Origin of the sequence: Aeribacillus sp. FSL M8-0235 (assembly GCF_038000355.1) — a bacterium.
Classification (GTDB): Bacteria; Bacillota; Bacilli; order Bacillales; family Aeribacillaceae; genus Aeribacillus; species Aeribacillus composti.
Genome location: NZ_JBBOBW010000001.1, coordinates 615,686 through 673,356, shown reverse-complemented (window position 1 = coordinate 673,356; position 57,671 = coordinate 615,686). Strand labels below are relative to the sequence as shown.

Here is a 57,671-nt window from a genome sequence, read left to right as displayed (position 1 = left end):
GTCACTTCTATGGAACGAGCGCCACCTTCAACAAGTGCTTTAATGATGCAAGAACTCTTAGCATACGGTACATTACGTAATACCGGTACAAGAGGAACTGTCGATAGTTGTTTAATAATCATTTAAATCCCACCTACCTTTCGATCGTTTCTTCTACTCCTAAGAACCGGTTCACTTCTTCAAGATAAGGAAGTCCTTCATTATCACCTCTTACTTGCACCACCATTGCACCTATTGCATTGGCAAATTCAAGTGATTTCTCAATCGGCCATCCCTGAAGCGTGCTGTATAAAAATCCGGCATTAAATCCGTCACCTGCTCCAACGGTATCTACAACTTTTTCTACCCGAAAACCTGGTGCATGTTTCCAAGCCCCGTTGACCAATGCATATGAACCGTTGCCTCCATCTTTCATAACAACGCTTTCAAAATTAAATTGATGAAGAGAATGAATCAATTCATGGTCTTCACTAGAATCAAATATAATTTCCAATTCTTCGCGACCAGCCAATAAGAAATCAACATAAGGCAAATACGTTAAAATCGTTTCCCTTGCTTCTTCTTTGGACCATAAACGAAGACGAATATTCGGATCAAATGAAATTTTCACACCATTTTCCTTCGCAATTTGAAGTGCCCGTAAAATAACAGCCCGGTTCTGAGGGTGAATTGCAGGAAACACACCCGTCACATGCAAGATTTTGGATCGTTTTATATAATTTTCTGGCAGCAATTCCGGAGTCAAAGTTTCCGTAGGTGACGGATTACGGTAGTAAAACGTTCTTCCCTTTCCTGTTTCAAATACTTCTTTAAAATTGAGGGATGTTGCGTACCCTTCCACTAATTTCACTTCTGATGTATCTACCCCTTCACCTCGTATTGTGTTAATAATATAACGTCCGAACTCATCTTGGCCAAGACGACCGATCCACCCAGTCGAAAGGCCGAGGCGAGTACATCCTAATATCGTGTTTAACTCGGCCCCACCAATTTTTCTTTCAAACTGGTTGACAAATCGAAGAGGGCCTTTTGAGATTGGTTCAAATGTAATCATCCCGTCGCCAATTGTTATTACATCCATCCTTATGTACTCCTTTGACCTACCCATGATTATGGTCGTACAGCTGTTCCATCTGGAGTGCGAGCTAAAGTCCAGGAAGGGATGCCGCCTGTAACAGGGAATTTCTTCGCTTTCTCTTCATCAATGTCTATACCCAATCCAGGTCTATCACTTACGTAGGCAAACCCATTTTCAACCACTGGGCAGCCTGGAAATACTTCTTGCAGTGCATCATTAAATGGAGTCCATTCTTGAATCCCAAAGTTCGGTGTACTCAAATCTAAATGAAGGTTAGCTGCAACTCCTACTGGAGAAATATCTCCGGGTCCATGCCAAGCTGTTCGCACCCCGTATAATTCACTAAATGCAGCTAGTTTCTTCGCTGGTGTAATACCGCCAATAAAACTTACGTGGCATCTGATAAAGTCAATTTGCTGATTAGCTATTAAACTCTTGTATTCATTCACATTAGTGAACAGTTCTCCCATCCCGATAGGTGTAGAAGTTTGCTGTCGGATCAATTTAAGCCATTCTATATTCTCCGGTGCAACAGGATCTTCTAGATAAAACAAATGATAAGGTTCTAGTTTTTTAGCTAATCTAACCGCTTCAATAGGTGGAAGTCGTTCATGGATATCATGGATAAATTCCATATTATACCCTATTTTAGAACGCAAATGGTCAAACAACTTGTCGATGCTTTTTGCATAGGCTTCAGGGTCAAAATAACATCCAGGTAATGAATTTTTAGGCGAACGCTTAGGAACTATTTTGTTAGACTTTTCATAGATTGTTGCAATCAATTTTGTATCAGTGGTTCCGCTTCCACCATACATCCCCATTTGGCAGCGGACATACTGGTAGCCTTCTTCCATAAGCGCCAATATGTTTTCTTCAACTGCCACTTCATCCTGACCATCCGCATGGCGGTAAAGAGGAATTCCATCCCTGCATTTGCCGCCTAATAATTCATAGACCGGTAGATTTGCAATTTTCCCCTTAATATCCCAAAGTGCCATATCAATTCCAGATAGTGCATTGTTCATAATTGGTCCGTTTCTCCAGTATCCACTTACATTTGCAGACTGCCAAATATCTTCTATTCTTCTTGGATCTTTTCCAATGAGAAATGGTTTTAAATAATCTTCGATTGCTGTCTTTACTGCGAAAATACGTTGAGTAAAGGTAGCACATCCTAACCCGTATAATCCCGGTTCATTGGTTTCGACTTTTACTACAACTAAATCGATTCCACCGGGTGCAGTTAAAATTACTTTTACATCCTGAATCTTTAATTGGTTCATTTTTACAGCTCCTTCTCAGTTTAGAAAGTATTTAACTTTATAAAGTGGGATTTTCAGAGGATACTTGTTAGTTGTCCTACAAGTTTATGTTTAAAAAATATATTACCTCACTAAAAGAAGAGGTAATCTATTTTCTTGAAGCCTTTAATTTTTTGATAATTTCACTATTAGTTTCCATTGCCTTACTGATACTTTGTTTTGCAGTATCAGCATCTCTATTTTGAATAGCTCTGAATATTTGTAAATGGGCTTCTATACTTTCCAATGTTACTCCTAATACCCGATTTAATTCTTCTAAATAATAATAATAATAAAGATCCCGAATGGAAAGCATCACTCTATAGAAAACTTTATTTTTTGAAGCTTTCGCAATAGCTAAATGGAAATTAAAATCTGCTTCTGAATATTTTTTATAATCATCTTTACAACGGAGCATTTCATTCAGAATTTCTTCCATATTTTCAAAGTCTTCGCTTGTTGCGTTAGCCACAGCTAAATCTAAACATTTATATTCCATTGTCTGTCGAAATACCATCATGTCTAAAAATTCTTCCTCGCTAAGATGCATAATAGGAATAAAGTCATTGATGTGTACCTCACCAATATCTTCAGAAACAAATGTTCCTTTTCCTTGATAAGTTACAACAATCCCTAAACCCCTAAGCCGCTGTATTGCGCTTCGAATACTAACACGGCTCACATTAAACATTTTCTGCAATTGTGTTTCAGAAGGGATCTTACTTCCAGGCGGCCAGGTACCATTAATGATATTTTCTTTTAACTGCTCGTAAACTGAATTTACTATACTTTGCTTATCAATCGATTTAAGTCCCAATTCCCTTACCTCTCTTGTAACATGTACTACAAGTTATGTATCTATAATAACATATGCTTTTTCTAAAGTAAACGTTTTCTTGGGATTTCTTAAAAAATAAATACTTGCAGCAAAAATATATTGGTTACCCAGCTCGGCCATACATCATTCGTTTAATAGTTTTCAACCGGTTTATTTGACCTTCCAGCACACCATTGCTGTATGGGAGAAGAAAAGCGTGTTTTACGGCCTGCAAATCGCTGAGCAAGCGCCGGGCTTCGCAGGCTCCAGCCGGACTGCCACAGGCAGGGAGGCGGCCAGCCGAGAAGACCGGCGCGGGCTTTATTTATGTGATGAATCACCTGATTGGCAGAGGATATATAAATCTTGTTAGAAAGAAAAGAAGAAATAAACGTTGATTCTTTTATTCGATGTCATAAACGTTTATTGTTTTATGGATACTTTATTCGTTGTTTGAAAGCTTCCCGCCGATGCGGTGAACTGCTTTCCGGCTTCGCTACGTATAGCTATAGCTATGGACGTTATCATATGTGTTCATGTAATGCTGTTTTAAGCTTTTTGTTCTCTGTTTTTAAGTGGTAAATCTCGGTTTTGGTTTAGGTATTTTCTCCGTTTTTAAACCTCTTCTTCACAACTTCACCAAACAAATATAAATGTGAGTCCAAACCGAATGTAACATAGTGGCTAATTGTGGAATGAAAAATACCACCAGCTTTGGTGGTACTCAGTTTAGTGTTTCGTTAAAATGTTTAGCCATGAATAGCTGCAAGTAACTCGTTAAACTTACTTCCGGTAATTCCTTGGATTGATCCCATTCAAAATATCTTATATTTTGTATTAAAGAACAAAAATCGGGATTTCGTAATAAGTGCATAGTTAATTTATTTTTGGCAGTAGGTTTTAAAGTGATTGATGGCTTGTTTTCTATAATTGTTCTAACAATTCCCAACAGCATGTCAGTCATTTCTACTCCGATTTCTTCGCCCTTAGGAACTAGTCTGCAATTGTTAATCACGTAATTTTCCCCTCTATAAAGCGCTTGAATATTTAATAAGTCCTTTACTAAACCATCTAAATTCAATTTAACGTCATGTTCGTATTTATCTCTAAGTTGGAAAAGATTAAGATTTTCGTACTCGTTAGCTTTTTCGATTAACACTTCCGCTTCTATGTCGATGTTCTTACCATATCCTCTTAGTAAACCATAAAGAATTCTTTCGGGAAACTTTGTGTAAATCATGTCTTCAACTACATCTTTTCCTAATTCAGTGGCACCAACAAGAGCAGAATAATTATAATTAATCACAATCATTTTGATGAACTCAGAATACTTTGCTAAAGTTTCTCCAACACGAATAAAATTATCCCTTTCATTCGCATCGCCATAATAACCCTTAAAATGTAACTTAATCAATCCATCCCGTAATTTTTGAGTTAATAATTGGAAATCATCTTGATAGTATATTTCATGCGGAATAGATAAGCCACCCATCAAATTAGGTTTGACACTTCCTTTTCCGCTCTCATCAAAAAATATCATTATCTTTTCCTTACCCACTAATTAACACCCTTCCTTACAACTGGAAGTTGACTTTTGCTTACGTCTTATTATAATATAAGGGTACATCAATATCTCTCGGGATTCCGCGAGATATTGAATATAGACGGTGAGTAACTCGGGATTCCGCGTGAAAAACCGTCGAAGTACTGTTAACTACCGTTTTAGGTAGTTTTTATTTTTTTTGTGTAAAATTAAGAATTTTCTTCATATAACCCAGCACTTTGCTGGGCATATTACTTTATTTTTTAAGCTCATTTAAATATTTTTCTAAAGCTTCTTCAATAAGCAAATAAATATTCTTCTCCTGCAGGATCGATTGCATTTTCAGCTCTTTGTGCAAATCCGTCCGCAAATCGAAGGATACGCGTTTTCTTTCCACTTTGTTTCCTTCCTTTCTTTCTTGGTTGTTTTCTTCATTCGAAGAAACGTTGGTTTCATCTCCAACAGGTTCTACTAAAACTTGCGTAGGTGTAATGACTTTTTGCTGGCGCTTTAGATTTTTGATGTCATCTACTTTTGACACGTTCCATCAGCTCCTTATAGAAGTTTTCGTATTGTTCCAAAGCCTGCTGTAGTTCGTTGTTTTGATCAAAGCCGTACAGCGACAAGCGGCCGATCGGGGCTTTGCGTGTGATGACGGTTTTAAACACTTCATTTGGGTAGTCTTCCTCGATCATTTCGTTAAAAGCTTTGGCGTCATTGCGTCTTACATCGTTCATGGTTCGTAAAATGCTAAGCAGCCGCGTGTTGTGTCTTCCATGTCGTCTGGCGCCGTCTACAGAATCCATGAAGTTTGGAATCGCGGAATAGCACCAGTTGGAGCATTCAAACAATACGACGACATATTGGCTAGCGCATAAAGCATTGGTAGTCTGTTCGCTTAAGGACGGAGGGGTGTCGATCACGATAAAGTCATATTCGTTGCGTACTTCCTCCAGAGTTTCATCGAGCACCAAGCTCGGATTTCCATGATATTTGATTCTATCCCCCGTATATGTAATACCCGTATAAATCCAGCGTGGAAAAGTCGCTAGGAAGTTATTGGCCGGCAATAGGTCCAGGTTTTCATCGATTTGCACGATGTATTTTTTCGGATCGCGGTATTGCATGGCTTCGAGCACAGATTTTTCTACGAATTCGTTTGCCGGTTTCTTGGAAAGCAGCTCGGTCAGGTTCCCTTGCGAATCCATGTCGATCGCAAGCACTCTGTATCCATCCCGGCTTAATAAATACGCTAAAACCCCTGTGGTAGTTGATTTTCCGCATCCTCCTTTTTGGATGCCCATGGTGATAGTGATCGCCAACCTTCGTATCCTCCTTTCTTCCAACGTTCATTTCTTCTTTTCTTTGTAGATTTATTCTACTAAAGTTTTGATAACCCTGCAATCTTTATAAAATTTTACTAACATCGTATCCTAATTCTTCTGCGTACTCTGTTTGTTCTAATACTTCATTAAGAAATTGTTCCGGTGTACAGTTTTGTAGTTATCAAATACAGTAAACAAACCAAACTCCATAATGATAGTCCCTACATACCTTTTTATTAAAACAAAAACTAGTAGCAACAAAAGTGATGCTAGCATAATTCCATGGACACATCTAAGTTAAATTTTCATATAACTGACCATAATAAAAAATGAAAGGATGTGTCCTTATGGGTAACCATAGTACTGGAAAAAAATTTAATGAAGACTTCAAAAAAATGGTTGTTGATCTTTACAACACTGGCAGCTCTGTGAAAGATTTATGCAGCGAATATGGCGTATCAGATGTATCAATCTACAGATGGATTAAGCAATATTCCCCTATCGATTTGGAAGATGGAACATCTGTCACTCCGGATGATGTTGTCAAGCTGCAAAAAGAAATCCGTCGTCTTCAGGAGGAAAACGACATTTTAAAAAAGGCTATGGCCATATTCGCGAAAAAGTAAGTCAAGACGAGCTCGTTTCTGTGATTGATCAACATAAAGACCAGTATTCCATTAAAACGCTTTGCAAAGTGTTCGAAATACCTAGAAGTACGTACTATCAATCGCTTCAACAGGTTGAGTCGAATCGTAACCGGGAAAACAAGGAATGAACCGACAAAATCATAGAAATTCATACAGAAAGCAAACAACGCTATGGTGCTCCCAAAATCCATATCACTCTTCAAAAAAAAGGCTATTTGGTGAGCCTAAAAAGAGTCCAGCGTTTGATGAAAAAAGCTGGAATTCGTTCGATCATTTCGAAAAAATACCGTCCATATTCAAGTAATCAAAGAGTGAAAGAACGAGAAAATCTATTAGAACAGGATTTTTCGACAAATTCCATTAATGAAAAATGGGTATCAGATATTACTTATATCCATACAGTGAAAGACGGTTGGTGTTATTTAGCTTCTGTACTGGATTTGCATTCTAAAAAGGTTATTGGTTATTCCTTTTCGCGGACGATGACAACGGATCTGGTGATTCAAGCTTTAGCAAACGCGTATGACACTCAAACTCCGGAAAGAGGGCTTATCATTCATACTGACCTAGGTTCTCAATATACAAGTGAAGAATTTACTAAGTATGTTCAATCCAAAGGCATGAAACAGTCATTCAGCCGCAAAGGTTGCCCATATGATAGTGCGTGCATGGAATCTTTTCATGCCATTTTGAAGAAAGAAGAAATACAAAACGTCAAATATATGGATTACCAGTCAGCTACATTAGCTTTATTTCAATACATTGAAGGTTGGTATAATCGAAAAAGAATTCATAGTAGCATTGACTATAAAACCCCACAAGAGCTAGAGGACTACATTCGGCGTACCGCCTAATCGCTATCTTGAGATTGTGCACCCGCTTTACATGGAGTGGCGGGCATGATAGCCTTGTTTGGCGATGCCGATGTTTTACACATCTGCCTTCTTGGCAGGAGAATCATGCCCGCAGAGGCTCCTTGTCAAGCGTCACTGCCTTACCACACTTATATGGGCAGACACTTAATTAAAAAAATAACTTTTTTTGTGTCCAAAAATTTGACTTAGATCCAAAAATCTCGAAAACCAATCGTTATACACCATTCTAGAAAAACAAGGAGACGGTGCTCAGACCAACCGACTCAGTGCCATCATCATGGATATCTCTGGTAAAATAACGAAAGACATGAACCTCCATTTTTGCTAGGAGATTCATGTCTATTTCAAAAGGCCGATTTCCCCTTCCTTGACTTCAAAGTTAAATCCCTTTAATGCCGTTTTCGCTTGTTTTGGGTATGTGTAGGTTAATTGTTTGATCTCAATCATTCCTCCACCAATCCTTTCGCCAGCCATTTCGCTTGAAGCACTAACGCTTCGGCAAACTTCTCCCCTATCTCATCGCGGTACAAAAGCTGCAAAAAGAAGCTGCGTATGACCGCGACGATTGTACGTGGGTTTTCTTTTACCATAACTCCTTCGTCTTGCCATTTTTCAATAAGAGGCACAAGTGCATCTTCATCCTCTGTCGTATGCTGGTCAGCATATTCCGGCGGTAACTTCCGCATTAAAAGTTCATATTCTTTTCGATCAATCATCAAGCGCAAAATCGGTTCTTGTTCGATCAACTTTACAGCTTGTACTAACAAATCTGCCAATCGTTCTTGCGTTAACGGCTTCTCTGTCCACTCAACTAGAAGCATTTCTCTTAATTTTCGTTCCTCCATTTGAAACACTTCATAAAACAACGCTTCTTTGGAGGGGAAAAATAAATAAAACGCTCCTTGTGAAATGCCAGCAGCTTCAGTCAAAGCCGCAACAGTTGTTTTTTGTATCCCGTATTGACGAAACATTGTTTTGGCTGTTTCTAATAATGTTTGACGTATCGTTTCCTTTTCTTCCTCACGAAATTTACGTGGGCATCGAATCACCTTCTTTATGTTTATATGAATATTTTTATTTTATATTCACAGAAAGTATGAAAAAAATCAAGAAAAATATTTCTTCAAGAATGGGGCTGTCTAATAAGTCGTTTTTTCGGCTTATTGACGGCCCCCTTTTATGTTTTAGAAACGTTGATATATCATCGATGTTTATGATTTTTTGTTTTCAATAGGGATTTGACTTTCTAAGACAGCTCCTTCTGTTTTTTTACAATATTTACTAAATTCTATTTCATTTTTTCACCAAAGCATGAAGAAAATTCTCTAAGCTGAATTTGTCCAAAATCTGACTTCTTTTTTTCAAGACTTATTGCACAGCTCTTCTTTTAACAGCTTCGGTAAATAATCGATATGAAATACATCATCTGGAAAGGTGATTCCTAAGTCTTCATCTTCATATAAAAACTCTTGAAGCACCTCATTTAATGCCGTCATATAAAATTCATGCAAAAATTCGTAGCTGAAGGTTTCCCGAGGCATTAAAGATTGCGCACACACATTCGGATGGCAATAATTTAAATACGTGCGGCACGGAGTCGGTCTGACCTCGTAAACTTTGCAAGTATTGGACGACCGATCTAAAAATGGACAGCTCACTTGTTCAGAAATGTACTTGAATTTAAATTGAGGATCTTCATGAAAATCGATGGAGCATACTTTTTCCAGTTGCTCCTTGTTCAATTCAAAATAATTGAACAAATGTCCAAGAATATCCTGTTTTTGTTCTTCTGGCAGTCTTTGAATATATTGCAAAATTAATTTGGCTTCCAAGCGCGTGGTAATAATCGGAAAATAACAACAATAAGCACAGCCTTTAAAACAGGAAGGTTGTATATTCACTTTTGTTTCAATTTCTTTAATTTGGGAATCTATTAATTTTAAAAGTGCTGTAAATGTTTCTAAAATAATTTCGGAAGCACTTTCGTTTTCTGAGTTTTCTAAAATATGATCAATCGTGTCATAAAACAGCTGCTCATCCGGAATATAATGTATATTAATTGTTTCACAGATTTTCAACATGTCTTCGTAGGTTAAGCGATTATCCAAAAGACTTCGACTCCTTGCAACAATGTCTTTTCAATATCGTAAATCATCGCCTGCAAAAAATCCATCAGGTACATCTTTTAAAATTTCAACAACCAAAATGCACCTTTAGCCGTCAAACCGCTTCCAATCAGCCGCTTTCTACAAATGATTCGATAATTTTAACATTCGTTACAGTCCCAGTTTGTCTCAAGTACATTCAGGTGCTGAGCGCTGGAATATGTCTATTTTCAGGAGATCATACCCAAAAGACTTTCCTTATTTTAAATATTTCAAAATAAGCTCATAGCAAGTTTTCTTATAAAACTCATGAAGATGATCTTCATCACGCATTAACCACTGAATGAGACATCCATCGATGATCGAGCGAATCATTTTGGAAGCTGTATCGACATCAATGTCAGCTGAAAACGTTCCTTCCTCTTGACCAAGAGCAACAATGTCGCGGCCGATTTTCCAGCAGTTTTCGTAAAACTTGAGATTTATCAGTCTATATTGTGGATTTCGGCTCGCTTGTGCCATAAAATCAAGGTACACTTTGTAAAATTTTTTATTCTTTTTTGGATCGATAAAAACAGAATGGATATAAGCCTCTAATTTATTTATCGCTGCTGTCTGCTTACTAACCGCTTTATACTCATGTTGATAAATGCGATCCGTCACCCATTCCAGCAAGCTTAAAAAAACATCCTCTTTATTTTCAAAGTAATAATTCGTAACCCCTTTGCTTACACCTGCATAATCAGCAATATCCTGCAATGTTACCGTTTCGTACCCTTTATCTGAAACAGCTTGAAAAGCAGCCCTTAAAATTTGTTCTCGCCTTTCTTCTGCTTTTTTCTTCATAAAAACACCCCTCGAACTTCGGTCATAACGATATTATACATGAATTTTTGACGATAAAAATATTTTGACCGGTCAGAATAATTTTGTTATCGTAAAAGCAAGAATATGAAAAACAATAAGGGGGATGTCGAGTGGACCACTTCAAAGCGTTAGTAGTGAACAAAACGGAGACAGATTTTTCAGTGAAAGTACAAACCATTTCCATGAATGACCTTCCAGAAGGAGATGTCGTCATAAAAGTTGCTTATTCCAGTGTCAATTATAAAGATGGATTAGCTTCCATTCCCAATGGGAAAATTGTAAAATCGTATCCGTTCGTACCAGGTATCGATCTAGCCGGCACTGTTGTTTCTTCTAAAGATCCGCGCTTTAAAGAGGGAGACGAAGTTATTGCAACAAGCTATGAAATCGGCGTGTCGCATTACGGAGGCTACAGCGAATACGCCCGCATTCCTGCAGATTGGATTGTCCCTCTTCCAAAAGGATTGACACTAAAAGAAGCTATGGCTTTAGGAACAGCTGGTTTTACGGCGGCATTGTCTGTCCATCGTTTGGAAGAAAATGGATTAACTCCTGAAAAAGGAAAAGTACTCGTTACAGGAGCAACCGGCGGAGTCGGAAGCATCGCAGTTTCCATGTTGGCAAAACGAAACTATCATGTTGTCGCAAGTACAGGCAAAGAAACAGAACATGAATATTTACGCGAGCTTGGCGCAAAAGAAATCCTTTCTCGCGAAGAAGTTTGTCCAGAACAGATCCGTCCGTTAGATAAACAATATTGGGCAGCAGCCGTTGACCCTGTAGGCGGGAAAACCCTTGCCGCAATCCTTAGCAGAATTCAATACAACGGCTCTGTAGCAGTCAGTGGGCTAACTGGAGGCAGCGACGTTCCAACGACTGTCTTCCCATTTATTCTACGCGGAGTCAACCTGCTTGGCATCGATTCGGTCTATTGCCAAATGGAATTGCGAAAACAAATTTGGGAGCGAATGGCCGCTGATTTAAAACCTGATAAATTACTAGAATCTATTGCGCAAGAAATCACACTCGATCAGCTTCCTGACGCATTATCGAACATTCTAAAAGGCAAACTGCGCGGCAGAACGGTTGTAAAGTTCTCATAATACTCGCAGCACTTTCTGGGTTTTGATTGAAAATAGTTCCCTTTTTGAAACGGGAAATCGGTATTTAAAAAAATTTTTTAGTGAATTGATGACAAAAAGCTCAGCATATGCCGAGCTTTTTGTCTGTCAACAGTTCTTAAAAAAGTTTGCAGCTCATTACCAGCAACTAATCCGCTGCTTTTTTATATGAGCATTTTGCACATTTTTCAACCCAAGAGCCATAAGGTTTTCTAAAGCATAAAAAAGGACTTCACCCCTTATTTGTAGAATTTTGAAGTGACCAAACCACAAAAATCCACAAGGAGGAAGTCACTTTGTATATTCTACAAGAAAGTCTATTTTCCTTTGAAGAATTGCAAATTTTAGAGTCAAAAGAGAAATTACCGATCTTTTTTAGTGCTCTAGATTTGCGTCCTTATGCTAAACAATTGAAAAGTTCTTCACCCCAAGGGGCTGAAGGACATTCCAAAGAAGGGATATTAAGGGCTCTTATCGCTGCCCCATTAGAAGGTATTGATACTTTTACTTCTCTTCACAATCGATTGAAAAATGACCTGCGTTTTCGTTACCAATGTGGTTTAGATATTAGCAGGCCTGCACCATCCATCTCTACTCTTAGCCGAGTATTTTCTTCACTAACCAAAACTGGACTCGTGAAAAGAATCTTTCAAGATCTCGTCCAGTTAGCTCAAGAGGAAGGAGTAATTGATGGAAAACATCAGGCTATCGACAGTGCCGCCATTGATGCTTACGAAAAGAAGCAGCCTAAGAAGCGAAGTGAACAAACAGGCAACGCCAATTGGGGGGCAAAGTTTGATTCCTTCGGTAATAAAATTACTTGGTTTGGCTATAAGATGCATCTTTCCGTTGACACCAAAAGTGAATTACCAATGGCGATTGAAGTAACCCCTGCTCATATCAACGATGGGGATGTCGCACCACAATTAATTGAACAAGTAAAGAGTTGTACAAACTCTAAAATTGATTTCCTGATAATGGATGGTGGGTACGACCAGCTTAAAAACTACGAATCCGCCAAGAACATTGGGGCTCAAGCTATTATTCCACTCAATTTGCGTAATGAAAATGACTCCCGAAGGAATTGCCTCCAATGGAACCCCACGCTGTTCTATGGGGTACGAAATGACTTATTGGGGAGCCAATAAGGACCAGCTCAAATTCAGATGTCCACACGCAACCGGAAAAGTGGATTGCCCATTAGGAATGGCAGCCTGTTCATCCTCCAACTATGGAATGGTAGTAAAAATTAACGTGAATAAGGATCTTCGCCGGTACTCTAATCCACACCGCGATTCCAAACGTTGGAAAGAACTTTACAATGAGCGAACCAGTGTAGAACGGTGCAATTCAAGAATGAAAAGTTATCTTACAGCGAACTCCCTGCATGTGTGGGGAATCGATAAAGTAAAAACTCATATTTACTTGAACGCCATCGTATTACTGGTTTCAGCTCTCGCAATGGCAAAAGAGAGTAAAAGCAACAAACCGCTTAAAAAATTTTTAAAGCGAAAAATTCTGCAAGTACGCCCAAAAAAGGACAAACAGAATATTTGTAAACCAAAGATACAAAATACCCCAATTTATTTGGGTTTCTTTTAAAACTCTTTTTAATAAAAATCTAATTTTGCAAAATGCTCACATACCAAAATCCCACAGAATTCTTAAAGTATTTCTGCGGGATTATATATTAGATTTAATCTTTAAACTTCAAAGAAGTGCTTGTCGGGAAATGAAACAGCACCGTTAGAAGCAACTATTGTGCGATTTTTAAAATTGGTTTGATGGTGAACCCATTCTTGGAATCTTCAAAGGCTTTGTTAATATCGTCAAAATTGTAAAAACGGACTAATTTATCAAACGGGAACAGGCCTTTTTTATAATAATCAACCAATTCAGGGATGAACACTTGCGGCACTGCCTCTCCCTCAATCACACCCATCATCGTTTTCCCTTCTGCCATCAGATCATTGTGGACATCGAGGGTCATTTCAGGTGTAACACCTACAATGGCAACTTGTCCAAGCGGACGCAATGCTTGAAGCGATTGGCGGACAACAACAGGTACACCGGTCGTTTCAACGGCATAATGAGTGCCGCCATTCGTAATCTCTTTAATGTTTTTCACAATATCGACTTCTTTGCTATTTAATGCAGCAGTAGCTCCTAATTCTTTCGCCATCTCCAAACGATTCGCATGAATATCAATAGCGATGATATGTTTGCATCCGACGATTTTGGCTGCCATAATCGCGCTTAACCCTACAGCCCCACAGCCATAGACGGCAATGGAAGAACCGAACTCCGGCTTCAATTTATTTAAAACCGTGCCAGCCCCCGTTTGAATTCCGCAGCCCAACGGTCCTAATAGAGAGATGTCGACCTCTTGATCCACTTTCACAACGTTTCTCTCATTTGCAATCGCATATGCGGAAAAAGAAGATTGGCCGAAAAACGTTGATATTCCTTTGCTATCCTGATGAATCCGATGATTTCCGTCTTCATCCGTTCCGCCGAAATTCAAATCATTAAAATTGACGCATGTCGAAGGATGACCGGTTAAACAGTTTTCACAATGGCCGCAGGAAGCATAAGAAATGACAACATTATCTCCCGGCTCCACAGTTTTTACACCTGATCCGACTTTTTCTACAATTCCGCTGCCTTCATGTCCTAAAACAACGGGAAACGGCGTCAACCCCATATCTCTCGCAACTGCATCCGTATGACAAACTCCGGAAGCCACCACTTTAACTAATACCTCATTCGCCTTTAATTCGGATAGCTCCACATCTTCGATTTTAAAGTCTTCCCCTTTGGTATGAATCACTGCCGCTTTTGTTTTCATGAGAGTATCCCTCCTGTTCGTTTGTATGTATGCCCATCAAAAAAATTTTATGAGGATTTGCCTTTAATATTGACAAGATGCTTGTCATTTATAATCGATCTCATGAAAAATTAACTTTTACATCTCACGCGAGACCCTGCTTCGGAAAAACACTCTTGAACGTACAAAAGAGCGGCAATTCCATAATTGCAAGTGTTTTTTTATGATTTGTTTTTAGGTGCTAATTCAACAGCCTGCCTGATGGCTTCAATCTGTTGTTCGGAAAATTTGTTCATGAACTTTAAAGTCATTTTTTGCTTGTTATTCTCCTTTTTCCCTTGTAAGATTCTTTTACTCTTCCTGATATGAGCATTTCCTCTTTATACTTTCAATGAGCCTCAGGCCTTGCGCGAACCACATAAAAATATTCTCCTTCTATACATCTGGCAGAAAAAAGGGAGGCACTCGACATAAGCTCTTATCAACTTTTTATCAGCGGTAGTAAAATTTGTTCCATCTTCGGACAATGCTGCATTGCACCTTTGCACCACACCTTTATCTTTGTTGTTTCTATTATAACAAAACAGGAACAAATGTTCTGTATTTTTTAAACCTTTTTCTGTCTTTCACAATGAAAGCTGCGGAATGCCTTAAACATTTTCCTGATTGAGCCATTGAATCTTTTTTTGGATGTTGTCAGTAAGCGTCAAATACTCAGCACCTTCTAGTTGTGAATGTTACATGAGATAATCTCCATAGAAAAAATGCTGGAGGTTATGCTATGAATGATGCTGACAAAAGAATAGAATGGAAATCCAGGTATGATGCTTGGAAAACAAGTGGATTGAGTGCTTCTGAGTGGTCTCGCATCAATGATGTAAATATACATCAGATGTACTACTGGATTCGAAAGTTTCGAGAGGAAGAAATTTCTACGAACGAGCATCAATCAAAATGGTTGACGGTGGATGTCCAAGAAATCTCCTCCCATCATACGGGTCAGGAATCTGTCCTTATTCATTACGGTGCACTGTCCATCGAAGTACGTCCAGGCACCGATTTGAATCTACTTTCCGATGTAGTGCGTGTGATTCAAAATCGATGATATCTAACGCAAATTTTGAACGAGTGTACCTTGCACGTGGAAGCACCGATCTCCGGAAATCGATTGATGGTCTCGCAGTCATCGTCAAAGAATGCTTCGATTTGGATCCATTTTCCCCTTGTTTATTTGTTTTCTGTAATCGGAAAAGGGATAAACTTAAAATTCTACAGTGGGATAATAATGGGTTTTGGCTCCATTATAGAAGATTAGAAAGAGGAACTTTCAACTGGCCATCTGAACAAGAAGGAGTGCCGATGGATATCAGTCCTCGTCAGCTACGCTGGTTATTAGATGGCTTATCCATCGAACAAAAACAAGCCCATCCCACAGTGAAAGCACGCACGATTCTATGAAATTAAAAAACTTGAGAATCCGACTGGTCAAGCCGGATTCTTTTGCGTATACTGGAACTATGAAAAACATGGACATGAAAACTCAAGAAACAATTGAATACTATAAAGCGCGTAACGAAAAGCTTGAAATAGAAAAGGAAGCTTTGGAAGCGAAGCTAAAATGGTATGAGGAGCAATTTCGGTTAAGTCAACAACGTCGTTTTGGTTCTTCCAGTGAGAAGACCAATTCAGACCAACTGTCCCTTTTCAATGAAGCTGAAGCTACCGCAAATCCTGATGATGAAGAACCGACGATTGAAACCATTACATATACACGCAAGAAGAAGCGAAATCGTCGAGATGAAAAACTAGAAAACCTGCCTACTGAAACGGTGGAATACCGTTTGCCAGCTGAGGAACAGGTTTGTTCGTGTTGCGCTGGACCTCTACACGAAATGAGTACGCAAGTACGCAGAGAAATAGAAGTTATTCCAGCACAAGTAAAAGTGAAAAAGCATGTCCAATATGTTTATAGTTGTCGTCATTGTGAACGCCATGAAATAGAAACGCCTATTGTCACGGCGAAAATGCCGGCTCCTGTTTTTCCGGGAAGTCTGGCATCTCCATCGTCAATGGCTTATACGATGACGCAGAAATACGTTGAAAGTATGCCTTTGTATCGCCAGGAAAAACATCTGGAGCGATTTGGCATATTCATTTCCAGGCAAACTTTATCCAATTGGATTTTGTATGGAGCCGACACCTGGTTGAGTCCTGTTTACGACCAAATGCGTAACCATCTATTGAATCAGGATATCCTCCATGCGGATGAGACCACCTTACAGGTTCTTTCAGAACCTGACCGACGAGCGACTTCCAAATCATTTATGTGGCTTTATCGGACAGGACGAATGGGGCCTCCAATTGTTTTGTATGACTACCAGCGAACCCGTGCATCCAAGCATCCTTTACGATTTTTGGAAGGTTTCCGTGGATATTTACATGTGGACGGGTATGCCGGTTATAACGGAATCCCTGATGTCAGTCTGGTCGGTTGTTGGGCTCATGCCAGACGTAAATTCACAGAAGCTTTGCAGGCTCTTCCTGAATCGGCTAAAACTACTCACGTAAAAGCCAAAGAAGGTCTTGCATTCTGTAACCAACTTTTCTCGATAGAACGGGATTTAAAGGATGTTAGTCCTGAAGAACGTTATAAGAAACGGTTAGAACGCAGCCAACCGGTATTGGAGGCTTTTTTGGCATGGCTTCATGAACAAGCCCCAAGAGTGTTGCCAAAAAGTGCACTTGGGCAAGCCATTAAATATTGTCGTAATCAATGGGACCGTTTAGTAGCTTTTTTAGAGGATGGTCGTTTAGAGATTGATAACAACCGCGCAGAACGATCCATTAAACCGTTTGTAATCGGGAGGAAAAACTGGCTGTTTAGCAATACCATAAAGGGAGCTAAATCCAGCGCAATCATTTATAGCATTGTGGAGACTGCGAAGGAAAACGGATTAAACCCATTCAATTATCTTAAATATTTATTTGAACAGCTTCCAAATATTAATCTGACTGACAAAGAAAAATTAGATCAACTCCTTCCTTGGTCCACAACAATTCCAGAAGAATGTCGTGTTCCTAATAAAGCTAAATAAATCATAACAATAGTCCACATCTAAAGGTAGGTGTGGACTATTTTACGCTTACTGTTGTCATGTCATTCAGACAGCTGCTGCCCGCAATCAGCGACTCGGAATTCCTTAAAAAGAAAAAACAGCCGCAACTCAGAAAGAAAATCAGGTTGCAGCTGCTTTTTCAAAGGAAGAAGATTTCAAATCTTTTTATCCTTTCAAATCAACAGTGTTTCCAAGATGCAGCTCAAGAGAGACGGCAGGCTGTGATCCCTTCAGCATTTCCGCAATGTTTTTCCCATTTTGTTCAGCGGTGTTCATGGCCAGCTTTAATACCGATAGACTTGCTTGCTGCTGAACATTTGATTGACTAAGTGCAACAGAGAGCGCAGCAACATCCATATGATCAACTCCAATTGAAAGTTTACTCCTTTTTATTATCGGCTGCTTTTACCAAATCTGAATTTTTAAGGAGAAAAAGTTTAATCTTTCAGGTTTCTTTTTATATAATATTGTTAAAAAAAGAAGGAGGCGGCAAAAAGAATGGAAGAGGTAACATTAAAAACCATCTTACAGGCTCTAAAAGAACATTCAGAGCATATCGACTCTCGGTTCGACCGGCTGGAAACGAGAATGGACGACCTCGAATCAAGAATGGGCAACTTGGAATCCAGAATGGATAGTCTTGAATCGAGAATGGACAACTTAGAATCGAGAATGAACGGTTTGGAAAAAGAAATGTATTTTTTAAGAACAGACATGGAGAAGTGCTTTAGCCAACAAGAAGAAAAGTAGAAGGCATAGCACTGACTTAACAGATGCACAAGAAACTCTCGACTCGTCTCCACCAAAACGTAAATCATGACAAAAAACTTAGGCAATTATAGGTTTGTTTTCCCCATTGAGAAAGCAAAAGTATTATTGCCAAAAAATTCCACATACTGCAGCCACACGAAAATTCCCAGCAACTCTTCTTTCCTATCGATCTTTACAGAAATGTTTTTTAAAAAGAATCTTAGATTTTCGTATTAACCGATAAATCTTGTCAAATTTTTGACCATGAAAATTGCAGGCTGACTTTTATGACTACTTTCAAGAGAGCATTATCCCCCTTAGTTTCGCTTATGTCTTTTTAAAGTTTTTTCACAGTCATTACCGGCAATCCTTTATCAAAATCAACTCGATACTCAAATTGATGGCTATTAATAATAGTATTAGGATTACGTTTATGTTTTTCTTTTTTATCCCATTGTACTTGTTCCATTACAAATTTAAACATTTCTAAAAAATCAGCATTTAAACCATGTGTGGTTGAATGAAATATTTTATGATCAACCTTTGATTGGTCAATCAAATAAAAATTTGTTTGACCCAAACCTTTGCAAAAGTTCTCTTTTTCTTTGATTGATACTAAATTATCGTCAGTACCTAAAAAAGAATAAATTTGCGCATTATTTATGAATCCTTTATATAAATTTGATAATGTTAAGATATTTTTGTCTTTGACCAATTCTTTTGCTAAATAGGAGAATTCGATGTTTAAAGTCAATTTACCATAATATTTATGAAGAAAACGGTTTGTATATAAATACTCAGGCTTCATCCAAGCAGAATTATCAATAATGAAAGTAAATTCATTTGGCGCCATACGATTACACAGATAAGCTAAATAAGCCCCGTGTGAATGTCCATATGCAATGACCTTATTGACATTATATTTTAATTGATTGTCATTTAAAATAATTTTTACAGCAAATAATGCAGTCAATAAATCCAATGCCTGCATGAAACCCATATCATTAAAATTTTCAATATTTTCATCTAACAATTCATGAAAAGGCAGTGATATTGGATATTTGGCAAAAATTGTAATAAATTCTTCAAAATTTTGAATGGATTTTAATTTCATTAAATCAATATCTTCAATAACATCTTTAAAATCTGTAAGTGAAAAATTTAATTTCACTCTCTTAGAATCCTGCATAAACTCGCTTCCAAAATAATCGCATTGTATCGTAATCAAATTATATTGATCAGCAAATTGCTGTCTCATTTTTTTATAAACATTAGATTGACTATTTGCGCCAAATCCAAGTATAAGTATTAATAATCCTGTATCTTCATTTACGCCAGTTTCAGGTTCCGAGAAGTATATATTAAGTTGTCTTCCTATGTTGTTTCCTGTATAAATACTGGGATGAGCAGGAATTTTCAATTGGTGGTTCTTAGCCATTTTTTCACCCAATTTCTTCGTTTAATAAATATTTCTTCTCACCGCTTCGATAACATCCCTTACATCCTCATCTGACATTCTAGGGAAAATCGGCAATGTTAACGCTTGTTCATACCATTGTTCCGCTTTTGGGCAAATCCCTCTTTGATATCCCAACTTCTGGTAGTACGGATGCCAATAGACAGGAATGTAGTGAACATGGACGCCAATATTTTCGGCGCGAATATTTTCAAAAATCTCCCTTCGGCTCCTTGCCAGCCTATCCAGTTTTAATTGCAGCATATATAAATGCCAGCCTGATTTCGTTCCTTCAAGCTGCTTTGGCAAGACAACACAATCCAGATCTTTAAAAGCTTCATTGTACATGTTGGCAATTTCCCGGCGACGCTTAATAAAACGATCCAACTTGTCCATTTGTGAAATCCCTAACGCGGCTTGTATATCTGTCATACGATAGTTGAAGCCTAAATCAATCATTTCATAATACCATGGACCTTCATCCCTTGATAAATTTTGATTAATGATGCCGTGGGAACGAAAACGTTTTAGTTTTTCGTAATATTCCTCGGAATTGGTGACAATGATTCCACCCTCTGCAGTCGTAACCGGTTTTACAGGATGAAAGCTAAACATGGTCATATCCGCAAGTGTGCCCACTTTTCGACCTTTATACATTGCTCCGAGGGAATGAGCACCATCCTCGATCACCACAAGCCCAAATTCATCAGCTATCTCCATAATGGCATCCATATCAGCCGGCTGGCCGGTAAAATCAACCGGGATAATTGCCTTCGTATTCGCTGTAATCTGTTTTCGTATTTCTTTAGGATCAATATTGTATGTCCGTTCATCTATATCAGAGAAGACAGGCTTTCCCCCACAATAAAGAACTGCGTTTGAAGTAGCTGCAAACGTTATCGGGGTTGTTATGACTTCATCTCCCTCGCTGATCCCGGCAGCAAAACAGGCTCCATGAAGAGCCGCTGTTCCATTCGAAAAAGCAACGGCATATTTCGCTCCAACATAATCGGCTACTTTTCGTTCAAACTCTTCAATTTTTGGTCCTTGCGTTAAAAAAGGCGATTTTAGCACAGCTACGACCGCTTCGATATCTTCATCCGTAATCCATTGTCGTCCGTAGGAAAGGAAAGATTCCCTTTTTTTCATTGTTCCACCTTCATTTACAACAATATGTCCCAGCTTAATGGTGTTCCTTTTTTTACATCTTTTTTCACTGCTTTTCCAAGAACTAAATCATAATATTTTGGCGGCAAACCATGTCCAGGCCTAATCGCGCGAACATTCTCTTTTGTAATGATATCCCCTGCCTTTAGATCCTCTGCAACATAAAGAGAACGTCGATGTTCAAGGGAAGGCTTTTCCGCATTGGTAGGGCCGTAATGGATCATACCTAGGCTGAGCCAAGCCCGTTCTGTTTCTTCGACAAGCATTTTCATTTCATGAGGCTCTAGTGAAAATGCGGCATCAACTCCGCCTTCTGCACGGGAAGTGGTGAAATGTTTTTCGATTACTGTTGCTCCAAGTGCTACAGCTGCCACTGCGGTTCCAACACCCATCGTATGGTCAGACAATCCAACTTCAACTCCAAACAATTCCCGCATATGTGGAATCGTCACAATGTTCGAGTTTTCTGGTGTCGCTGGATATGTACTTGTACATTTCAATAATATAATTTGCTCATTTCCTTGTGAGCGAACAGCTTGAACTGCTTCATCTAGTTCTGCAACTGTAGCCATTCCTGTCGAAATAATGACTGGTTTCCCCGTAGCAGCTACTTTTTTAATTAACGGTATATCTATATTTTCAAATGAAGCAATTTTATAAGCTGGCACATTTAATGTTTCTAAAAAATCAACTGCTGTTTCATCAAAAGGGGAACTGAAAGCAAGCAACCCATGCTTTTTACAACGTTCAAAGATCGCTTCATGCCATTCCCAAGGAGTGTATGCTTCTTTATAAAGGTTATATAACGATTGACCTTTCCAAAGATTTGTCTCGCTCTCAATAAAAAATTCGCCTGTATGAATATCTAAAGTCATCGTATCAGGTGTATATGTTTGAAGTTTTACTGCATCGACACCTGCTTCCGCTGCAAGGTCAACGATTTTTAAGGCTCTTTCTAAAGATTGATTATGGTTTCCTGACATTTCCGCAATAATAAAAGGCTTTTGACTTGAACCAATCAGACGATTGCCTATTTTAATATCCTTACTCAAGATGTTATCCCTCCAAAATAGCCTCAACAACGGGATGTATAGTATTTTTGTCCCGATATCCGAACAACTCAAAAGCTTTCCTTCTCATCGATGCAAGCTGACGAGGATGTGAAATCGCTTCAATCAATATATCGGCATAATCAGATACACTTACATCTTCATGCCAGCCAAGATTCCATATTGCTCCATACTCTGCAACGTCTGCTGTTGATTGTCTTTGGTTATCCGCAACAATCGTAACAATGGAAGGGAGTCCGAGAAAGCATCGCTCCAACATTGTTACACCACCTGCACCAAATGATAAATCAGCTTTTTTCATTAAGTCGGCAATATAATTGATTTGGCAATGAAAATTCAGATTAAAATCAAGACACATTTTTTTTATTTGTAAACGATTTGGATTGGCATTGCCGACCACAACATCTATTTCCATATCATTAAGTGGTAATCTTTGCAATGCAAACAAAACTTTCTCCGTTTCATTTGTCGGATCGCTTCCGCCAAAAAAAATCAAAAGGCGTCGAACAATACCGCTCCAACTTTTTAATGATTTTTTTGCTTTATAAAACTCAGATCGCAAAATCAAATATTTTGGCCCTAAAAAAAGTCTACAATCTGAAGGAACAAGACCTAAATAGCGGTGTTCATAATTTTTATAGTAATTTTGATCTAACAGTAAATGGCAATCGTGAGGACGGTTGGCTAAATCGTCAATCACCATCACTTTGTGAACATATTGTTGGACATGTTTCTCCCATTTTTGATCCAGCTGGTAGTGATCCACAATACACCAATCAATATGCATTTTCATTTGACGGATCACTTCAATTGTTAAATGAACATCCTTTTCTTGCGCAAAAATTGAATCATGTATAATAGGAAATACATCAAATCCTTTGTTTTTGACATATTCGCATAAATCCCCCAACCCGGCTCTCATTACAAATCCAACATAGCACCCTGTTTCACGCAGCATTTCTGCAAAAGTTAAGCACCGCATCACATGACCTGTACCTATCTTAACCGACGAATCAACACGGATTAAAATATTCATATAAATTCACCAGCAATGAATGTGTTAACACACTCTCTTTTTAATATTTAATCTTTTAGAGCGTTGACCAGTTTAGGTTCTATATGCCCTAATTTTCCATCTAAATATTGGTCAACAATATCATTATTGAAAGTCTGATAAATCAATCGTAAATGCTGTGGTGTCCAATCCGTTCCAACAAATAATTTGCCATTTGTTTTTTGGGGTACATATTGTGGTATTACTCCTTTGCGTAATCTTTTTAATATTTCTACTAGATCTTGTGCTGCTTTTATAACTGCTTTACAAGCCACATCATGAATTCCATCGCCATATTCTAGTTCGGGAACAGAATGGTGAATAATGTCCCCTCCATCAAGTTTGGAAGTTAAACGATGTATGGTCATCCCCGCCCAGTTTGGCCTTAACATATAAAAAGGCCAAAAAAGTGTTATATTTCCCCGATACCATGGAGAGAGGCCGCCGTGTATATTCCATGCAAAATCCGGCAATATATCAATAATATGATCTTCGATTTTATGTACTCCATATGTTAACACAACATCTGGTTTTTGACCTACCAGCCATTGAAGCATTTGTTCACCATTAAATTCAGATTTTTTCACTTTTAATGTCGGGATATCTTTATAAACTTTCAAATGACGGCCAAAATAAGCCAGTTCAGCCTTCTCGCGATCATGAAAATGACGGATAAAATTTTCTCGGTCAATGGGCTCTAATTCTTTCGACGGAACAGGCATAAAGGCCTCTCGTTCCTCAATCAAATGTCCATGAAGCAAATCGTTTTCTAATAATGTATTGGCAATAAAATAATGGCGTGGATGCGAACCTGACAGAAGCACTATTTTCATTCAAATAAACTCCTTTTTTCATAATATGGTCCTTTGAGTAAACCTTTTTCTTTTAATAACTTAATAGCATTCATTAAGTTATCGAGATGAATACCAGACAACTGAGCAATATCCAATAATGAATGTTCTCCATCTGAATAATTTAGCATAGTTAAAATAGCATTTAATTGTTTTCTATTATCTATTTTTTGGTTGTTCGATGCATTTCCATTCAAAGGTGTATTTATATCAGGATAAAGACCGTGTTTATCTAATTTCACTTCTCCAAACGGATTTGTATTAATATAGTAACCATCCCACTCTTGGATTTTTAAAATTTTTTCTATTTCGTTAACACCGTCTATTAATTTTTCGATCGTCATTACTTCTTTTGTATCAAGGGAATTATGGTATCCCTTATATTGTCCATAAACCATTCTTGCAAATTGTCCTACTGGCAGATTAAAACCTGGAGAACAATATTGTCTTTCATCCGAGCCATGTGTTGGTGTAAAAGGTCTGACAATCAGTTCCATTTCCCCAGTTGATATTAAGTAGTCTACTATTTTATTAATGGGAGCCTTTTTATTTCTGGAACGTTTAAAACTTAAAGGATAATTTTTTCCGCCAAGACATGTTAAAACAAATCCTGAATACACATTTTTGCGCAAATGTTCTCCGAAACGATGTAAATACGCAATCGATCCAATCGTTTCTGGCACAAAGACAAAACGATAAGTAAATTTTCTATCTCGATATTCTTTCATCCGATTATATAAAAATGCAGCAACGATTGGTCCGCTTAGTTCATTGTTGGCCATCGATGGGTGGCAAATATATGTACTTATTAATATCTCTTTGCTTGATTGCCCAGGTAAAATAGCGTGGGCATAATTCAGCTCTCCATCTTTAAGTTCGCTATCGATAAAAGCATGATAGGTTCCTTCTTTCAAACTTTTGAATTGATTATAACTCATACAAAATCCCCATCGTTCTTTATAATACGATGTCACATATGGAATCGCGTCTGGAAGATGCGGAATCGTGTGAATAAATGGTTTCAATTCTTCTAAAGACATTTTTTTATTGACAGGAACGCTGTAATTCAAAACATGAAGATTATGATTTTTCATATTAATGATTTCATTGCCATCTTCATCCTTGATCCATGCTTCTCTAATAACCCATTCTTTCGGAATTTCCCAATCAAAAACTTTCGTGCCAGTTTTAACAGAAAACATTTCCAAAGGAATAAACTTTTTTAAAATATTAATCGTTTTCCTAACCCCTTCACCAGTTATGCTCCGGGTTATGGGGAAAAGTTCGTCAAATAACTGATCCATTAATTCAAATTCATTTTTCATTCTATACGTCCTTTCATAGTGTGAGAGAAAATCCCCTTAAACCATTTTTTTACGTCAAAAAGTCCCCTTAATGTCTATTTAAACAACCGGTTTTTGTTGGATATGTTTGTTTAAACTTGCGATTTCAGGATGCTTTATTAAGAACTGTATGACATCAACACTAGAAATGAGCGGGTCTTTAAAATAATCAGCAACCGCTTTGCAAAGAGCGTAATCTTCCTCTGTATCCAGAGTAATTCTTAACTCTGGATGCCGCCGAGTAACCGGTACTGAATAGGAAGCACGTTGAAACTCTTCCCTAAATTCATATGCATAATAGGTTACATGTTCGCGATGGCGAGGTTCATGACCATGTCGATGAATATACTGCAAAGCCTGATAAGAGATCAATTCAACAGCCAGTCCCCTTGGTAATTCCCCATCTAAATCAATAATATCGACTTTTTCCTGCTCCATTAGTTTGACAATCTCATTAGCCATTTCAAAATCAACAAATGGACAATCTGCCGTAACACGCATCACATAGTCAGGTTCATAAATTTTCGCACATTGGACGTAACGGTCCAATACGTCCTCTTCCGACCCTCGAAAAAATGAAACTCCATGACGTTTGCACCAATCTTCTACTTTGTCATCCTGAGATAAAGTAGAAGTCGCAACGATTACATCACTCACACCTTTTATTTTTTTGCAACGTTCTACAACATATGTAAGAACATCATGATCGCCCAATGGCTTTAAAATTTTCCCTGGCAAGCGGGATGAACCCATGCGGGCTTGAATAATGATAATGTTTTTCATACAACCACTTCCAAATATTTTTTGTTTTCTAATACGTTCTCAGATATTAAAATACTATTTTTATCCATTTAACACATCTTTTAATTGTGTTAAAGATTCAATACGGATATCTGCTTCATATTCTTTTGGCATTTCTATAGATCGATACTGACCTGTCATTACTCGAATCGTTCTAAACCCTAGAGGCTTGATGCCTACAAAATCTTTTTTAGGGTTATCTCCAATATAAACAACATCATGCGGACTAACCTTCTCCCTCTTTACTATATGCATAAAACAATATGGAGAAGGTTTAGCATTATGAATACCATATCGATGGGTTACATAGCAGTGTTTCATTTTTTTATATAGATGAAGTGCCTCCAATTTATTGTGCTGAACGATTTTGTTTCCGTCTGTTACAATATATAATGGATGATCTTTAAGTTGTTCAAGACATGTTATCGTTGTTTCAGGAAGCACAATATCCGGTTTATGCATTCGATAGACAGATATACATTTTCGCACCATTGTTTTAGAGTAGGCACCAAAATGATATAATAAATCATCAAAAATGGCTCCTCGACCATTTGTTTGTAGGCGCGTCCACATCCATTCGAATAATTCTTCTTCACTTATGTTAATTATATTACGCAAAAAAGCGGCTACTGCTCGAAAACCGCTTCTCACAAACGTCAGTTCATCATATAGTGTATCATCAAGATCGAATACAACTACTTTCATATTATCATATCCTTAGCATACCGAATTAATGTTAACTCTCGAACACTCCTATTAAACGGATAAGCATCAAGATTCTCCCCTAATGATTCAAGAAGAAACCAATAAAAACTATCCAAACCAGCTGCAACACTTAATGTAGACGCACCGCCAAAGCGAGGATTACATTCCACTATGTTAGGGATTCCCTTTTTATCGACTATGACTTGAAACATCACATGTCCATAAAGCTCAAAAGATTCAGCTACTTTCTTACCAAGCTCTTCAAGTTCAAGATTTCTTACCGTTTGTGTAATTTGAGACTCTCCTCCAACAACAAGAACACGCTTTCTTACAATTACTCCTTTGCTTTTTCCCTTTTTGTCAACATAAACATCAATACTATATTCTTCCCCATCAATAAAAGGTTGATAAATTGGGAATTTTAACAATTTTGAACGACAAACCGCCTCTTCTTTTGAAACATTAACAGCAATATTTTTAGATCCTGATCCAAAACATTCCTTTACAACAAAAGAATCTGCGCAAACGGCATCTATACTTTCAGAAGTGTAAATCATTGGGAAACCCAGCTTTTTTCCTTCTTTAAAAAATATTAATTTATTTAAAGTTTTTTCTAAAGAAGAAAGGTTAGAAACCATAATTTTGATACCGTTATTTTCAAAAAAATGTTCATTTCGAGCAAAATACAAAAGTTCATCGTTACGCGTAGGAATAATAGCAAAGATATTATGAGAATGACAGTATTCCACAATTTCATTGATTGACAACTCTTGAAGCAAGGGCATATGCCAAAAATAGTCTACAAAATATCGGCCTATACACTGTTTATTTACATCTCCCCCAAACAATTTCCCTTCTTTATGTAGACGATTCATAGCATCTTTAACTAACTGAATCAATGGCACTTTTCCTGAAATACTAGTAATAAGAACATTCATAAAAAACCCTCATTATTATTTTTTATATTTTTATGCAAACGATGAATGCAAATCAATTCACTTAACAATCATTACTAGTAAAATCTTTTACTCATTCCATCTTTTATTGTTGATTATATGAAATAAGTTTAGGGCGTAATCTTCTCCATGTAAACTTTACAGTCTCCCAAGTATAAGGAGGTTTTGCCCGAAGATTGTAATTAGCATCTAAATAATTAGGATATAACTCAATCGCTTTCAGTAAAAACATTTTTCCATCTTTTATTTTTCCATTAATTAAGTTTATTGCTCCCAAGTTATTCAATGAAGCCCCATCGTTCGGACTAATATTAATGACATTTATAAAAGAGCGCTCAGCCTCTAGAAGGTCTTTCATTTTTAAAAAATAAATTCCTTTTAAAAATGAAACCATCTCATTATCTTTATCATCTTCTAATTTTATTAAAATTCTATATCCCTCTTGCCATTTTTCTAAGCGAAAAAGAAGAGCAACATAATCACATGCATTTTGAGTATAAGATAAAGATCTTCTAAATATAGCATCTCTCATCTTTTCTAAAGAATAAGAAGATAGAACTTTTATTTCATGCTCATGCATCTTCGACAGACTAGCAGATAAATTATTAGAATGTCTTCTAATGTCAACTAAGTATTTATCGATATGTGCTATTCCACTATGTTCACTTATACGCAGCCATAAATCCCAATCTTCAGAATAACGATAATTTGTATTAAAACCACCAACTCGCTGAAACAATTCTCGACTAACTAACACGCCACTGGTAGCAATTGTATTTCTCAATAACAAAAAACCAAGTGCTTCTTCTTTTTTATATTGACGACCAAATTGTAACTCATCAACAACTACTCCATTCTCATCGATATGACGATAGTTCGGATGAACAAGAAAATATTCTTTTTCATTGCTTTTTTTATTTAAATCATCCAAATATGTTTCGAGTTCTTCCACTAACGTTGGATGGGCAATATCATCAGAATCCATAAACAAAATCCAATCACAGTTTGCTCGTTCCACTCCAATATTCCGTGCATGTGCTGAACCAAAATTTTGTTTTAACTGGATAAGTTCTATGTTTTTATTTTTCTTTATCAGTTTACTAACTACCTGTACGGTACTGTCTTGACTGCAATCATCAACAATAATTATGTCTCATCACCATATTCTGTGATGTTCACACAATTCCGGCAATAAGTTAGCGAGATTGATACTCAATCTAGAGTAGCTCCTTCGTCAGCTTGCAGACCACTAAGTGGGTAGAATGGAAGAGGTCAAGCGCTTTCCTTGACGGCTTCCATTCTAGCCACTACAATGCGGAAAGCTGATGAAGGGCATGGTTAAGCAACCTGATTTTTATAAGTTTTACCTGTACATTCCAAAAATACACGTAGCCGAAATCTTTCAAGGTTTCTGAAGCCAAAAGCACGTCTTTTGATGTTCTTACTCTTATGGTTTGTACCTTCAATCCGGCCATTCGTAAAAGGTGTAAGAAAATATTGTAAAATTTGTGCCTTCCAATTTTCTATCGTCTTGGCAACTTGATGAAATGAAGGAAATGGGCTGCTCCATGCGAGTTGAATCCATTCTTCTAAGAGTGAATCAGCTGTATCATAGTCATTCACTTGGTATATTTCTCTAAAGAGTTCTTTTAGAAAATAGGCATATGACAATTCTGAATGCTCTTTGAGCATCTCGTCTAATTGTTGTTTTTCATTAGCCGTTAACTTTTCAGAACCTTTCAAGAGTTTAAACCGTCCCTTTTTTAGTCCAGGAGTTTTCTTTCTAACTTGGTCAAGTGCATGTGTCACCTTTTGCACCACATGATATTTATCAATGACGATACAGGCCTCTGGGAATATAGATTTAACAGCTTTATGGAAGGGATCCCACATATCCATAACAACGGTATGAACACATTTATTAGACAGAATCTTCTTGGCAAGTAAGATCTGAGTTGAATGATAACTCCGTTGATGTTCCATACCAAGCACACTCCCGGTTTGGGTATCCATAAGAACTGTTTCATATCGGTGACCCTTTCGGACAGCGATCTCATCAAGGCTAAGGATTAATGCATCGTTTTCTAAAACACTTTCAAGAGTTTCTAAATGCTCCTTCTCTTTTTCTTTAGCAACGGAATAAAATATTCTTTCAACGGTTGTATAAGGTATTTTTTCCTTTCGACTCACTTCTTGGATAGTAGAGCCAATGCACATTTCGTACAGATATTCTCTGTACCGATTGGTCTGATGCTTATTAGGACAGATAGATTCAAATGTTTGTGAAAATACCTCATTACAGTTGTGACAACGGTATCTATACACTCTGACAAATAAGAAAAGGGGCTTACCTAATACGGACAAGTCACGAACCTTTCTTGTCCGCCAGTCATGGACATGACTAGAAAAAAAACCGCAGTAAGAACAGCGTTCTTCTGTAGTATTTTTCTCGACATGTAACAAATTGCAATCTTCAAGAAACACTTGTTTAACAACTTCAAATTCTGGCAAATCTAGTGATACGGAAAACACTTTAGAACCTCCTGTTATGTTAAGTCACGCTAACATTATTGCCAGGAATTCGTGAGTGTTTTCCTTATTTTTTGGGTTAAATCACAAAATGTGGTGATGAATCAAAAGATTAAAATTCCTTCACTAGCATTCGTAATTCCTCAACCGTTAACCATTCTGTATTCGTATCACTCGTATATTTAAACCCTTCCGGTAAGCTTCTCCCTTGGTCAGCATATTCTTGTGGACACCACGGAAACTCAGGGGTAATGACATAATAATTATCAAACTCAACTGTATGTCTCGCATCATCTTCGGTAATCATTGTTTCATGAAGCTTTTCGCCCGGGCGGATGCCGATGATTTCAATTTCTGCCTCTGGCGCGATCGCTTTTGCAAGATCCACCACTTTCATGCTAGAGATTTTCGGAACGAAAATTTCCCCGCCTTTCATCCTTGCAAGGGAATCAATGACAAACTGAACACCTTGGTCAAGCGTAATCCAGAATCGAGTCATCCGTTCGTCTGTGATTGGCAGCTTCTTCCCTTCAGCAGCCATTTTTTTAAACAATGGAACAACGCTTCCACGGCTCCCAACCACATTTCCATAGCGCACTACGGCAAATCGAGTTTCTTTTTCTCCAACATAAGAGTTGGCCGCCACAAATAGTTTATCCGACGCTAGCTTGGTGGCACCGTATAAATTAATCGGCGCAGCTGCTTTGTCCGTACTTAACGCGATAACTCGCTTTACTCCACGGTCAATCGCTGCTTCAATAATGTTTTGGGCACCGTAAATGTTTGTTTTTACCGCTTCAAATGGATTGTATTCACATGCAGGTACCTGTTTCATAGCCGCTGCATGGACAACATAGTCAACGCCATCAAAAGCGCGATATAACCGTTCTTTATCCCGGACATCACCGATAAAAAAGCGAATTCTTGGATCCGTATATTCCTGTGCCATTTCATATTGTTTTAATTCATCTCGGCTAAATACAATCACTTTTTTTATATTGTATTCTAAAATTCGACGAACAAATTTTCTTCCAAATGATCCGGTTCCTCCCGTTATTAAAATCGTTTGATTGGTTAACCATTCCATCATAAATTACTCCTCGTATACTAAGTTTCAGAAAGTTTTTTTATCGAATTTCCAGTCCGATACGCTCCTTGACAATCGCATATCTTGGGTGGTTGCCTTTGTGGGAGGGGCGCGCCCCTCCCACAAAGGGTTGAGCGTACCGGGGTTGGACTTTTCGCAATGTTCCTGGATAATGGTCTTAGGATCATCGGGGATACTCTTCTCACTCCTGTAGCTTTGACTACTTGTAAAGTCTGTCTCCTCGGCCCCTGTTTGGACGTCTAACCCGCAGGCTGTTCCCGTTGGTTTTCCCCATGCTGGAAGGAGCAGCTTCCAGGGCAGCCCATGGTCCAACGTGAGTTCTCATATGCGAGGGTGACTGGTCAACAGGCGCGATCCGGGGGCATCCCGAAGAGTCCTACCCCTCGATCCTACAACAATAGGAGGTGATCTCATGAAACTCTACGTCGGGATCGACGTGAGCTCACGCGACTTAGCCACCTGCATTATGGATCATGAAGGAAATACGTGCGCACGCTTCAAAGTGGATAATCATCTTCTGGGCGCCACCTTCCTTCGGGATCAAATCCTCCTGTGGGCTAACAAGCGAAAGCCAACCGAAATTCTGATCGGGATGGAAGCCACCTCGGTCTACAGTTGGCATCCAGCTATGTTTTTCCACCAGCAGGAGGCCTTGCAGGCTTGGAACGTCAAGGTGTTTACGATCAATCCAAAGCTCATTCGCAAGTTTAAAGAAGCCTATGTCGACTTGGAGAAAACGGATGACATCGATGCTTGGATCATTGCGGATCGGCTTCGCTTCGGCCGTCTGAAGATGACGGCTGTCCTCAAGGAGCAGTTTCTCGCGCTTCAGCGACTGACACGCATGCGATATCATCTCGTCCACCAGTTAACCCGTGAGAAACAGTATTTTCTCCAGCACTTGTTTTACAAATGCAGTTCCTTTACCCAAGAGGTGGACAGTTCGATCTTCGGACATGCCATTCTCGAACTGCTGCTTGAGTCGTGGAGCCTCGATGACATCTGCCAAATGGATGTCAAGCAGTTGGCCGACTTCCTGCGCCAAAAAGGGCGCAATCGCTTTGCCGATCCGGAATGCATCGCCAAGTCGATTCAAAAGGCGGCCCGTTCGTCGTATCGGTTGTCCAAGTGTGTCGAGGATTCCATCGACTTGCTGTTAGGGCTGTCGATTCAATCAATCCGCAGCCTGCAATCGCAGCTCAAAGAGCTCGATAAAGCCATTACCCGCCATCTTGAAGGCATTCCGAACACACTGCAAACCATCCCAGGCATCGGACCGGTTTATACCGCAGGCATCCTGGCCGAAATCGGGCAAATCGAGCGGTTTCACAACCAGGCCGCCTTGGCAAAATATGCCGGCTTGACATGGTCCAAGCACCAATCGGGCCGTTTTCAAGCCGAGGACACCTCCCTCATTCGTTCCGGCAATCGCTATCTCCGTTACTACCTAGTGGAGGCTGCCAACTCGGTGCAACGGCATGATGCGACGTTTCGTGCGTACTACCGGAAGAAGTATGAGGAAGTGCCCAAACACCAACATAAACGAGCCCTCGTCCTCACCGCTAGAAAACTCGTGCGTGTGATCGATGCGCTGCTACGCAACGGTCAAATCTACACGCCAAGAAAGGGGGAAGATCGATAAGAGGATCGATCTGGTATACCAATATCAACCTTTAGACCCAGTTTATTACATGTACCAATACTGGGTTTCTTCAGTATTGCCTTTTTTCGGATCATCGGACAAGGGAATTTCCAATTTCTATGATTTTTCACCTTGACATATTACCGCAGGACTTTGAAGTATAAATTGCAAAACTACTGATTTAATAAGCTTTTTATTGTTTCATCAAATGGGAATTCTGTTAGTTTTTTTGCATTTGAAACAATGTCTGAAATCGGAACAAAATGTGCCCCTTTAATCACAGCGCCTTGTTCAGCTGTATTTTTTACAATAACATGTTTGGATTCTGTTATTTTTCGTTCAAACCATCTGAGGTAAATGAATAAATTTCTAGTGGTTTTGACAACTGACCCATTATTCGAAGGGATGGAAAAGAGTCTTTGTTCTGTGGCAACACGCACTCCTGATGTTGAGTGTGCAGCATGGCTGCGATCTTTTGCATAAGCCAAATCCTGCCCTAACAAAACAATTTCAGAAAATCCCATTTTTATTAAAATATCAAAAGCTGTTGTGGCAACTGAGCCACCGGTATCAACCAATTGACAGCCATTTTGCTTGGCATACATTTCTGCTTTCGGATATCCCTTTTGAAACGCAGCAATCTTTAAACCTTTATGATATCTCACTGCTTTGTAGCAAGCAGTTGACAAATATATCAGCGGTTTTGACAAATTCAATCCTGCCAATTGTCGATAAACCTCATTTTGAGGGTCTGAGATCACAACAGCATGAGGTTCAATTCCTTTCGTTTTAAGCACTTTGTATGCTGAACCTACAGCTAAAATAAAATATTTCTTTCTTAACTCTTTCAATGCATCAACAGTCTTATCCAAAGAGGGCCCAGAAGATACTAACACTGCCTTTTTTCCCTTGAACAAGTCAAATAGTTTATCAACAGTTATATCCATATAGTTCAAATTGTTCCAGAAGTTTTTTTCCATTAAAGAAGAAAATCGATGAAAAGACATCTCTTTTATTTTGATTTCTTCTAATATATGTTTTATTGGATTGTTATTGGGCAATGCTTTGACAAATGGATTAGGAATTAACCATTTAACTTTATATTCTAACAATTCATTTAAAAGATTATTTAATTTTGAAATATCCTCCAAAAAATAAATATTTACATTAGGATGAGAAAGAATATCAGTTAAATCTAATGTCTCTAGTGCTGCTTTAAAACACGTTAAATAAGGCTCTATTACAAACACACGTTTATTTGGCTCATTTTCCAACAAAACTTTCACATGATATCCTAGTCCAAATCCAAACAAACAATAAACATTTACATTTGGATCTAATTGCGATTTTATAAATGTTTCGGCATCTCTCATTGGATTGTATTGGCTATATAAATATTGACCATTTAATATTAAAGTTGGGAGACCATTAATTTTGGATTCTTGAATACTAATTTCAATTTTATCATTTGCGGATTTTAATAATTGTTTTTTCAATTGACCATTTTTAATTGAATTCACATTTTTTTTAATAGATTCAATGGGGATCTTCCTCTATCATACGAAATCTTTTTTTCTTTGCTTCCTCAAAGAAGGGCTGTATTTCATATTCAAACATATCCGCCACTATGACGTAGTCCTGGCGTTCGATCCCATTATTAATTTCATCCAAAAATGGATTAATATCACTAAAATTAATATCAATTGTGTATTTGTGATTCTCCATTAACTCCACTACTTTTGTCAACCAACTTACTCCTTCACTGAATTGTACAATAAGTTGTATGGCTTCGCCAATCTTATCTTCACGTAAATAATCTGCAATCGTTTGGGATCCTGTTGCTACTCTTTCGATATAGTGATAAAAGCTTTCTTGTGTTTCTAAAACAATATTTGTCATTTTCATCCCTCGTTATTAAATACTTTAATTTTCTTTTCAATTTTTTCTTTTAAAAATTGAAAATTTGATTTAGACTCCGCTGCTGCATGCAATAATTCAGAATATAAATTTAAAGAACGTTTATATACTCTTTGATAAGTTTCTTTCTCGGATTCATTTTCTTTCGGCAAATTATTATGGTAGATTTTGATTATAATTGGTTGAGCTATTATTGACATAAATCCGTCTTTAAAATACTTTTTTAATTTCTCATCAACTTTATCTAACTCTTTTAAAATTTTTGTTGAAAAATTAGATCTCGATTTATTTCTTTTTAACAATGAAATAGCATCTTTAACAAGTCGTTCTACGTTTTCATGCTTATTAATTTCCTCCCGAACAAGTTTTAAAAATTTTTCCCAATCATCTCTCGTTTTCTCTAAACAAAACTTTTTATTAAAAGAGACAGGTATTTTATTTCTATCAACAAATTTTTCACAAAATTGTTGAAAAGATATTTGTTGATAGCCTTCAATTTTTATTCCCCCTTCTGTACAATTATAAATCCTTTCAGGGTTTTTAAAGGTTTTAAGTAGATGTTCAAAATTATTTTTCATTAACAGAAAGGGGTAATCTGTAAGAACTTGGTCTTCAAAATATCCTTTAGTATAAAACATTCCTCTTTTTTTAATAGCTTCTTCATCTATCACTTTAAAATTTTTATTGTTTTCAGCATGAGATTTATTATCCGTATAAGCTAAATCTTGGCCAATTAAAGCAATTGCACCTGTTGTAATTTTTTCAGCAATGCTTAGCGCATAAGTTGCTACAGAAGCTCCACCTAAAATCGTATCAACATCTTTATTAATTAATTTTTGGACATACTTTTCTACTTCTTTATTTGTATTAAAAACAACAGATCGACTGTTAAAATGTTCTCGTATCTTATGATGATTAGATAAGGAATAAATCATTTGAGTATTTTTTAAATTTAGATCTTCAAAGTGTTTATAGTTATTAATGCCCCCATCTATTGTAACAACAAAATCTGGTTCTATATGATGACTTAGCAAAGTATTTATTGTAGAACCAGATGAAATCAATACTATATGATTCCTAATAGATTTTAATAAAGGAATTTGTTTTGTTAATGACGGACCGCCTGAAGCAACAACAACAGGCTCCTCATAAAAATTTTTCAATTCTTTAAAAGGTATATCATTGAAGGCATAAAATAAGTTAAGTGTAAAATTCCTTTCCCAATCCCTGGAAAAATAGTTTATAGTATTTATATTTACAACTTCCATATAAATACAGTCTTTCACTATTTTTAATAAATCATGGTAATAATCTATTGCAATATGATTATAATTCGGGGAAGTTATGAAGCATATTCTTTTTCCAAAAATACCAACAAATCTTTCCAACATTTGAGAAAATAATTCTTTCTTCTCTCCAATAATCAAAATCGTTCGATTGTAGTTTTCAATATTTTCAAATTGAAAGTTAATTATTTTTTCAAAAGGGTCGACAATTATTAAAAATTCATCTTCAGTTAATTTCTCGCTTAATTCTTTAGCAAAATAACCTGCGCCTATTCCAAACAATATATGTAAAAAATTCTTTTTAAAATGCTTTTCTGCAAATCGTTTTGCTTCCTTTATCGGATCATATTTACTATGTAAATAGTAATCATTAATTTTTACAATTTTATGGCCGCTTTTCGAAATTTCTTCAACCACTTTATAATTTTTTGACATATATCACACCTCAAATATAATATCGGCGTACACATTTTTTTTTTAATATTTTTGTTGAGATGAATTTCGTAAGTTAAAACCCTTTTGGTACATGAATTTGGATTACCTTCAAAATTAAATACATAGTCACAGTTATAAAATGAGTCTCATCACCATATTCTGTGATGTTCACACAATTCCGGCAATAAGTTAGCGAGATTGATACTCAATCTAGAGTAGCTCCTTCGTCAGCTTGCAGACCACTACAATGCGGAAAGCTGATGAAGGGCATGGTTAAGCAACCTGATTTTTATAAGTTTTACCTGTACATTCCAAAAATACACGTAGTCGAAATCTTTCAAGGTTTCTGAAGCCAAAAGCACGTCTTTTGATGTTCTTAATCTTATGGTTTGTACCTTCAATCCGGCCATTCGTAAAAGGGGTAAGAAAATATTGTAAAATTTGTGCCTTCCAATTTTCTATCGTCTTGGCAACTTGATGAAATGAAGGAAATGGGCTGCTCCATGCGAGTTGAATCCATTCTTCTAAGAGTGAATCAGCTGTATCATAGTCATTCACTTGGTATATTTCTCTAAAGAGTTCTTTTAGAAAATAGGCATATGACAATTCTGAATGCTCTTTGAGCATCTCGTCTAATTGTTGTTTTTCATTAGCCGTTAACTTTTCAGAACCTTTCAAGAGTTTAAACCGTCCCTTTTTTAGTCCAGGAGTTTTCTTTCTAACTTGGTCAAGTGCATGTGTCACCTTTTGCACCACATGATATTTATCAATGACGATACAGGCCTCTGGGAATATAGATTTAACAGCTTTATGGAAGGGATCCCACATATCCATAACAACGGTATGAACGCATTTATCAGACAGAATCTTCTTGGCAAGTAAGATCTGAGTTGAACGATAACTCCGTTGATGTTCCATACCAAGCACACTCCCGGATTGGGTATCCATAAGAACTGTTTCATATCGGTGACCCTTTCGGACAGCGATCTCATCAAGGCTAAGGATTAATTCATTGTTTTCTAAAACACTTTCAAGAGTTTCTAAATGCTCCTTCTCTTTTTCTTTAGCAACGGAATAAAATATTCTTTCAACGGTTGTATAAGGTATTTTTTCCTTTCGACTCACTTCTTGGATAGTAGAGCCAATGCACATTTCGTACAGATATTCTCTGTACCGATTGGTCTGATGCTTATTAGGACGGATAGATTCAAATGTTTGTGAAAATACCTCATTACAGTTGTGACAACGGTATCTATACACTCTGACAAATAAGAAAAGGGGCTTACCTAATACGGACAAGTCACGAACCTTTCTTGTCCGCCAGTCATGGACATGACTAGAAAAAAAACCGCAGTAAGAACAGCGTTCTTCTGTAGTATTTTTCTCAACATGTAACAAATTGCAATCTTCAAGAAACACTTGTTTAACAACTTCAAATTCTGGCAAATCTAGTGATACGGAAAACACTTTAGAACCTCCTGTTATGTTAAGTGACGCTAACATTATTGCCAGGAATTCGTGAGTGTTTTCCTTATTTTTTGGGTTAAATCACAAAATGTGGTGATGAATCTAAAATGATAAAATTAGATATATCTCTCTATGATTTATTATATGTTAAGAATTGACAAAATGAATTTTATTATTTTTATAGTTCATTTCATCTCTATATTGAGTTTTTCTTACTCAAACTACATTTTTGGATCTGACAATGTTGAGAGGATCTTTGTATTTGTTGCTTGAATTTTCTGATATGTTCATCCCATTACAATTCAAAAACTATTTTAAAATTCATTTAAATCATTTTTTCAATTCAATACCTTGATTGGTTATCTCATAATTAAATTTTTAAAAGTAACGATAAACGGTCTAAAAATATTCACATGTAAGCATTACAAAAATCGAGTAGGAGGGAGCGATTAACTCCCGTCCTCTCACACCACCGTACGTACGGTTCCGTATACGGCGGTTCAATTAAGATAATTGACGCAAGTTTTCATAACTTCCGTGAATAGCTGTTCTCTTTATGCCAGTGGTCACTCCACCCTCCAAGAGGTCTCCCACGGGATTCACCGCTTCCTCCCTCAAGTGAGGTACTACGTTTTCTGTGTTCATCATGACTCACTGAATGCCAAGGGCTATTCTCTCTTAATTGTTCGGTCCTTCTTAGTTGTTCTAGACCAACTAATACTATGACCTCTGCTGACTTCTGACGGTTCAGCTACTTATCACTAAGTAGGTTATGAAGCGTACTTCACATATCCACCAGACCTCCCCGGGTAAGTACATGCACTTTCACACCATCTATCCGCCTCATTTACTCGATATGACCTTCGACAGAAAGAGCTTTGTTTTGTTTTGCAAACTCACTCAATCATACCTAGCCTTATATGAGGTTCGTGTTCCTCGGACCGGTGTTTTGCCTCCAGCTTCCTTCAGATTCCGCGTCACCACGGACACCCTTGCTCTTGGCTAACCTCTACTTCTGTCTTCGGGGTTCGGGACTTACACCCTATAGTTCATATACATGCCGGGCGCACAAAATAACCAGACCCGAAAAAGGGTCTGGTTATAAAAATATTTAAAATTATCGAAGCAATTGAAGAACCCCTTGAGGTACTTGATTTGCCTGAGCAAGCATTGCTTGTGCTGCTTGTGTAAGGATGTTGTTTTTCGTAAATTCCATCATTTCTTTTGCCATATCTACATCGCGGATTCGGGATTCCGCTGCTGTTAAGTTTTCTGAAGTAGCTCCCAAGTTGTTAATAGTATGTTCTAAACGGTTTTGAATTGCACCAAGTTTAGAACGTTCTGTTGATACTTGTTCAATTGCTTTATCAATAGCTGTGATAGCTTCATTTGCATTTGTAACGGTATCCACTTTAACTTCTGCAATTTTTAAATCTGTTGTTCCCAATGCATTTGCATTCATAGTTCCAATTGTTACTGTAATAGATTGTCCACTATTGGCTCCGATGTGGAATTTTTTACCAGAAAAAGTTCCGTCTAATAGATTTTGTGTGTTAAATTCTGTATTACCTGCTATACGATTGATTTCAGAAACAAGCGCATTAATTTCAGCCTGAATTGCATCACGGTCAGCTGTTACATTCGTATCATTCGCAGCTTGTACAGCAAGCTCACGCATACGTTGAAGGATGGCATGAGTTTCTGTTAGAGCTCCTTCAGCAGTTTGGATTAAAGAAATACCGTCTTGTGCATTTTTTTGCGCCATTTCTAAACCGCGGATTTGGCCGCGCATTTTTTCAGAGATGGCAAGACCTGCTGCATCGTCGCCAGCGCGGTTGATGCGGTAGCCGGAAGAAAGTTTTTCAAGGTTTTTTGCAGTTTGTGTGTTGTTAAATGAAAGTTGGCGGTAAGTGTTTAACGCCGAGATGTTGTGGTTAATTCTCATGATTTTTTCCTCCTTGAATTGTTGTTTTCCACGTCCATGTGGTATGTAAAGAGCCGCGTCGGCCGCCGCTGCTCTTTACATGTTTTATATCGGATTGTTTTTTTGATGTTTAATAGGGTTTAAAGAAAAAACGGGACTTTTTTAATAGAAAAATAAAATGGTTGAACATCCTTGTTTGATTACGGTTTTTACAGTTTCAAACCTCAGGTTTATTTTTTGTTGAGCTTTTCTTGAAAATGTTTTAACAGGTCAAGGTCGGTGCGGGAAGCCGCGCTGTTTTCTGTTTGAATGGCGTCATATATTTCCTTTCGGTGGACATCGATTTGTTTCGGAGCTTTAATGCCGAGTTTGACTTGATCGCCTTCGATGGCGGTGATGGTTATTTCGATGTTGTCGCCGATAATGATGGATTCGTTCAGCTTTCTTGTTAAAATGAGCACGGCTTCACACCTCCTTCTGTTCCATAAGTGGATGCTTCGTTTTATAAGTAGTGCCTGTTAAAATCACTTGCTTGGCCCGTTTGTTTTTTTGATTGATGATGACCGGAGCTAGCAGATTGGCGGTTGTGTTTTCGAACGGGTCTTCTAACGTTAAAATTACATAGACAGCGACATCTTGTTCCGACTCGATTTCCAGCTGCTCAATCGTGGCATCGTCTAAGTCGATAGCATAGTCTTTGAAAAATAAAAAAGGAATTGTCATGACAAAAGCAAGTTCCTTTGTGTTGACCGATTGCAAAATAAAAAATGGCGATTCGGCGCCAAATGGCAAAAGCACAAATTCCTTTTCATCTAAAAACCCCGGAATTCCCGATGGAAATTGGATGATGCTGTCGCTTGCGGCTTCTATTTCGCCATGATATTTTGTCTTAAGTCTCATGTTCTCACAACCTTCATATGTTCATTTCAAAGTTTTGTCCTTTAAAGGTGAGATTGGCAAAGCCGATTTTTAACTTTTGGTATTGAGCGATTTTTATATCGACTCTGCCACGGTCGTAATGAATGATCGGCTTATTGGGAATGGCGCGAAATTCAGCTTTTTTCAGATGCCAATTAATATCAAGCTTGCTTGGTTCGTAATCAAATTTCACACTGAACAATGATGGAATCCAGCCGACATTCACTTCATACATCGGGGATTCGCTGTTTTCTTTCGCTTGATCAGCCAGCGGGCTGCCGCCGTTTTCAATTTTCATCAGTTCATCTCCCTGTTCTGCGCGGCGGGCAATACCTTCAAGCCAAGCTTGATAGCCTTCCTCAGCTATTTTTTCAATGAAACGGAACGTGTCAGCTAAATTTCGATCTTCCCACGCTTTCGTTTGATCGATTGTCAATTTTCCAGGTGTGCGGTTGATTTCCATCGCTACTTTCGCCGGCTGCAAATCGATATCCGCTTTCGGCTGTTTGATCGACTGCTTTCCAGGAGTGGTGCTAATCGCAATTTTCGCCATTTGGCTTTCCATTCTAATTTGCGGCAGAAGCATTTCTCTCACCTCGACTGACAACAAAAGTTTAAAGCAGAAAAGAAATTCTCTTCGAAGAAACAAAAATTCAACAGACAATAATAAGCAAGTGCTTCAACTATCCTATGCAATTGAAGTTCCTTCAAGGGGGCTCTCGTCAAAAATATGAATGACTCACAAGACTATACCGTTCTAATCAACGAAAAGTGAAATTTCTTCAGTAAATTATGTACCTCTTTTAGCAGTCGGAAAACATGGAACAAAAGCAAGGCATAACGATGAACAAAAAGGACCTTCATGCAGGTCCTTTCTCTCTCACATTATCGCAAAAAATCAACTAAGTTTGGCTGAATGATGCGGGCGCTGACAGCAAGCGCTGCTCTGTGCGCGCTTTCTTGCTCTTTCAAGTCGATGATGACCCGTTCGATGTCGGCATCTTCATTGTCTGACAAAATTTTTGTAGAGATTACTTCCTGTTGACCGATACGGTTTTCCATCTGCTCGATCCGGTTGTAACGGGCTCCAAGCTCAGCCCGTTCAGCGTTAAGAGCATCAATATGGTCATCAAGCTGGCCGAGCAGGCTGTCCAAGTTCGTTGTGTCGTTGTTTTCCAAAGCATGTTGGATGTCCTGAATAGTATTGAACATTGCTTGGTTAAAGACATTGTCAGGCGTTATATTCACTTGGATTTGAATGTTTTTTGAAAGCTCGATTTTAAACGGTTCATTGTTATTATTAACGACAGGCGGGTCGCCGCTGACAGGCGCTGAGTCTGTTTTCGTTCCATTAAAAATATAGCGGCCGGCCACTTGTGTGTTGGCGACAGCAACAAGATCGTCTTTAATTTGTTTCACTTCGCGGGCAACCGCATCACGTTCGTCTTCTGAATTTGTACCGTTTTTTGCCCGAATCAAAAGCTCGCGTATTCGTTGCAGCCCTTGGTTGGCCTGTTCTAGTCCCGCTTCAGAATTTTCGATCCAAAGGTAAGCCTCTGATAAATTTCGTTTATATTGTTCAACTTCCTTTAAGTTTGTCCGATAGTACAATCCTTTCATTGCTACAACGGGATCTTGGGACGGGCGGGTGATTTTTTTTCTTGTCAACATCTGATCTTGATATTTTCCCAGCAGCTCATAGCTTTTACTTAAATGGCGGAGCGAGTTTTGCGCAAGCATCGATTGAGTGACACGCATATGCTGCACCTCTCTTTCATTAAATAAATTTTTTGTATGAATTCATAACGTGCAAATAGTACATTTCTTATATGATTTGCACTTCATCGCCTTATTTCATTTCATACATTCTGAACCCGACAATTTTTGCTTTCATTTTCCACTATGGTTATTCAACAGTCAATTTTACTTTATCTCCCGACCAGTCCCATGCCGTTTATAATTCGGTCTAAAATTTCATCCTGCAAAGTGATCATTCTTGCTGCGGCGTTGTACATGTGCTGGAATTGGATCATGTTTGTCATTTCTTCGTCTAATGAAACGGAGCTGACGGATTTGCGGCGTTGTTCAACAGATGAAACTAAGGTTTCTGAATTTTCCTTCATCCGCTCCGCTTCTTGTGTCATAACAGCCATTTCGCCGATAACAGCTTCAAAATAACTTTGAAACGAAGTATTTTTTACTTCAGCAAGCTTCAGCGCATTTTGGCCGTCGCCGATTTCTCCTGTAGCAGAAGCTGCAATTCGATCGCGATTCATATCATCCGATACTTTAATGGCAGCCGCAGCGCCTTTAGGAGAGCTTAAACCTCCGAGATCAAAGAAATCGCGCTGTGTTTGAACGCCGTTGTTTATGTCCTCAAGGCTCCATCCGTTTCTGTGGACAGTGTTAAATGCGTTCGCAAAATCATATGCCATTTGATCTAAATCTGACATCATGCTAGGATAGATGCCGCGTTCAATCGTGCTGCCTATGTTCGTATAACCGTGCGCCTCGATTAAGCCTTTTAAACTTCCATTGATGTTTAAATTTTCAACAAAATCGTCTGCCCCTATCGTTCTTCCACCAACAGAAATAGATTCGATAAGACCGTTCGTCTTGGATTCATTGAGGCTAAATTGTCTTACTTTGTATCTATTTCCGTCGACAAGGGTGATTGGCGGTTCGAAGCCAGCGAGCTCGACAGTTACTTTTCCTTCGGCTACTTTCAAAGCGTTGCCTCCGCTTTCAACCGGCGTCACTTTAATATCAATATAAGAAGAAAGCTCATCCAATAATCGATCGCGCTCATCATACAAATCGTTTGGCAAATAACCATTCGGTTCTACTTCGCCGATTTGTTTGTTAATTTGGTTGATTTGCTCAAGCAAAGAGTTGATTTTCGTTGTTGCGACATCGAGTTCATTGCGTAAATCTTTCTGATTATGCTTTAATGATTCCGCCAAATAATTGAACGTTTCTGTAACAGCTCTTCCGCGCTCAAGGACAACAGAGCGGGCACCGAGGTTGGAAGGATTGACCGCCAAATCTTGCAGCGATTGCCAAAAGCTATCCATCGTTTCGTTCAAGCCTGTCTCGTTCAGCTCGTTCATCACATCTTCCATTCTCGATAATGCGTTGAATCTAGAGCTCCAGTAGCCAAGCTTAGAATTTTCGCCGCGATATTGTACATCAAGATAGCGGTCGCGGATCCGCTGCACTGTTTGTGTATCCACCCCTGTTCCAAACTGCCCAGGGATATCAGCTCGAAAACGGCCTGGTGTCGGATACGCTTGCTTTTGCACAAGGTTTACTCTCTGCCGCGAATAACCAGGTGTCTCGGCATTTGCTACATTATGTCCAATTGTATATAAAGCGCTTTGTGCGGCATACAATCCGCTTCTAGCCGCTTCCAGTCCAAAAAATGTTGATACCATTGCGAATTCCCCCGTTAAATTTTTGAATCAAACCATGAACGCCGTTTCGATTGCTTCGATTCTTGATTCGGATTCGTGTAATTCGGCGATGCTTCCTCCGGCATGAAAAGATCAAGCGTTAAATTCACAACCTGCAATGCTTGCAATGCCAGTTGTTGATTGACAAAATTCGCGTTTTTCAAATTAGCCAATACGTTTGTCAATTTTTCTTTTAGATTTATCAACCGTTCTTTATCCTCATTTTCCGCTTTTTCAATACAGGCGGAAATCGTTAAATCGTCTTCTCTTTCTAAAAAGCAAGCCGCTGCTTTGATCCGTTCCTTTTCAGCATTTTCAAGCTGCATTACATATTTCTGCTCTTCCTTTAAAAGCTGCATTAATTGATTAACATCATCTTTTTTCAGCATATCCGTTTTTTTTACTGCCAAGTTATACAATTGTTCATGAATGATTAACTGCTTTTCTAAAACGTTAATTAAATTGGCAAGAGACACGAAAACGTCCTCCCCGCAAAATTCAATACAATCATATTTACCGGTGCTTCGTTCAAAACATTGACAAGATGATCCAAAGCCGGACATGAAAAATAATTTTTTGTTGTAAAGATGAAGATGCTAAAAATGCAGAAATGTACAATATAGTTGCCCAGCACATTTTCATTCTGTTCCAAATCAAAAATCGAAACAGGCTGCTTCGTACGCAACCAAATCAAAAACCGAAACGGATTGGCGCAATTTATTCTTCATTTTTTTTCTTATAAAATTGGATCATGCTTTTCGCGATCAGGTCTGGGGCGATTTTGTAAGTCCCGCTTTCAATTTCTTTTTTTATCGCCTGCACTTTTTCTTGGCGCTGAAGATCAAAACCGCTCGTCTGCTGAAGCTGTTTTGCCTGCTTGGATATTTCCACTCTATCTTTTTGGACTTCCACTTTCATCTGCTTGCTGGCATCCATTTGCTTTTGATAAGGATTAACGTTTGATGACCGATAGCTGTGAATCTTCATGGACACCGCCTCCTTTCCTGCTCTAATGGAACGATTGTTTCAGCTGGAAATCTATCTCTATATTCATTATCGGATCGATAGAGGGATTTGTTAACGTTTTTCATTATTTTTCGGTTGGATAGCGTAGTATGTTTGCATCTTCTCTTTCTCCTCCTGAAACTGCTCTTCTCTTTCCATTTGCTCAATTTGAGACTGTATTTCCTTTTTGCAAGAAACACAAAGTTTTCCCTCGCGAATAAATTTGCCGCACCGTGAACAAGGATAACCAAGGTTCGGGAAGTTCGCCAGTTGAATGCGTCCTTGATGAATAAACTTCAGTATTAAGTCCTCTTCCACTCCTGTTTTTTCCACAACTTCAGTAATGGTCGATCTGCGGTTTTCCTTTTTTCTCAAAAAGTTATATACTGTTTCAAATGCCTTTTCTTCCTCTTGGTAGCAAGCATCACATATTGAACGAAGCCGCGTTTTGACAAACAAGGAACCACATTTTGGGCAGTTTGCTAATTCCCCCATAAAAATCCACCTTTCAAAAATCTTCCTATTATTATTATTTTATATCGGAAAAACGGATTTGTCATTTAGCTGCGGACAAGCGTAAATGATTCGACACTTTTCGCACCAGCGTTCATCAGCTGCTTTGCAGCTTGGCGTACCGTTGCGCCTGTTGTGTAAATGTCATCGATGATAACAATATGTTGACCATGTACTTGTTTTGGATCTGTTACAGTAAACATATTTTTCGTCTTCATTCGGTCGATCCGTGATTTTTTTGATTGTTTTGCTGCATCTGTTTTGCGCAAAGGCTCAATAATCGGAAGCTGAAGGAGCTGGGCCAATAATTTTGCTTGATTAAACCCGCGTTCCAAAAGCCTTTCTTCACCTAATGGGATGGGAACGAGAATCATCGATTTGTCGAAGTGATGGCGAAATGCTTTCACAAAAGGTTCGGAAAACATCTGCACCAATATCGCATCCCCGCGGAATTTAAACCTAGCAAGCACTTCTTTCATAAATTCATTATATTGAAAAACAGAGCGGTTTTTCTTTATCACTCCATGATAGTCAGGATGTTTTTCCCAAGCCGCGCAATCAGTACAATACTCGGCTTTTTCGCTTTGCCTCCCGCACATTGGACAAATGGGGCCTGATATAACGTTTAGCTTGCTGGAGCATTCTTCGCATAAAACAGGGTCTTTTTCAAGGAAAAAAAGCCGCCTCCAAGTCAAGCGGACATCTATACTTTTAAAACAATAAAGACATCTTCCCATATTTCGCATCAAGCCTTCCTATTATCACATCGTGGGTTTTCTGAAACAATTCTTGCGCATTCTGCCAGGCTGACAAGAAGAGATGTCATTTGCTACCGATCAAAAAATTCCGCTCTTACATATGTAATTTTATCTTCACTCGTTACATAACGGGGCTGAACTCTATTTAACACTAGAGCTAAAACATCATTGCGGCAAGTTGGGCACGTGCATTCCATATGAAATTGGTCAATATATTCATCTAGCAATTCTTCCATAATTTTTTCCAGAGCGTTTACTATCATGTCCTCACCCCAAATATATGATCTCTAATCTGTATTATATTGGATCATACTGGAAAAAGGAATTTCTTTTTTCAACAAAATTGAAGGGTTTTTCCAACTTTACGCATCCTGCATCGGTTTCCTGTATTTTCAAAATATCAACACTTTAACAAACCTTCCCTCTCCGCTTCCCGATTCATGGAAAGAATATGGTGTTTCGCTGCAATCATTTCATTTGTTTTGCCATAATGGAAAAAGATAACGGAGCCTGTTGGATTGTTCATGCTCCGTCCAACACGGCCGGATATTTGAACAAGGGCACTTTCTGTAAAAATGGTTTCTTCTGCTCCTAAAACAGCTGCATCAGTTCCAGGAACTGTTACACCCCTTTCCAAAATGGTAGTTGTGACAATGATCGGAATCCGGCCATTTCGAAATGCCCGAACCTTTTCTTTCCTTTGGGGATCTTCGGCATGTACTCCTTCAACCGCTGAATTCAATTTTTTTAGTAATGGAACGACATCATGAAGCACTTTGATTTCCGGTACAAATAGAAAAGCTTGTCTTTCCTTTTGCAAATGTTCGGCTGCCCATGTGATGATATTTTTCGGCAGCTTTCCTTTCTCCAATCTTTTTTTCCAATTGCCGCACCATTTGAATTCAGGAACAGGTAGGGGATAACCATGGTATCGAGCAGGGATTTTCACAATTTCGGAAGGCTTAAAATGCCGCTTAATTGATGAGGAGGGAGTCGCAGTTAAATAAATAAGGGAGCTGTTTCGTTTGCGTGCTTTTTCAACCGCAAATTGCAAAGCAGGATCTACAGAATATGGAAAAGCATCCACTTCGTCAAGAATCACCACGTCAAAGGCTTCTTTATACCGAAGAAGCTGATGAGTCGTTGAAATGGTAATTGGGCTCAGCTTCAAACGATCTTCGCTTCCTCCGTAAAGCACTGCCACATCGATGCTCGGAAAAACGTTTTTCAAACGCGGTCCAAGCTCCAAAACAACATCCGTACGCGGTGCAGCAATGCAAACAAATAGCCCTTTCTGCAAAGCTGTGTTTATGCCGGCAAACAGCACCTCTGTTTTTCCTGCTCCGCAAACTGCCCAAATGAGACAGTCTGTACGCTGCAAAACGGACTCCGCGATCCGGTCAGATGCTCTTTTTTGCGCCGGAGACAGCTCGCCATCCCATTGCAAAAAGTTTGTTTGATCCGATTGGATCGAATGTTTTTCCTCCTTATCTCGTCTTGGAAAACTAACAAGCTTTGAACATTCACTTACTCGCCCCATCATGATGCAGTTCCGGCAATAATGACAAAACTTTCCGCACTTTGCACAGTCAAAGCCTGCAAATAAAAAGGGCTGATCATTTCCACATCGATTGCAATAAAAAAAACCGGATTTTTTCACAACACCTTGTTCTATTTCAACGAAGGGGGCATTTTGAACGGCATCCATTGAAAACGGGAGCTCATTTGAAAGGAGATGTCTTCCGAGAAGATGTTTTTGGAGATCATGATCATGATCATGCATATAAAACCTCCGCTTGTACATACCATATTGTTTCTTACTATTATTTTTACCTTATATTTTCTGAAAAATCAATATATTTAATCAATTGCTCTTATTGCTTTTCGTCCAAATGAAAGATGCTAGATGAATCATTTATATCCTTCATTTCTGTAAAAAATAAAAGGTGCTTTTTGCACCTTCAGATGGTCAGACACCGTTCCATTTTTTGGTGAATCGCACCTTTTCTCGTTTTGAAGGGGAAGTTCTTTTAAGAGGATGGATACAGCCATTTTTCACAATGGGTTTAACGTTTTCTTGCAATTACTTTTTATACCAGCAGAGACCCATAGCTCCCTCTCCTAGATGAGTTCCAATGACAGCGCCAAAATAGCTGATAATAAATTCAGAATTTGGATATTTACTTTCGAGCTCCTCTTTCATTTTTTTGGCATCCTCCGGCCTGTTGGCATGAATGACAGCCGCCCGCACCGGATGTTTGCTTGCAGCTTCGTCAAATAATTGATAGATACGTTGGATTGCTTTTTTGCGCGTACGAATTTTCTCATACGGCACGATCACTTTATCAACAAAATGAAGAAGAGGCTTCAGTTGCAGCAGGTTCCCTATTAAAGCTTGAGCTCCGGTTAATCGTCCGCCGCGCTGAAGATGAGAAAGATCGTCCACCATAAAATAAGCATCCATTGATTTTTTAATTTCATCAAGGCGAGCGATGATCTCTTCCGGTTTTTTCCCTTCCTTTGCCATTTTCGCTGCTTCAATTGCATAGAATCCCTGAGCCATACAGCTTATTTCCGAATCGTAAGGATATACCTTAATGCCGTCTACCATTTGACCTGCTGTGACAGCACCATTGTAAGTGCCGCTGATACCGCTTGAAAGATGAATGCTGATGACTGCATCATATTCTTTCGATAAGCTTTCAAACAACTCGACAAATTCACCAACTGGCGGCTGAGAAGTCGTAGGCAGCTCTTTCTGGCGCTTTATTTCTTCCCAAAAACTCTCTGCTGTCATATCTATCTCTTCACGATAAGACTCGTCTCCAAAAATAACGCTAAGAGGAATCATATGTATGCCATGCCTCTTTCGAACTTCTTCAGGAATGTAAGCAGTACTATCTGTTACAATCGCAATTTGCATCATGTTTTTCCTTTCCTTTTAATAATTTCATTCTCCTTTATAAGACTATTTTATAAAAAATGCAAGCTTTTATCATTAACTTTGCCGGATTTCCATGAAACTGCAAGAGGATGAAAAATATTTTTTAGCTGTTTCAAAGTCTTTATACTGCCATTTATGCGGATTTCGTTTTGTCGATCGGCTCATTACGATTTTCGTTGAGGTTATTCTTATGAGGTCTACACCTTTTTAAAGGATTTTTGAGCAGCTTAAACGGAGCTTTTATGTGGATTCCAATTGCGGTTACCAATTTTGCTGCATTTTTTCTTGTTTCTGAGCAAACCGGCCTCTTCCCAGCGCCTGTTGTTATTTGAAGAGGCCGTTATGCTTCCTTATGATACATTTTCACCTAAGTTGATTCTGCAAAACCAGAACATTGAATGTTATACTTCCTATGATTCATTTTCGCCGCTTCTGATTAAAAACAACATTTCTCTGGTCAGAATCCGAATAGATTGACAAGTTGCCAAATGATATTATGTTTCCAGCCGTAATGAAGAAATGCAATTGAATTCATTTATCATCGCTGGACAATCAGCCAAGTCGGAAAAAACAATATAGATACACCGAACAAAATTGGTATTTAGAAATCAATCTCACTTTCACGGTTTGACGATTCAAATCGTTCAAAATTAATCGCCATGGAAAATATGTAACTTTACTTAACTTCCACCCAACCGTTTTTAATGGCAAGAACTACAGCTTGTGTTCGATCGTTGCAATTTAATTTTTGCAAAATGTTGCTGACATGGTTTTTCACCGTTTTTTCGCTAATGAACAGCGTTTCACCGATTCTTCTATTGCTTTTTCCATCAGCAAGCATTTGCAAAACTTCACACTCACGTCGGGTTAAAATATGAAGAGGGCGCCGGACTGTAGCTGGAATTTGTCCATTATTGGCTGATGACAGACGGCGGAACTCATTGACTAGATTGTGAGTTACTTTTGGATGTAAATAGCTTCCTCCCTCTGCCACGATTTTAACTGCTTCTACTAAAGTGTCAGCATCCATTTCCTTCAATAAATATCCTCTCGCTCCGGTCTTCAAAGCATGTATCACATAATTTTCATCATCGTGGATCGATAATATAATAACCTTCGTATCCGGATATGAATTAACCAGCTGCTTAGTAGCTTCAACGCCATTTACACCAGGCATATTAATATCCATAATGACAACATCCGGCATATAGCTTTCAACAACTGTTAAAGCTTCACTGCCGTCATAAGCTTCCGCAACCACTTCAAAATTAGGCTCAAAATCAAGAATACGTTTTATACCTTCCCGAAACAGAGCATGGTCATCTATTATGACAATTTTAACTTGATTATTCATTTACAATCCTCCCCATTATTATTTTTTCAGTGATGTATGCATGAAGTCAATCAGACCATTTCTCTATTTCATAGATTAGTAGGCAATTGAATAATAATGAACGTTCCTTTTCCGGGTGCAGAATGGACTGCCATTTTCCCATTCAACAGCTCCACTCGTTCTTTCATTCCCATTAAACCGAATGACTCCTTTTTTTCTTTAAACACTTTCTTTACATCAAAGCCTTTGCCGTCGTCTTTTATTGCAACATTTACTTGGTTTGGACGGACTTCAAATTTAACGTCAATTTGCTTTGCTTCCGCATGCTTCAAAGCGTTCGTTACAGATTCTTGAACTAACCGGAACAAGGCCACTTCAAATTTCGCCGGAAGCCGTTTTTCTTCCACATCACTGATGTTTTGAAAATTGATTTTTATGTCTTTTTCATATTCTTGAATAGTAGAAAGGTACTTTCTAAGTGTTGGAATGAGACCTAAATCATCCAAAGCCATAGGTCTTAAGTCGTATATAATGCGCCGAACCTCAGATAACGCATTTCTCACCATTATTTTCAAATTTTGAACTTCCTGAAACCCCTCTGCAGTCCCTTTTTCCCGAAAAACTCGTTCAATCAGATCAGAGCGCATCAAAACATTTGCAAGCATTTGAGCTGGTCCGTCATGTATTTCACGTGACACCCGTTTCCGTTCTTCTTCCTGCGCTTCTATAATTCTTAAGCCAAAGGCTTGTTTTTTCTTTGCATCTTCCAGCAAATCGCCAACCTGCCGCAAATCTTGGTTTAAATATTGCAGCACAACAGTAATTTGACCTACTATGACCTCTGCTCGTTCAATCATTTCTTTTAATGATAAAAGCCGGCGGTCCAATTCATCCCGCCGTTTTCTTAATTGTTTTTCTTTTTCTTGGAGCATGGCCAGTTCAATTTGAATATTTTGCGCTTTTTCATAGGCATTCAAAATATCTTGTTCTGAAAACTTGTTGAAGTTGCGGCTGACTTCCACGAGGCGCTGCCGTGCGATTTTCGATTGAATCGTCAGCTTATCGGTTTGCTCTATCACCTCACTTACTTGCTCTTTCACTTCTTCCAATTCTTCTACTATTTTCTCATACTCTGTGCGGGATTTTTCACCGATTTCAAAAATTTGATCTTTGCTTGATTGGACGGTTTCGATCATTTTATTTAAAATATCGTCTATTACAGCAGAATCTATTTTTTTGGAGTTCACAGCCTTTTCCTCCATTTTAAAAAAGTTGTTACAAAAACTTTATCAGTTCATAATTGAAGTAAAAATTTTGTCGTTTTATAATATTCTAATGTGAGTGTTTTTTTATAAAAAAAGTCGATTTTTGTCAAAAAAAGTTATGCCGTTTTGTTTCTTCTGCGGAGGTGATACACAATGCTTTCCTCCTATTATACCGTAGCTGGCTTTGGAGAGCATGAAATCGTGATTCAAAAATCACGATTTATCTGCTATATTAATCGTGCCAAAACTGAGAAAGAAGCTCAAGAGTTTATTGATACAATCAAAAAAAAACATTGGGATGCCACACATAACTGCTCCGCATATTTAATTGGAGAGCATGACCAAATTCAAAAAGCGAACGACGACGGAGAGCCAAGCGGAACAGCAGGAGTGCCGATGCTTGAAGTGTTGAAAAAGAAACAACTAAAAGACACTGTCGTTGTTGTCACCCGTTACTTCGGCGGGATTAAACTCGGCGCCGGCGGGCTGATCCGTGCATACGGAAAAGCTGTTTCAGAAGCCATTGACCACGTTGGCATCATCGAACGCAATCTAATGAAAATTATTCGCACTACGTTTGATTACAGCTTTCTCGGCAAAATCGAAAACGAATTGCGCTCGTCTGTCTATAAGCTGAAAGACATCTACTATACCGATCATGTGGAAGTTGAAACATATGTAGAGGAAGGCCAGGTTCAAAGCTTCAAAGACTGGATGACCGATCTCACCAATGGGAAATGTGTGATCAAAGAAGGCGAATTAGTATATTTGGAGGAGAAGGTTAAAAACTAAATTTAAAAAATAAGGAGTTAGACATGAATAGGAGAACGAGAAAAAAGAAAAAGAAAAAAAAATTAAGAGTCTTTGGCTGTTTATTTTTAATCCTGTTTTTAATTGCTGGCGGTTACGCCGTTTATCTATCGATCAAATTAGCTAATGCTTCTTTTCTAGCACAAGAAGATCTGGAGAGAGGAAGGAAATCTGAATTAAGGGAACAACCAGTTGATCCGAAAAAAGATAATTTTTCGGTGTTGTTCATTGGAGTCGATGCGCGGCCAGGTGAAAAGAAAAGCCGATCTGACGCCTTAATCCTGGCATCATTTAATAAAGATGAAAAATCGATTAAAATGGTCAGCATCCCTAGAGATTCAAGGGTGGAAATCCCAGGACATAATCTGGATAAAATTACACACGCCCATGCCTTTGGTGGAAAAGATTTAACGGTTCAGACAGTTGAAAACTTGTTGAATATTCCCGTCGATTATTATGTAGAATTAAATTTTAACGCCTTTATTAATATTGTTGATGCCCTTGGCGGCGTTGAAGTGAACAGCGACAGAGAATTTACTGAGCAAGATAGTAAAGGGAGAAAGAACGCCATTCATATTAAGAAAGGTGTACAAACGTTAAATGGCGAGGAAGCTTTAGCATATGTCCGAATGCGCAAAAAAGATCCATTAGGCGATATCGGAAGAGGCAAGCGGCAACAAGAGGTTATAAAGGCAATAATTAAAAAGAGTTCATCCTTATCTGCTATCACGAAATACGATGATATTATCGACTCTTTAGGGAAAAACTTAACGACAAATTTCAGCATTGGTAATGTCTTAGCGCTGCAAAAATATTCCGGTTCCATCAGCAGCATTGAATCTTTAACAATTGACGGGCACGATAATCCGATAAATGGAACTTACTATTACCAACTGGAAGAGGATTCTTTGGAAAAAGTTTCAACGGAGTTGAGAGAGCATTTGGAGTACAATGCCATGCTGTCATCAAACCTAGATCAATGATTTCTGTATGAATCAGGCGGGAAGCCTGATTTTTTATTCCTGTAAATGATCATGTGCAAACAAAAAAAGAGATTCGTAATGGAACAAAAATTCATTACAATCTCTTCTGCTTATTTATCGGTTTTTCATATTTTCAACTTTTATTTCTCTAAACAGCTTTAATATCGGTTTGTAATTTGAACCAATTAATCCTGTTATCTCAACCACCAATTCAATGGCAATCAATAAAATCGAAATGACAATTAATGAAACCCACATTGTCGCTTGCGAAAAAATGATGGCTACTCCTCCAAAAATTGCACTCATTGTATAAATGATTAAAACAGTCTCCCTATGTCCAAAACCTAAATTTAACAAACAATGATGAAGATGTGATTTATCAGGAGAAGACAATGGTTTTTTCCTCACGATACGGCGAATAATAGCAAAAAACGTGTCAGAGATTGGCACGCCTAGAATAATAATTGGTACAATAAATGATATAAAGGTGACATTTTTGAATCCCAACAATGAAAGTACAGCAATCATATATCCTAAAAATAATGCTCCAGTATCCCCCATGAAAATTTTGGCGGGATAAAAATTATAGACAAGAAACCCTAACGTACTCCCTAACAAAATTAAACACATGCCGGCAACGAAAAAATCCCCCATAATAATTGCCATCACAAAAATGGTAATAATCGCAATGGATGACACTCCTGCTGCCAATCCATCTAAGCCATCAATAAGGTTGATCGCATTTGTAATCCCGACAATCCATAATAAAGTAATCGGTATCGTAAAAATTCCAAATTCGATCTGGCCTCCAAAAGGCAAATTAATAAATTCAACATCTAAACCATGATAAATGACAATGGATGCAGCTAATACTTGTCCTAATAATTTAAATTTTGGAGATATTTCATAAATATCATCAATTATGCCGGTAATCACAATAATGAAGCTTCCAATTAAAATCGGGATGCTGTATTGGTTTTCCGGCCTTAAAAGTAAAAATCCGACCAAAAACGACATAAATATTCCTAATCCGCCAATTCTTGGCATTAACTTGCTATGTACTTTTCGATTATTAGGTTTATCAACAGCTCCGATTTTAAAAGCAAATTTTTTTATAATTGGTGTTATGAGAACAGAAACGACAAAACAAATGATCAAGGATATATATATCATTAAAATTTTCCTCCTCAACCCTTAATGTAACCACATCTCAAATCTCCATACGCTATAGGAACCGCTAGCAAAAAAATTCCACAACACCATTTTAGATTATACCACAAGTAGCAGACGATCAGCGCAAACCTTTGCACCTTTTCACATAATATCTAATATTTTTTTATAGGTACTGTAAATGCTTTCGGAAAATTTTTGAATCGAATAATTTTTAGAAGCTTTTAAATAAAGCCTTTCACCAAATTCTTTCAATTTTCCCCGTTTTTTTAATGCAGAAGCTTCCATTATAGATCTTTTTAATTTTTCATGATCGCCGATCGGGACAATCCAGCCTAAGCTTTTATCGGAAATTAAATGGTGAACACCGCCGACATTCGTTGTTATGACAGGTATTTTGGCTCTAGCCGCTTCTAAAATGACAAGTGGAAAACTTTCACTAAACGATGAAAGCAATAGTACATCTGCAATTGGCAAAATTCTCTCTACATCTTCTCTATAACCAAGAAAATGGACCCGGTTTTGCAACCCCTCTTTCACAACTTTTCGTTTCAACTCATTTTCTAACGAACCGCTTCCTATCAATAACAGATGGCTTGACGGACAGCTTTGAAGCACCTGTTTAAATGCTTTAAATGCTATAAGGTGCCCCTTTATTTTTTCCAGCCGGGCAACCATTACAATCACAAAAGCATCTTTGCTTAAATTAAACTCCTCCCGCTTATAGGGTGGTTCCAGCGTTTTCGAAAAATCTATTCCATTGAAGATCGTTGTTATTTTTCTTTCTTCGATTTGTAAATCAATTAATATTTTTTTAAAACGTTCGGAAATCGCAAAAATATGATCAGCTCTGCGAAAGGAGAATATATTTAAATTTGAAAGCATTTTTCCGATAAACCCCTTGGCAATAAAATCTTGTCTTGGGTCACTATGAACAGTCACAATCCATTTACAGGGAGTGAATAAGCGTACTAGTGCCCCTATTACATTTGCTCTCGGACCGTGGGTATGATACATATGGATGTGATGCTCACGGATAAATTGTACGATATTTTTTACGATAGTAATATCACATTTCGTTTTTTGTGGAAATAAAACTGTCTTTATCCCCAATTCATTTGCTTTCTCAAGAAGCTTCCCTTCTTCAAAAACGCCTAGAATGAATTCGTCCCTATTGAATTCTTTCAATAATGACAAAATATGAACCATGCCTCCGCCTGTTTCATTTCCAGCATTTAAATGCAGGACTTTCATAAATTTAACCTCATCCTCACATTTTTTTTGAATTTTAACCATATAATTTTGATAAGAAACTGTGGCAATGCTATCATGCGCTTCCAACGGGAAGGTTGTTGAATGAGCCGATAAAGCCATTCAATATTTAATTTTTGCCATAAAACAGGTGCTCTTTTTACTTTTTCAGCCAAAACATCGAAACTGCCGCCAACACCAATAAAAACGCCTTTAGTAAACATTTGATAATATTTAGAAATCCACATTTCTTGTCTTGGAAAACCTAATGCAACCAAAATTAAGTCTGCATCCGAATGAAGAACTTTTTGTGCTATTTCTAGATCGTCCAATTGAAAATATCCATGATGATAACCGACTATTTGAATTTGCGGAAACCTTTCAGAAATTTTTTGAGCTGCCTTTTTTACAACTGTAACTTCTGCCCCAAGTAAAAAAATTTTTTTCTTCCGTTTGTTAATTTCACTTAACAAATCCATCATCAAATCAAAGCCAGCCACCCTCTCCGGCAAATGATCCCGTATTATCCGTGAAGCAATAATTATTCCAATTCCATCCGGTACGATATAATCTGCTGAAAGAACAGTTTTTTGATATTCAGCATCTTTTTGGGCATGCATAACAATTTCCGGATTGGCCGTCACAACAAAGCATTTTTCTTGATAATCCATTTTATCAATAAGCAATTTTGTTAATTCTTCTCTTTTAGTTTTTATAAAAGGTATTCCTAAAATGTTTACTTTTTCTTTCATAGTCATCCCCAAATTCTCATAACCCCTTCTTAGGAAAGTATAGGAATCATTTTATTCTTTTTTAACAAATCTTTTTCAATTGTACTTGATTATATATTTCAGAAACTTTCTTGGCTGCTTCAATATGCGAATATTCTCGTTCAATTTTTTCTCTTGCCTGTTCTGCAAGATTTTCACTGAATTTTGAGTCTTTCAGCAATTTTATGATTGCTTTCGCAAGCTCCTCCGGATTTTTTTCTTCTACTAGTAGACCATCCTCCTGATCATGAATGATTTCTTTCAATCCACCGACAGCAGAAGCTATGACTGGAGAACCAGATCCCATGGCTTCTAACGCTGAAATCGATGTCGCCTCTTCTACTCCATAGGAGTGAACGCTGGGTATTAGCACAACATCAGCCGCGGAATAAAGCTGCATCATTTGGTCATGA

At 38.1% G+C, this 57,671-nt stretch carries 55 protein-coding genes and 2 pseudogenes (2 of these 57 running past the window's edge); 10 read left to right on the top strand and 47 right to left on the bottom strand.

The window, feature by feature from the left end; genetic code table 11:
- The 7 genes from NSQ71_RS03380 to NSQ71_RS03350 form a co-directional block, all read right to left on the bottom strand.
- Positions 1 to 122, bottom strand: partial view of a bifunctional 4-hydroxy-2-oxoglutarate aldolase/2-dehydro-3-deoxy-phosphogluconate aldolase gene (locus NSQ71_RS03380; protein WP_340732873.1) — the start only. Its footprint begins 517 nt before the window's first position; the window shows 122 of its 639 coding nt (coding positions 1-122); its start codon is at positions 120 to 122; the stop codon falls past the left edge of the window.
- Positions 123 to 133: 11 nt separating this feature from the next.
- Complete coding sequence (locus NSQ71_RS03375; RefSeq protein WP_340732871.1) at positions 134 to 1,081, bottom strand: sugar kinase; 948 nt, start codon at positions 1,079 to 1,081, stop codon at positions 134 to 136.
- A 29-nt stretch (positions 1,082 to 1,110) separates the two neighbouring features.
- Positions 1,111 to 2,364 (bottom strand): enolase C-terminal domain-like protein, encoded by a 1,254-nt coding sequence (locus tag NSQ71_RS03370; protein ID WP_340732870.1) that lies wholly within the window; start codon positions 2,362 to 2,364, stop codon positions 1,111 to 1,113.
- Between the two features lie 127 nt (positions 2,365 to 2,491).
- A complete protein-coding gene (locus NSQ71_RS03365) occupies positions 2,492 to 3,199 on the bottom strand; it encodes a FadR/GntR family transcriptional regulator (RefSeq protein ID WP_340732868.1) in 708 nt (235 codons plus the stop codon).
- Positions 3,200 to 3,923: 724 nt separating this feature from the next.
- Positions 3,924 to 4,757 (bottom strand): hypothetical protein, encoded by an 834-nt coding sequence (locus NSQ71_RS03360; protein ID WP_094245220.1) that lies wholly within the window; start codon positions 4,755 to 4,757, stop codon positions 3,924 to 3,926.
- A 241-nt stretch (positions 4,758 to 4,998) separates the two neighbouring features.
- A complete protein-coding gene (locus tag NSQ71_RS03355) occupies positions 4,999 to 5,283 on the bottom strand; it encodes a hypothetical protein (RefSeq protein ID WP_094245219.1) in 285 nt (94 codons plus the stop codon).
- On the bottom strand, positions 5,267 to 6,064 hold the full coding sequence (locus NSQ71_RS03350) for a ParA family protein (protein ID WP_340732865.1): 798 nt from the start codon (positions 6,062 to 6,064) through the stop codon (positions 5,267 to 5,269). Before NSQ71_RS03350 ends, NSQ71_RS03355 begins: the two co-directional genes overlap by 17 nt.
- A gap of 350 nt (positions 6,065 to 6,414) precedes the next feature.
- Between NSQ71_RS03350 and NSQ71_RS03345 the strand changes: the two are divergent.
- Positions 6,415 to 7,568, top strand: a pseudogene (locus tag NSQ71_RS03345) (IS3 family transposase).
- 464 nt (positions 7,569 to 8,032) lie between these two features.
- On the opposite strand, the gene NSQ71_RS03340 reads toward NSQ71_RS03345, so the two are convergent.
- From NSQ71_RS03340 to NSQ71_RS03330, 3 genes are all read right to left on the bottom strand, one after another.
- Positions 8,033 to 8,638 (bottom strand): TetR/AcrR family transcriptional regulator, encoded by a 606-nt coding sequence (locus NSQ71_RS03340; protein ID WP_340732864.1) that lies wholly within the window; start codon positions 8,636 to 8,638, stop codon positions 8,033 to 8,035.
- Positions 8,639 to 8,950: 312 nt separating this feature from the next.
- Positions 8,951 to 9,697 carry a YkgJ family cysteine cluster protein gene (locus NSQ71_RS03335; RefSeq protein ID WP_340732863.1) on the bottom strand — a complete coding sequence of 249 codons (747 nt, stop codon included), beginning with the start codon at positions 9,695 to 9,697 and terminating at the stop codon, positions 8,951 to 8,953.
- Positions 9,698 to 9,952: 255 nt separating this feature from the next.
- Positions 9,953 to 10,540: a TetR/AcrR family transcriptional regulator gene (locus NSQ71_RS03330; RefSeq protein WP_327863938.1), complete on the bottom strand. Its 588-nt coding sequence runs from the start codon at positions 10,538 to 10,540 to the stop codon at positions 9,953 to 9,955.
- 131 nt (positions 10,541 to 10,671) lie between these two features.
- On the opposite strand from NSQ71_RS03330, the gene NSQ71_RS03325 reads away from it, so the two are divergent.
- Both NSQ71_RS03325 and NSQ71_RS03320 read left to right on the top strand, forming a co-directional pair.
- Positions 10,672 to 11,664 carry an NADPH:quinone oxidoreductase family protein gene (locus tag NSQ71_RS03325; RefSeq protein ID WP_340732861.1) on the top strand — a complete coding sequence of 331 codons (993 nt, stop codon included), beginning with the start codon at positions 10,672 to 10,674 and terminating at the stop codon, positions 11,662 to 11,664.
- Between the two features lie 314 nt (positions 11,665 to 11,978).
- Positions 11,979 to 13,164, top strand: a pseudogene (locus NSQ71_RS03320) (transposase); the annotation flags it as partial.
- A gap of 274 nt (positions 13,165 to 13,438) precedes the next feature.
- Here the strand turns inward: NSQ71_RS03320 and NSQ71_RS03315 are convergent.
- A complete protein-coding gene (locus NSQ71_RS03315; protein ID WP_027725901.1) occupies positions 13,439 to 14,530 on the bottom strand; it encodes an NAD(P)-dependent alcohol dehydrogenase in 1,092 nt (363 codons plus the stop codon).
- 760 nt (positions 14,531 to 15,290) lie between these two features.
- Between NSQ71_RS03315 and tnpA the strand changes: the two genes are divergently transcribed.
- Genes tnpA through tnpC form a run of 3 tightly spaced genes read left to right on the top strand, consistent with a single transcriptional unit; the run spans position 15,291 to position 17,604 of the window.
- On the top strand, positions 15,291 to 15,614 hold the full coding sequence (gene tnpA / locus NSQ71_RS03310; RefSeq protein ID WP_063389610.1) for an IS66 family insertion sequence element accessory protein TnpA: 324 nt from the start codon (positions 15,291 to 15,293) through the stop codon (positions 15,612 to 15,614).
- The gene (tnpB, locus tag NSQ71_RS03305; RefSeq protein WP_063389611.1) at positions 15,611 to 15,967 is read left to right on the top strand and encodes an IS66 family insertion sequence element accessory protein TnpB; all 357 of its coding nucleotides are present in this window, start codon (positions 15,611 to 15,613) and stop codon (positions 15,965 to 15,967) included. Before tnpA ends, tnpB begins: the two co-directional genes overlap by 4 nt.
- A gap of 59 nt (positions 15,968 to 16,026) precedes the next feature.
- Entirely contained in the window at positions 16,027 to 17,604 is a 1,578-nt protein-coding gene (gene tnpC, locus NSQ71_RS03300) for an IS66 family transposase (protein ID WP_094246405.1), read from the top strand.
- A gap of 186 nt (positions 17,605 to 17,790) precedes the next feature.
- On the opposite strand, the gene NSQ71_RS03295 is transcribed toward tnpC, so the two are convergent.
- Positions 17,791 to 17,982: a YjfB family protein gene (locus NSQ71_RS03295; RefSeq protein WP_311066868.1), complete on the bottom strand. Its 192-nt coding sequence runs from the start codon at positions 17,980 to 17,982 to the stop codon at positions 17,791 to 17,793.
- 141 nt (positions 17,983 to 18,123) lie between these two features.
- On the opposite strand from NSQ71_RS03295, the gene NSQ71_RS03290 reads away from it, so the two are divergent.
- Entirely contained in the window at positions 18,124 to 18,375 is a 252-nt protein-coding gene (locus NSQ71_RS03290) for a hypothetical protein (protein ID WP_311066867.1), read from the top strand.
- A gap of 337 nt (positions 18,376 to 18,712) precedes the next feature.
- Here NSQ71_RS03290 and NSQ71_RS03285 read toward each other — a convergent pair whose 3' ends face one another.
- The 12 genes from NSQ71_RS03285 to pseB form a co-directional block, all read right to left on the bottom strand.
- The gene (locus NSQ71_RS03285) at positions 18,713 to 19,813 is read right to left on the bottom strand and encodes a DUF2920 family protein (protein ID WP_340732857.1); all 1,101 of its coding nucleotides are present in this window, start codon (positions 19,811 to 19,813) and stop codon (positions 18,713 to 18,715) included.
- Positions 19,814 to 19,834: 21 nt separating this feature from the next.
- A complete protein-coding gene (gene pseC / locus NSQ71_RS03280) occupies positions 19,835 to 20,980 on the bottom strand; it encodes a UDP-4-amino-4,6-dideoxy-N-acetyl-beta-L-altrosamine transaminase (RefSeq protein ID WP_340732855.1) in 1,146 nt (381 codons plus the stop codon).
- A gap of 14 nt (positions 20,981 to 20,994) precedes the next feature.
- Positions 20,995 to 21,981 (bottom strand): pseudaminic acid synthase, encoded by a 987-nt coding sequence (pseI, locus tag NSQ71_RS03275; RefSeq protein ID WP_445684703.1) that lies wholly within the window; start codon positions 21,979 to 21,981, stop codon positions 20,995 to 20,997.
- Between the two features lie 73 nt (positions 21,982 to 22,054).
- On the bottom strand, positions 22,055 to 23,104 hold the full coding sequence (gene pseG / locus NSQ71_RS03270; RefSeq protein WP_340732853.1) for a UDP-2,4-diacetamido-2,4,6-trideoxy-beta-L-altropyranose hydrolase: 1,050 nt from the start codon (positions 23,102 to 23,104) through the stop codon (positions 22,055 to 22,057).
- A gap of 47 nt (positions 23,105 to 23,151) precedes the next feature.
- The gene (locus tag NSQ71_RS03265; protein WP_311066863.1) at positions 23,152 to 23,955 is read right to left on the bottom strand and encodes a formyl transferase; all 804 of its coding nucleotides are present in this window, start codon (positions 23,953 to 23,955) and stop codon (positions 23,152 to 23,154) included.
- Entirely contained in the window at positions 23,952 to 25,298 is a 1,347-nt protein-coding gene (locus NSQ71_RS03260) for a DUF4910 domain-containing protein (protein WP_340732849.1), read from the bottom strand. The genes NSQ71_RS03265 and NSQ71_RS03260 overlap by 4 nt, the downstream gene beginning before the upstream one ends.
- Before the next feature lie 78 nt (positions 25,299 to 25,376).
- Positions 25,377 to 26,099 (bottom strand): glycosyltransferase family protein, encoded by a 723-nt coding sequence (locus NSQ71_RS03255; protein ID WP_340732848.1) that lies wholly within the window; start codon positions 26,097 to 26,099, stop codon positions 25,377 to 25,379.
- Between the two features lie 60 nt (positions 26,100 to 26,159).
- Positions 26,160 to 26,822 (bottom strand): HAD family hydrolase, encoded by a 663-nt coding sequence (locus NSQ71_RS03250; RefSeq protein ID WP_340732846.1) that lies wholly within the window; start codon positions 26,820 to 26,822, stop codon positions 26,160 to 26,162.
- Positions 26,819 to 27,760 (bottom strand): ATP-grasp domain-containing protein, encoded by a 942-nt coding sequence (locus tag NSQ71_RS03245; RefSeq protein ID WP_340732845.1) that lies wholly within the window; start codon positions 27,758 to 27,760, stop codon positions 26,819 to 26,821. The genes NSQ71_RS03250 and NSQ71_RS03245 overlap by 4 nt, the downstream gene beginning before the upstream one ends.
- 103 nt (positions 27,761 to 27,863) lie before the next feature.
- Positions 27,864 to 28,922: a glycosyltransferase gene (locus NSQ71_RS03240; RefSeq protein WP_340734397.1), complete on the bottom strand. Its 1,059-nt coding sequence runs from the start codon at positions 28,920 to 28,922 to the stop codon at positions 27,864 to 27,866.
- A gap of 194 nt (positions 28,923 to 29,116) precedes the next feature.
- Positions 29,117 to 30,310 (bottom strand): ISL3 family transposase, encoded by a 1,194-nt coding sequence (locus NSQ71_RS03235; RefSeq protein WP_340732843.1) that lies wholly within the window; start codon positions 30,308 to 30,310, stop codon positions 29,117 to 29,119.
- Positions 30,311 to 30,419: 109 nt separating this feature from the next.
- Positions 30,420 to 31,394: a UDP-N-acetylglucosamine 4,6-dehydratase (inverting) gene (gene pseB, locus NSQ71_RS03230; RefSeq protein ID WP_340734396.1), complete on the bottom strand. Its 975-nt coding sequence runs from the start codon at positions 31,392 to 31,394 to the stop codon at positions 30,420 to 30,422.
- Positions 31,395 to 31,827: 433 nt separating this feature from the next.
- On the opposite strand from pseB, the gene NSQ71_RS03225 reads away from it, so the two are divergent.
- A complete protein-coding gene (locus NSQ71_RS03225) occupies positions 31,828 to 33,057 on the top strand; it encodes an IS110 family transposase (RefSeq protein ID WP_027725928.1) in 1,230 nt (409 codons plus the stop codon).
- Between the two features lie 173 nt (positions 33,058 to 33,230).
- Here the strand turns inward: NSQ71_RS03225 and NSQ71_RS03220 are convergent, their stop codons facing one another.
- From NSQ71_RS03220 to NSQ71_RS03130, 19 genes are all read right to left on the bottom strand, one after another.
- Complete coding sequence (locus tag NSQ71_RS03220) at positions 33,231 to 34,553, bottom strand: motility associated factor glycosyltransferase family protein (protein ID WP_340732834.1); 1,323 nt, start codon at positions 34,551 to 34,553, stop codon at positions 33,231 to 33,233.
- Positions 34,554 to 34,593: 40 nt separating this feature from the next.
- Positions 34,594 to 34,956, bottom strand: coding sequence for a hypothetical protein (locus tag NSQ71_RS03215; protein WP_340732833.1), 363 nt, complete (start codon positions 34,954 to 34,956; stop codon positions 34,594 to 34,596).
- Between the two features lie 2 nt (positions 34,957 to 34,958).
- Positions 34,959 to 36,695, bottom strand: a complete 1,737-nt coding sequence (locus NSQ71_RS03210; protein WP_340732831.1) for a motility associated factor glycosyltransferase family protein — start codon at positions 36,693 to 36,695, stop codon at positions 34,959 to 34,961.
- Between the two features lie 273 nt (positions 36,696 to 36,968).
- A complete protein-coding gene (locus NSQ71_RS03205) occupies positions 36,969 to 38,162 on the bottom strand; it encodes an ISL3 family transposase (protein ID WP_340732829.1) in 1,194 nt (397 codons plus the stop codon).
- Between the two features lie 1,117 nt (positions 38,163 to 39,279).
- The gene (hag, locus tag NSQ71_RS03200; RefSeq protein ID WP_340732828.1) at positions 39,280 to 40,107 is read right to left on the bottom strand and encodes a flagellin Hag; all 828 of its coding nucleotides are present in this window, start codon (positions 40,105 to 40,107) and stop codon (positions 39,280 to 39,282) included.
- A 209-nt stretch (positions 40,108 to 40,316) separates the two neighbouring features.
- Positions 40,317 to 40,547: a carbon storage regulator CsrA gene (gene csrA, locus NSQ71_RS03195; protein WP_340732827.1), complete on the bottom strand. Its 231-nt coding sequence runs from the start codon at positions 40,545 to 40,547 to the stop codon at positions 40,317 to 40,319.
- A 4-nt stretch (positions 40,548 to 40,551) separates the two neighbouring features.
- Positions 40,552 to 40,986, bottom strand: coding sequence for a flagellar assembly protein FliW (gene fliW, locus NSQ71_RS03190; RefSeq protein ID WP_063386292.1), 435 nt, complete (start codon positions 40,984 to 40,986; stop codon positions 40,552 to 40,554).
- Between the two features lie 13 nt (positions 40,987 to 40,999).
- Positions 41,000 to 41,590, bottom strand: a complete 591-nt coding sequence (locus tag NSQ71_RS03185; protein WP_340732824.1) for a DUF6470 family protein — start codon at positions 41,588 to 41,590, stop codon at positions 41,000 to 41,002.
- Positions 41,591 to 41,889: 299 nt separating this feature from the next.
- The gene (gene flgL, locus NSQ71_RS03180; protein ID WP_094245097.1) at positions 41,890 to 42,762 is read right to left on the bottom strand and encodes a flagellar hook-associated protein FlgL; all 873 of its coding nucleotides are present in this window, start codon (positions 42,760 to 42,762) and stop codon (positions 41,890 to 41,892) included.
- 170 nt (positions 42,763 to 42,932) lie between these two features.
- Positions 42,933 to 44,438 (bottom strand): flagellar hook-associated protein FlgK, encoded by a 1,506-nt coding sequence (flgK, locus tag NSQ71_RS03175; protein ID WP_340732822.1) that lies wholly within the window; start codon positions 44,436 to 44,438, stop codon positions 42,933 to 42,935.
- 14 nt (positions 44,439 to 44,452) lie between these two features.
- Positions 44,453 to 44,932 (bottom strand): flagellar protein FlgN, encoded by a 480-nt coding sequence (locus tag NSQ71_RS03170; RefSeq protein ID WP_339212206.1) that lies wholly within the window; start codon positions 44,930 to 44,932, stop codon positions 44,453 to 44,455.
- A gap of 241 nt (positions 44,933 to 45,173) precedes the next feature.
- The gene (gene flgM / locus NSQ71_RS03165; RefSeq protein ID WP_063386297.1) at positions 45,174 to 45,443 is read right to left on the bottom strand and encodes a flagellar biosynthesis anti-sigma factor FlgM; all 270 of its coding nucleotides are present in this window, start codon (positions 45,441 to 45,443) and stop codon (positions 45,174 to 45,176) included.
- Between the two features lie 90 nt (positions 45,444 to 45,533).
- Positions 45,534 to 45,956, bottom strand: coding sequence for a TIGR03826 family flagellar region protein (locus NSQ71_RS03160; RefSeq protein ID WP_063386298.1), 423 nt, complete (start codon positions 45,954 to 45,956; stop codon positions 45,534 to 45,536).
- 65 nt (positions 45,957 to 46,021) lie between these two features.
- Positions 46,022 to 46,720 carry a ComF family protein gene (locus tag NSQ71_RS03155; RefSeq protein ID WP_314736872.1) on the bottom strand — a complete coding sequence of 233 codons (699 nt, stop codon included), beginning with the start codon at positions 46,718 to 46,720 and terminating at the stop codon, positions 46,022 to 46,024.
- An 83-nt stretch (positions 46,721 to 46,803) separates the two neighbouring features.
- A complete protein-coding gene (locus NSQ71_RS03150) occupies positions 46,804 to 46,995 on the bottom strand; it encodes a late competence development ComFB family protein (RefSeq protein ID WP_445206696.1) in 192 nt (63 codons plus the stop codon).
- A 137-nt stretch (positions 46,996 to 47,132) separates the two neighbouring features.
- Complete coding sequence (locus tag NSQ71_RS03145) at positions 47,133 to 48,515, bottom strand: DEAD/DEAH box helicase (protein WP_340732817.1); 1,383 nt, start codon at positions 48,513 to 48,515, stop codon at positions 47,133 to 47,135.
- 300 nt (positions 48,516 to 48,815) lie between these two features.
- Entirely contained in the window at positions 48,816 to 49,655 is an 840-nt protein-coding gene (locus tag NSQ71_RS03140) for a DegV family protein (protein ID WP_063386367.1), read from the bottom strand.
- 697 nt (positions 49,656 to 50,352) lie between these two features.
- Entirely contained in the window at positions 50,353 to 51,030 is a 678-nt protein-coding gene (locus NSQ71_RS03135; RefSeq protein ID WP_063386301.1) for a response regulator, read from the bottom strand.
- A 68-nt stretch (positions 51,031 to 51,098) separates the two neighbouring features.
- Positions 51,099 to 52,256 carry a sensor histidine kinase gene (locus tag NSQ71_RS03130; RefSeq protein WP_130158076.1) on the bottom strand — a complete coding sequence of 386 codons (1,158 nt, stop codon included), beginning with the start codon at positions 52,254 to 52,256 and terminating at the stop codon, positions 51,099 to 51,101.
- A gap of 171 nt (positions 52,257 to 52,427) precedes the next feature.
- Between NSQ71_RS03130 and NSQ71_RS03125 the strand changes: the two genes are divergently transcribed.
- Together NSQ71_RS03125 and NSQ71_RS03120 are read left to right on the top strand one after the other, a co-directional pair.
- Entirely contained in the window at positions 52,428 to 53,066 is a 639-nt protein-coding gene (locus NSQ71_RS03125; protein ID WP_340732815.1) for a YigZ family protein, read from the top strand.
- Positions 53,067 to 53,089: 23 nt separating this feature from the next.
- A complete protein-coding gene (locus NSQ71_RS03120) occupies positions 53,090 to 54,067 on the top strand; it encodes an LCP family protein (RefSeq protein WP_066246871.1) in 978 nt (325 codons plus the stop codon).
- A 114-nt stretch (positions 54,068 to 54,181) separates the two neighbouring features.
- Here the strand turns inward: NSQ71_RS03120 and NSQ71_RS03115 are convergent, their stop codons facing one another.
- From NSQ71_RS03115 to NSQ71_RS03100, 4 genes are all read right to left on the bottom strand, one after another.
- Entirely contained in the window at positions 54,182 to 55,240 is a 1,059-nt protein-coding gene (locus NSQ71_RS03115) for a glycosyltransferase family 4 protein (protein WP_144597242.1), read from the bottom strand.
- A 141-nt stretch (positions 55,241 to 55,381) separates the two neighbouring features.
- Positions 55,382 to 56,491: a glycosyltransferase family 4 protein gene (locus NSQ71_RS03110; protein WP_340732813.1), complete on the bottom strand. Its 1,110-nt coding sequence runs from the start codon at positions 56,489 to 56,491 to the stop codon at positions 55,382 to 55,384.
- Positions 56,488 to 57,240 carry a WecB/TagA/CpsF family glycosyltransferase gene (locus NSQ71_RS03105; RefSeq protein WP_340732812.1) on the bottom strand — a complete coding sequence of 251 codons (753 nt, stop codon included), beginning with the start codon at positions 57,238 to 57,240 and terminating at the stop codon, positions 56,488 to 56,490. The genes NSQ71_RS03110 and NSQ71_RS03105 overlap by 4 nt, the downstream gene beginning before the upstream one ends.
- A 61-nt stretch (positions 57,241 to 57,301) precedes the next feature.
- Positions 57,302 to 57,671, bottom strand: partial view of a glycosyltransferase family 4 protein gene (locus tag NSQ71_RS03100; RefSeq protein ID WP_340732811.1) — the final stretch only. The gene runs 809 nt beyond the window's last position; the window shows 370 of its 1,179 coding nt (coding positions 810-1,179); its start codon lies off the right edge, out of view; the stop codon is at positions 57,302 to 57,304.

What these genes read in the sequence shown, in the direction of transcription:
- NSQ71_RS03375 (WP_340732871.1), bottom strand. Translation starts at nt 1,081, where the DNA reads ATGGATGTAATAACAATTGGCGACGGGATGATTACATTTGAACCAATC.
- NSQ71_RS03370 (WP_340732870.1), bottom strand. Translation starts at nt 2,364, where the DNA reads ATGAACCAATTAAAGATTCAGGATGTAAAAGTAATTTTAACTGCACCC.
- NSQ71_RS03330 (WP_327863938.1), bottom strand. Translation starts at nt 10,540, where the DNA reads ATGAAGAAAAAAGCAGAAGAAAGGCGAGAACAAATTTTAAGGGCTGCT.
- NSQ71_RS03315 (WP_027725901.1), bottom strand. Translation starts at nt 14,530, where the DNA reads ATGAAAACAAAAGCGGCAGTGATTCATACCAAAGGGGAAGACTTTAAA.
- tnpA (WP_063389610.1), top strand. Translation starts at nt 15,291, where the DNA reads ATGAATGATGCTGACAAAAGAATAGAATGGAAATCCAGGTATGATGCT.
- tnpB (WP_063389611.1), top strand. Translation starts at nt 15,611, where the DNA reads ATGATATCTAACGCAAATTTTGAACGAGTGTACCTTGCACGTGGAAGC.
- tnpC (WP_094246405.1), top strand. Translation starts at nt 16,027, where the DNA reads ATGAAAAACATGGACATGAAAACTCAAGAAACAATTGAATACTATAAA.
- NSQ71_RS03295 (WP_311066868.1), bottom strand. Translation starts at nt 17,982, where the DNA reads ATGGATGTTGCTGCGCTCTCTGTTGCACTTAGTCAATCAAATGTTCAG.
- NSQ71_RS03290 (WP_311066867.1), top strand. Translation starts at nt 18,124, where the DNA reads ATGGAAGAGGTAACATTAAAAACCATCTTACAGGCTCTAAAAGAACAT.
- NSQ71_RS03285 (WP_340732857.1), bottom strand. Translation starts at nt 19,813, where the DNA reads ATGGCTAAGAACCACCAATTGAAAATTCCTGCTCATCCCAGTATTTAT.
- pseC (WP_340732855.1), bottom strand. Translation starts at nt 20,980, where the DNA reads ATGAAAAAAAGGGAATCTTTCCTTTCCTACGGACGACAATGGATTACG.
- pseI (WP_445684703.1), bottom strand. Translation starts at nt 21,981, where the DNA reads ATGTCAGGAAACCATAATCAATCTTTAGAAAGAGCCTTAAAAATCGTT.
- pseG (WP_340732853.1), bottom strand. Translation starts at nt 23,104, where the DNA reads ATGAATATTTTAATCCGTGTTGATTCGTCGGTTAAGATAGGTACAGGT.
- NSQ71_RS03265 (WP_311066863.1), bottom strand. Translation starts at nt 23,955, where the DNA reads ATGAAAATAGTGCTTCTGTCAGGTTCGCATCCACGCCATTATTTTATT.
- NSQ71_RS03260 (WP_340732849.1), bottom strand. Translation starts at nt 25,298, where the DNA reads ATGAAAAATGAATTTGAATTAATGGATCAGTTATTTGACGAACTTTTC.
- NSQ71_RS03255 (WP_340732848.1), bottom strand. Translation starts at nt 26,099, where the DNA reads ATGAAAAACATTATCATTATTCAAGCCCGCATGGGTTCATCCCGCTTG.
- NSQ71_RS03250 (WP_340732846.1), bottom strand. Translation starts at nt 26,822, where the DNA reads ATGAAAGTAGTTGTATTCGATCTTGATGATACACTATATGATGAACTG.
- NSQ71_RS03245 (WP_340732845.1), bottom strand. Translation starts at nt 27,760, where the DNA reads ATGAATGTTCTTATTACTAGTATTTCAGGAAAAGTGCCATTGATTCAG.
- pseB (WP_340734396.1), bottom strand. Translation starts at nt 31,394, where the DNA reads ATGGAATGGTTAACCAATCAAACGATTTTAATAACGGGAGGAACCGGA.
- NSQ71_RS03225 (WP_027725928.1), top strand. Translation starts at nt 31,828, where the DNA reads ATGAAACTCTACGTCGGGATCGACGTGAGCTCACGCGACTTAGCCACC.
- NSQ71_RS03215 (WP_340732833.1), bottom strand. Translation starts at nt 34,956, where the DNA reads ATGACAAATATTGTTTTAGAAACACAAGAAAGCTTTTATCACTATATC.
- NSQ71_RS03210 (WP_340732831.1), bottom strand. Translation starts at nt 36,695, where the DNA reads ATGTCAAAAAATTATAAAGTGGTTGAAGAAATTTCGAAAAGCGGCCAT.
- hag (WP_340732828.1), bottom strand. Translation starts at nt 40,107, where the DNA reads ATGAGAATTAACCACAACATCTCGGCGTTAAACACTTACCGCCAACTT.
- fliW (WP_063386292.1), bottom strand. Translation starts at nt 40,986, where the DNA reads ATGAGACTTAAGACAAAATATCATGGCGAAATAGAAGCCGCAAGCGAC.
- NSQ71_RS03185 (WP_340732824.1), bottom strand. Translation starts at nt 41,590, where the DNA reads ATGCTTCTGCCGCAAATTAGAATGGAAAGCCAAATGGCGAAAATTGCG.
- flgL (WP_094245097.1), bottom strand. Translation starts at nt 42,762, where the DNA reads ATGCGTGTCACTCAATCGATGCTTGCGCAAAACTCGCTCCGCCATTTA.
- flgK (WP_340732822.1), bottom strand. Translation starts at nt 44,438, where the DNA reads ATGGTATCAACATTTTTTGGACTGGAAGCGGCTAGAAGCGGATTGTAT.
- flgM (WP_063386297.1), bottom strand. Translation starts at nt 45,443, where the DNA reads ATGAAGATTCACAGCTATCGGTCATCAAACGTTAATCCTTATCAAAAG.
- NSQ71_RS03160 (WP_063386298.1), bottom strand. Translation starts at nt 45,956, where the DNA reads ATGGGGGAATTAGCAAACTGCCCAAAATGTGGTTCCTTGTTTGTCAAA.
- NSQ71_RS03155 (WP_314736872.1), bottom strand. Translation starts at nt 46,720, where the DNA reads ATGCGAAATATGGGAAGATGTCTTTATTGTTTTAAAAGTATAGATGTC.
- NSQ71_RS03150 (WP_445206696.1), bottom strand. Translation starts at nt 46,995, where the DNA reads ATGATAGTAAACGCTCTGGAAAAAATTATGGAAGAATTGCTAGATGAA.
- NSQ71_RS03145 (WP_340732817.1), bottom strand. Translation starts at nt 48,515, where the DNA reads ATGCATGATCATGATCATGATCTCCAAAAACATCTTCTCGGAAGACAT.
- NSQ71_RS03140 (WP_063386367.1), bottom strand. Translation starts at nt 49,655, where the DNA reads ATGCAAATTGCGATTGTAACAGATAGTACTGCTTACATTCCTGAAGAA.
- NSQ71_RS03135 (WP_063386301.1), bottom strand. Translation starts at nt 51,030, where the DNA reads ATGAATAATCAAGTTAAAATTGTCATAATAGATGACCATGCTCTGTTT.
- NSQ71_RS03125 (WP_340732815.1), top strand. Translation starts at nt 52,428, where the DNA reads ATGCTTTCCTCCTATTATACCGTAGCTGGCTTTGGAGAGCATGAAATC.
- NSQ71_RS03120 (WP_066246871.1), top strand. Translation starts at nt 53,090, where the DNA reads ATGAATAGGAGAACGAGAAAAAAGAAAAAGAAAAAAAAATTAAGAGTC.
- NSQ71_RS03115 (WP_144597242.1), bottom strand. Translation starts at nt 55,240, where the DNA reads ATGATATATATATCCTTGATCATTTGTTTTGTCGTTTCTGTTCTCATA.
- NSQ71_RS03110 (WP_340732813.1), bottom strand. Translation starts at nt 56,491, where the DNA reads ATGAAAGTCCTGCATTTAAATGCTGGAAATGAAACAGGCGGAGGCATG.
- NSQ71_RS03105 (WP_340732812.1), bottom strand. Translation starts at nt 57,240, where the DNA reads ATGAAAGAAAAAGTAAACATTTTAGGAATACCTTTTATAAAAACTAAA.